Origin of the sequence: Campylobacter sp. MIT 12-8780, from assembly GCF_006864535.1 — a bacterium.
In the GTDB taxonomy this organism is placed as follows: Bacteria; Campylobacterota; Campylobacteria; order Campylobacterales; family Campylobacteraceae; genus Campylobacter_D.
The window spans coordinates 173,015-222,062 of record NZ_QHLL01000003.1 but is presented as its reverse complement, the minus strand read 5'-3'; the positions used below and the strand labels follow the sequence as shown (position 1 = coordinate 222,062).

The window sequence follows — 49,048 nt, the reverse complement described above, 5'->3', positions numbered from 1 at the left end:
GACATTTTTAATCTCTTCACTTTGAGTGATGACATCACTTGTTTTTGTCGAGACATTTTGCATAGAAGAAGTGATTTGTTCTAAAGCTGCTGCTGTTTCCTCTAAAGAATGAGCTTGTGAGTTTGAACTTTGAGTGAGAGCATTGACAGCTTCTTGGAGTTTGCCACTTTCTTCACTTAAAGAATGGGCAAAATCAGATGAGGTTTTAAGCATTTTTACGATTTCATCGCCTAGTGTGTTTGTTACAACCTCAACCCTACCTGAAGCATTAGCTATCTTAGTGCTAAAATCAAGCTTGGTAAATGAGTCAAAAACTCTATTGAGTTCTTGTAAATCATTACCTATAGCTGTAGAGAGTAAATTTAAAAGTTCATTGACTGAGTTTTTCAGTGTGTTAAGTTCAGGATTGCTTCCTTCAAGTGTGATTCTTTTTGTGGCTTGTCCGTCTTTAGCGTGATTGATAACGACTAGGGCTTCTTCAACGAGCTTGGCGTCTTTTTCTATGTTGTTGCCTGTTCGTTTGATGTTTTCGTTGATAGCAGCAACAACTTGTCCTAGCTCATCTTTTGATCTTGGCTGTATCATTTTTGGTGAAGTTTTGCTTTCATGGTTAAGGTAAGCAAAAAAATCAAAAAGCAAATGGGATACATTGTCGAGTCGTTTTGAAATTTGATTTCTAACAAAAAAGAACATGATAAGACATACGACAATTATAACGATGATATTTGCAGCAATCATAACAAAACGTAGTTTAACTACAGATTCATAAACCGAGCTTGTTGGTGCAGAAACGATCAAAGTCCAAGTTGTTAAGCCATGTCCTATATCAATATTTGCCACTGCGGTGCGACTGACTTCGCCTAAGGAATTTGTGTATTCATAAAAGCCTTCGATTTGGTTTTCTATGGCGTGTTTGAGCTCATTCATCGTTGGGCTGGTATTTACTTCTCTTAAGTATTTGCCTAGAAATTCTTTCCTTGCGTGCGCTGCTATAGTAGAATCAGTCGCATAAACACCTTTAAAATCGCCTTTAAAAATTTCTTTATTTGGATCTTGTAACATAGTCGTAATGGTAGCTAAGTCGATAAACATACCCAAAACACCTATAGCTTTACCATGAGTGTCAAATAATGGTTGGTTAATGCCTACACCAAAATACTCTTTGCCATTTATTGTTTGCCAAGAAGGGCTTCCTACGGTTTGTTTGCCACTTTGCAAAGCCTGCTGCACGCTTTTAAAATTAACAATTGATTCTTCAGCTTGCAAGACTTTTACACCACCACTTGCATTGACATCTTCATCATCAACAAACACCATAAATTCGCCATTATTGAGCCTGTGTTTAGCTTTAGTGATATTATCACCAAAATAATAAGGATCTTTAATATATACATACGCAAATTGCGCCCAAATCGTAACATCAAGCATATTGATTAAGTCTCTCTCGATGAGATTTTGAGAATTTTCACTCCTATTTTGAACGAGTGCTTCTATAGCTTCGTGAGAGCTTACAACATCTATATACACTTCATCAAAAATGCCTTTTACTAGATTTGCTTCGCGTGCGGCTGCGTTTTGCAGTAGCTTGTCTGCTTCCTCGCCTTGAACTTTGCTCGTTATATTAACAACCAAAATGGTTACAACGAGCATACATATGATAAGCACCACTGAAAGCGCCACTACTACTTTTGAGCCTAAGCCAAGCCGATCAAATAAATTCATTTTTACACTCCATTTAAAAGTTTAAACGATAGATAATATCAAAACTTAAATAAATAATCAAGTGCTTTGAGCGTTTTTTTTTTTTTTGAATTTTTCGGGCTGGTTTTTTTCAAAAATAAAAGCTTTGAAAGCCTTGTTTTAAGTGTTTTGAAAGCATTGTGTAAAAAAGTGCAAAATTTTAAAAATGAGGTATTTATCAAGAAAGTTGCTTTATAAGCATTTTTTGTTCCAAACTTTTAAAATTTTAACCCTAAATTCAAAAAAATCTGCTAAACTTTTATTTATGAGAATAGATAAATTTTTAAATGTAGTCAATATCACTAAAAGAAGGGCTATCGCTGAGGATATGTGTAAAAGCGGTATAGTCAGTATCAATGGAATTGTCGTAAAGCCTAGTAAAGATGTCAAGGTTGCAGATATAATCAGTTTGAAATTTAACGATAGGATCGATACTTACAAGGTTTTAGCCTTGCCTGTGCTTAAAAATATCCCAAAAACTATGCAAAGTGAGTTTGTGCAAAAACTATGAAAGAACTTGTCCTTGCTGAAGATGAACTTGAAATGATTTGCGCGCTTTTTCCAGCTCAGGGCGTGGTGCTTTTAAGGGGAGATTTAGCAAGCGGAAAAACAACTTTAGTGCAGCATTTTTTAAAATTTAAAGGCTATGAAGAAAGCGTCAATTCGCCAACTTTTTCTTTTATGCAACACTATCAGTTAAAAAATAGAGAAATTTTTCATTATGATCTTTATCAGATAGGCTTTGAGGGCATTTTGCAAAATGGACTTTTTGAGAATTTTTTTGAAGAGGGCTTGCATTTGGTAGAATGGGGCGATGATAGCCTTGAAAAAGCCTTAAAAAAGCAGGGTTTAAAGGTGCTTAATATCAAAATTTCAAGTATAGATGAAAAAAGAAAGTATGTGATTTATGAGTAAGTTAAGCGTTGAAAATTTAGAAAAAATCATCAAAAAAACAAAGATTATCCATGGCATTTCTTTAGAAGTTAATAGTGGCGAAGTTATAGGACTTTTAGGACCAAATGGAGCAGGTAAGACAACGACTTTTTATATGATTTGTGGGCTTATTAAGCCAAGTGCTGGTAAGGTATTGCTTGATGGCAAGGATATCACTCAAGAGCCTTTAAACAAACGCGCAAAAGAAGGCATTGGCTATTTACCCCAAGAAAGTAGTATTTTTAAGGATTTAAGCGTAGAGGATAATTTACTTTTAGCCGCGCAAATCATTTATAAAGATAAACAAATTTTGCAAGAAAAAGTTGAAAAAATGCTTGATTTACTCAGCATTGAGCCTATCCGCTTAAGAAAAGGTTTAAGTTTAAGCGGTGGGGAAAGAAGACGTTGTGAGATCGCAAGATCACTGATGATAGAGCCTAAATTTTTGCTTCTTGATGAGCCTTTTGCTGGGGTTGATCCTATCGCTGTAGCTGAAATTCAAAAGCTCATTAATGAACTTAAAGCTTTAGGAATAGGGGTTTTAATCACAGATCATAATGTGCGTGAAACTTTAGCCATTTGCGATAGAGCTTATGTGATACGTTCAGGCAGTCTTTTAGCAAGTGGAAGTGCAAATGAAATTTCACACAATAAAGATGTAAGAAAATACTACTTAGGAGCGGAGTTTAAACTCCTTGAATAATGCTAAAACAAAAACAAAGCCAAAGTCAAAAAACTAAACTTTCAAATACACTTCGATCGTGGCTTCCTATCTTGCAAGCTAATATCGAGGATTTAAAAGAAAGCTTAGATGAATTTGCAAAAGAAAATCCTTTCATCAGCGTTAAAGAAAATCCTACTTTAAATGATAAAGGTTCTAAAAGAACTTATTATGAAAGCTTGCATAAAAACTCAGTTAGCGATACGCTTGAGGCTTTAAGTATAGCTAAAAAAAGTGTTTATGAGCTTTTAAACGAACAAATTCAGCCCCCACTTTTTCCTACTGCAAAAAGCCAAGAAATCGCCCTAAAAATAGTAGAATGCCTTAACAACGAAGGTTATTTTGAGTATGATACAGAAATTTTAAAAGATTATAGTAAAGATGAGGTTGAGCGAGTAAGGCAGAGGTTTAAGTATCTTGAGCCGACTGGGGTTGGGGCTGTGGATTTTAAAGAGGCTTTGCAATTTGCACTTGATGGTTTACAACTTGATGATGAGTTGTATGAATTTTGCATTTTTTTGATAAAGGATTTTGAAAATATCAAAGATTATGCCAAAGATAAACTTTATAAAGAAGCCTTAAAAGTGCTTAAAAATATCTCTACTCCGCCTTTTTTAGAGTATTTTGAGGACAGCCAGCAAATTGTGCCAGATATCTTTATCTACCGCGAAAATGGCGAGATAAAAGTCAAGATCAATGATGAGTATTATCCTGAAATTTCGCTTGAAACTGATGGAATGACGCATGAGTTTTTAAGCTCATACATCAAAGACGCAAAAAATTTAGTTGATGCTTTGGCTATGAGAAAAGCCACGCTTTATAAGGTGGGCTTGATGATTATCGAGCATCAGTATGATTTTTTTATCGGTAAAGAGATCAAACCGATGAAGTTAAAAGACTTAGCTGATGATTTAGAGCGTAATGCCTCAACCATATCAAGAGCTATAGCTAACAAATACTTAGGCTGCGAGCGAGGACTTGTGCCTTTAAAATACTTCTTCACAACAGCCCTTGATGAAGATGGCGAAACCTCAAATACAACGATAAAAGAGTATATTCAAGAGCTTATTAAAAATGAAAATCAACAAAAACCACTCAGCGATGAAAAGATACTCCAGCTTGCTCAAAATGAGTTTTCAGGCATACAAATAGGACGCAGAGCAATTACTAAATACCGCAAACAGCTTGGCATAGCTAGCTCAAGCGATAGAAAGAAAATTTATGAGTTAAGCTAATGCCTAAAAAACAACTTTCTTTGAAACAACTTTCCGTGCCGATTTTTCTTGAAATGTTCTTGCGTTATTTAACGATCATTATCAATACCTATATGGTAACGCAGTATTCAAACTATCTCATCGGCGCACTTGGAGCTGGCAATCAAATTTTAAGCATTTTTATCACTATCTTTAGCTTTTTAAGCGTAGGTTGTAGCGTCGTTATCGCTCAGGCTTTGGGGGCAAAAGATTATGAATTAGTCAGCAAAAGCATTCATCAAAGTTTGTTTTTAAACTCGCTTTTAGGTGTGGTGTGTGCAAGTTTTATACTCTTGCAGGGTGATTTTTTGCTTGATTTGATGAATGTGCCACAAGAGCTTTTAACGCCAAGTAGGATTTATTTGCATTTGCTTGGAATTTGCTTGTTTTTTGACGCTTTGGCTGCGGTTTTAGCTGCTATTATCCGCGTGTATAATCTAGCGTATTGGGTGATGTATGCAACTTTGATTATGAATGTATGCACTATAGGGATTAATTATTATGTGCTTTATTATACGAGTTTAGAGCTTTTTGGTGTGGGAATTTCAACGATAATTGGGCGTTTGCTCGTCATTATAATCCTTGCTTTTGTGTTTTTTTCTAAGATTAATTTTAAATTTAATATAAAAACGATGATTTTTTTAGATTTTAGTGTTTTGAAAAAGATCTTAAAAATAGGGCTTTTTAGTGCTGGTGAAAATCTTATCTGGATCGTGCAATACACCATTGCTTTTTCTTTTGTGGCAAGTTTAGGCGCATCAAATTTAAGCGTGCAGACGATTTATTTTCAAATTTCTATGTTTGTTATGCTAACAGGACAGGCTATAAGTGTGGCAAATGAGATTATCATCGGCAAGCTTGTGGGTGCAAACTTTTTAAATGTGGCATATAAACACACTTGGAAAGCTTTTTATATCAGCATTATTGCGACTTTAAGTGTGGTGTTAGTTTTTTATTTTTTGCAAGGATTTATCATGCAAAAGCTTGGTTTAAATGATGAGCTTAAAGCTTTAATGCAACCACTTTTCTTGCTTTCGCTTTTTTTAGAGCCTTCAAGAACCTTTAATATCGTTATGGTTAATTCCTTGCGTGCAAGCGGGGACGCTCGTTTTCCTTTTATCATGGCGTGCATTTTTATGCTTGGTGTTTCTTTGCCGGTGGCATACGGGCTTTGTTTTTATGCACAGCTTGGAATTTTAGGTGTTTGGATAGGCTTTTTGTGCGATGAGTTTTTAAGGGGCTTAAGCAATGCTTGGCGTTGGAAAAGCAAAAAATGGCAGGGAAAAGCTGTAGTATGAAATATGGCATAAAAAAGGCTTTTAAAAAAGGCGTGCTTCATTTTGAAAATCTTGAATTGAAATTTGAATACAAAAAGATCAAATACCTCCGCCTTAAAGCAAGTAATGATGGAGAATTTAAGCTTAGTATTCCACTTTCTTGCACTGAAAGTGAAGTCTTTATGTTTTTGCAAAAAAATCAGACTTGGATTGATAAGCATTTAAAGCGATTTTTAAATGCAAAGGCAAGCTTGCAAAAAGATACAATCAGCTTTCTTGGCAGGGTTTATACACTACGTTTTGATGAAAATTTTGCAAAAACAAGACTTTATAAAAACGAACTTTTAGCAAAAAATGAAAAAGATTTAGAGCATTTTTTCACACAGCATGCCTTGCGAATTTTTAACTTTTATATACAAAAATATCAGCCTTATTTTGAAAGAAAAGTAAGTAAAATAAGCATTAAAAAAACTAAGACTTTATGGGGTTCTTGCAATCATCGCTTTGCGCGTATAAATTTAAACTTAAGGCTTATTCATAAGCCTTTAAAGGCTATTGAATATGTGATTTTGCATGAATTAACACACTTAAAATTCCCTCATCATCAAAAAGAATTTTATGATTTTATAGAGCAAATCATGCCAGATTTTAGGAAAAGGCAGAAGCTACTTAAAGGCTTAAATTTCACACAACAAATTTAGAGTATGTTTATTTAAGCGAGCTTTTGTTAAAAAAATGCTATAGTATAGCTTTTTAAAAAGGATAATAAGTGTTTTTAAGATTTGACTTTACTTATATAAGTGATAATGATTTTTTGGAGTTTTTGTTGTGCTATTATGCAAGGGATTTTGCCTTTGCTTTGCGTAAAACTCAAGATCATATCATCTTTGATGTGAAGTCTGATGAGGCTGGACTTACTGACTTTTGCAATCATTTGAATTTTATCGCTAATTCAGTTTTTTTGCGTCATTTTGAGGTTAAAGCCTTAGAAGATGAGTATTTTATACAAGAAGAACCAAAAAATTTGGCTGATTTTACAAAAAGGGATTTTTTAAGTTCAAAAAATTTAAATGCTTATATTGAGAAAAACGAGCTTGAAACAAATGAATGGTCGTGTTTTGTAGATGATATGCTAAGTTTTGATGAAAAAGAATTTGAGCCTATCACTAAAGAAAATTTTAATGTCTTGCTTGATAAAAGCGCAAATGTGCTTAAAAACGCCAAGTATTTAGTGCTTAAAAATGCTTTTGGTGTGTATAAAATTAAGCTTTTTGATGATGATTTTAAGGCAAGTTTTTTAATGCCTACTGATTTAAAGGCTTTAAACTCAGCCTTTGTATGCAGCAATGAAAACTTAAAGCTTCTTGCAAGTCTTGAAAAGCCTATAATGAAGCTTCGTTTTAGCTCGATATTTCGTAAAAACCACTCCACGCCACAACATGAATTTAAGGTAAAAATGGCATATAATTTATTTTTATTTGCACTAGGCTTAAAGCTTTTTGAGGAAGGTTTTAAGTTTTTAAGCTTTTTTAAGCTTGAGCATTTTGAAGATGAACTTGAGCATTTTGAAGATGAACTTGAGCTTTTTGAGTTTGAAAACCAGCTTGTGATCGTGCGTGGGCTTGATTTTATCAACCAAAGAGCAAAAGAACTGATTTTAAGCAAAGAAGATAAAAATTATGCACGTATTTCTTATATACTGAGCGATTTTAAGCAAGAGTCTTTATTGCTTGATTTGAGTAAGACTCAAGATGATATTGTGCTTTTAAATAAGGAACTTAGGCTTTTAGAGCTAACAATGCCAAGTTCAGCAAAACAAATGTATGAAGATATTTGTGCTGATATGATTGGAAAACGTTTGTATGATAATTTCGCCCTTCAATTTGAGCTTTTGCAAGGTGAGTTTGAGCTTGAGAAAAGCTTTTTTTCACTGCTTGGCTTAGTTGGGCTTATTTTAAAGCTTGATGATAGCCCTCAAAAAGCAGCTGTAAAGCTTTTAGAGCTTAGTGATGAGAGTAAAATTCCTCGTGGGGTAAAGATTGATTACCGCTTTAAAGAACACTCAAAAGAATTTGATTACACACGTACTTTGCGTTCAGTGATGAGCTTTTTATTAGCCGGTGTAGAAGCTACTAATATAGCTTATGGAGCAGTAGAAAGCTTGGCATTTTTCTTAAGGGATTTTTATGATGAGCTAAGAGAGAAAAATCAAGCTCAAATTGTTATCCTTTCAGGCTCTTTGTTTGAGCATAAAAGCTTACTTAAAAATGCCTTAAAACACCTTAAAAACTGCAAGATAGCTCATGCACCCCTTTATATATAAGCTTGAAATTTCAGGACTTGTGCAAGGGGTAGGCTTTCGTCCTTTGGTGTTTAATTTAGCTCAAGAATTAAAGCTTAAAGGCGAGGTTTTTAATGATACAAAGGGCGTGGTGATCTTTTTAAGCTGTGATGAGGCTAAGCTTGAGCTTTTTTTGCAGTCTTTAAAAGCAAATTTACCAGCCCTTGCTCGTATAGCTCACATTCATATAAGCATACAAAAAGCAAGGCAAGCTTATATTGATTTTAGTATCACAAAGTCCAAACAAAGCCTTAAAACAAGTGCTATATTAAGTGATTTTGCACTTTGTGAGGCATGTAAAAATGAATTTTATGATCCAAAAAATCCTCGCTATCATTATCCTTTCATCACTTGCACGCATTGTGGGGTGCGTTTTTCTATCATCAAAAAGCTTCCTTATGATAGACAAAATACCAGTATGGCTGAGTTTAAGATGTGTGAGTTTTGTCAAAGCGAATTTAAAGATCCAAAAAATCGACGCTTCCACGCCCAGCCTATAAGCTGCCCTGAGTGTGCTATCAAAGTGCATTTAAAAGATAGTGCGGGCAGGGTTCTTGCAAGTGATGAAAAAGCCTTTAAAGAAAGTGCAAGGCTTTTAAAGCAAGGTAAAGTGCTTGCTATTAAGGGAATGGGTGGTTTTCATTTGGTATGCGATGCCTTAAATGAAAAGGCGGTAAAGCTTTTAAGAGAGCGAAAACACCGCCCTTTTAAGCCTTTAGCCTTAATGTGTAAGGATATGCAAATGGCTTTAAAATTAGCCTTTATCACGCCAAAAGAAGAAGAGCTTTTAAACTCTATCTTAAAGCCTATCGTGCTTTTAAAGGCTAAAAAAATGCCAGCACAAATTGCTTTTGATACTGATAAAATAGGCATTATGCTAGCTTACACGCCCTTTCATCTCTTGCTTTTTGAGTATTTTTCAAACCCAATAGTGGCTACAAGTGCTAATATAAGCTCTGAAAGCATTATTTATAGCGAAAAAGCCTTGCTAGAAAAGCTTAATGGGGTGTTTGATTATTATCTTGATTATGAAAGAGAGATTGTCAATGCAAGTGATGATAGCATAGCTTGTGTAGTAAATGATGAGTGTATGTTTTTACGCACTTCAAGAGGGATAAATCCAACTTATATAGAGCTTGATGAGAATTTTAAAAATGAAACTGCCCTTGCTTTAGGGGCTGAGCTTAAAAATCAATTCGTGATCGCTTTTGATAATAAGCTTTTGATTTCTCCTTATATAGGGGATTTAAAAAGCTTAGATACTAAAGAACGTTTTGAAACACTTTTGGATTTTTTTCGCAAAAGTTATGATTTAAATTTTACGCAAGTTATTAGTGATAAGCACCCGCATTTTAGCCTCAATCAAGACTATAAAAAAGCTTTTAAGCTCCAGCACCATTACGCTCATGCTTGTGCTGTGCTTTTTGAGCATGGTTTTTATACGCAAAAATTACTTGTTTTTGCCTTTGATGGCACTGGGTATGGCGATGATGGTCATATTTGGGGAGGAGAAGTCTTTCAAGCGAGCTTAAAAGAGTATGAAAGAGTGGCTCATTTTGATGAGTTTAAGCTTATCAATGCAGATATTACACAGATTCAAAACTTAGCCTTAGGTTTTATTTTAAAATATGATTTAGAGCAAGAAGCTTGTGATTTTTTAGCTACTATAGACGCTAAAAAATGGGCAAATCTTAAAAAAATTTATACCCAAAGCAAGCTTTATACAAGCTCTTTAGGCAGGATTATTGATGCTTTTGGGAGTGTGATTTTTGATAAAGAAAGACTTGATTATGAAGCACAAATTGGGCTTTTAATGGAAAAATATTATGATTTTAGCTTAAATTATAGCTATAATTTTGAGTTTAAAAATAATCAAATTTGTGTTAAAAATGCCTTTTTACAAGCCCTAAAAGATGATAAAAAACACGCTTGCACAGGCTTTTTAAATGCACTTGCAACTTGCATTATCAAACTTTCAACGCTGTATAAAAAAAAGCTACACTTAGATGAGAAACTGCCAGTTTTACTTTGTGGGGGCGTTTTTCAAAATACAACTTTGTTAACTTTGCTTAAAAATAGGGGTTTAAATTTTAAAACAGGCTTAAAATTTCCAGTAAATGACAGCTCTATAGCACTTGGACAAATGGTGCATTATTTAAAAAAATAATTCCACTTTTAAATGCCTTTAAGCTCTGGAAAATAAAGCTTAAGAGCTTTTTGTATATGATCTTTTGCTTGGAGCAAAATGGCTTTGTTTTTTTCTTTAAATTCTTTACTTGAGTAAAAAAGAGGGTAAGCTATGCTAATAGCAGCAAGAATTTCTTTGATTTTAAGCAGAAGCTTTAAAACTAAAACTTCTGCTTAATTGAGGCTTTGTTTGCACTTGGATACAAAATACATTGCTTTAAAAAACAATGATCAGCTTAGTATTTATATGAAAAACTCATCACATAGGTGCGTCCTCTGGCATAGTTGTTCATGGCTAAAGGATCGGCTGTGCTATTCATGGTTTGGTTATATGAATTTAGGGCGTCTATGTATTTTTCATCGAGCAAATTTTGAATTTCTCCTTTGATGATGAAATTCTTAAAAGGTTCAAAACTTGCATAAAGATCAAGTATGATAGGCTGACTTGGTAAATCTTGAGTACCCATAGCCCACAATTCTTGCCAACCTGTATTTGCTGGCGGTCTTGTGTTATTATCTGGCATAAAAGCACTTGGATCGATTCTTTTCATCTTACCTGTATAAGTTGCTCTTGAACCAAGTATGAACTTTTGATTAAAAAGCCTTGTTCCTAAATCAAGCACAGCATAATCCTCTGGTAGTTCTGAAAATTGTGATTGAGCCAAATTGATATGAGAAGCTTGAGAGCCATTAGCATTTGCTTCACTTTGAGAAACTTGCCTATCAGTGTTTTGGTGCGTGTAAGTAAGCTTTGTGTAAAAAAAGCCCATGTCATATCTTAATTCAGCTTCAATACCGCTAAAAATAGCCTTTGTGTTTAGAGGTAGGAGTAAAAAAAGATTTTGCCCATTTGGGTCTGCATAATTATCACTATTAATCACATTTTGATTATAGATATAATCTTTTATATGGCTGTAATAATAACCGCCTTAAAGCCAAAGCTATCATCTTCATGCAATAAGCCTTGAGTAAAGCTGTTAAAGCCTATCTGGTAAGTATTTGCTAGCTCAGGTCTTAAGCCTGTGTTTAAATCTTGAAAATTGCGATCTGAATAATTAAAAGTACCTGAAAAAAACATTTCTTGGACATTTGGAATTCTATATGTTCTTGAGTAGCTCACAAAAGGTGTAAAAAGAGTATGAATTTTTGCTGCAAGCATACTTGAGATATTAAAATTGTTAAAATTCTTTTTAAAAGCCCCTGCTTCTTTTGGAGAACAATAAGCATTAAAATCCTGACAAACACCTTGTCTTATAGTGCTAAGCTCTGCAAATACATAGTTTAAATTCAAAGAAAAATCCCAAAAATTACTGCTAAAAGCATTATCAAGGTATAAGGTTTTTATGTTTTGCTTGCCATCTGGAGCAAAGCCGTATTGAAAATAACCGGGCATATCAGTTGAGCCATCATTTGAGCTGTAAGATTGATCCCAATCTAAGCTTTTAGAATAAGAATTACTCATAAAATTTACTCCAAAAGTGGTGCTAAGATCAAGATTTTGACTTAAATTTGAAGTAATAGTGTTGCCAAGATTAAACATTGTGGCTGTGTTGTAGGTAATACCTTTCATATTTCCTACCGGAGTACTCATGATTTTTACATTTTCATTGTAATGCTGACTTGCTTCGTTTCGAGCGAGGGCTAAATTTATATCAAGTATATCATTTGGATTATATCGGTAATTGATTTGATAATTATTCCCTATTAATTTTCTACCTGCTAGATTATTATCATATCTTCTATACTGCAAAGTAGAAGAATGCGTTTTATAGGCTAATTCAAGTTTAGCAAGCTGATTTACAGGCTTTTGAGTAAGACTTTGGGGATTAAAAGCATAAATGGAACTATTTGGATCATTTGGATCAGATGGAACTATAGTGGTTTCATCTTCGCCTATCTTATAGCCTTGTGAGAGCTTGCGCCCGCTATAAGCATACATTAAGCCCACATAGCCAAGATCAAAATCATACTTTCCAGCTACAGCTCCCATGTAAGATGGTCCTAGCGAATTTGTGCCGTAGCTATACTTTGCCATTACACCAAAAATATTATTTTTACTCACTATATCTTTTACACCTATAGTGCGTAAATTTGCACTTCCCATTAAGGCATTGCCACCATTTGCCCCAGAAAAAGTGCCCCTTTCAATATCTACGCCAACGAGTAAATTTTGATCCACCATAGCCCCAAAAGCAGAAGTGCCACTTACCCTGCCACCTCCATGATACCTACCTTGTTCCTCACTCGTGCCAAAAAAGGTTTGAGGCACGCCATCGATCATGGTATTTACCCTGCCAAGTCCAGTCATACCTCTTATATTAACCGAAACGCCACCTTGTGAAGGATCAACTTGCGTATAAGCACCCGGAGTCTCTCTTATAATATCATCAAGGCTTTGAGTAGAATTATTAATGCCTTCTCTTGAAGAAACAGCTCCAGCATGAGTAAAAACTTTCTCTTCGTTACTAAGCTGTGATCCACTGATTTCTAGGCTGTCAAATTCAAGTATTTCAGTATTTGTAAGCCCCCCCCCCCTGTGTAGCATTATTCTCAGCTAAAGCTAGCGTTACAGCTAAGCTTAAACCAAGACAAATTCTTTTCATTGTTTTGCTCCCTTTTTGTCTTTAAATTTTCAAAAGTAAAATGATAAATCATAAGAACTTAAAAATATATTAAAAATAATAAATTTTATCAATATGTGTTTTTGTAATAAAATAGATGAAAAATTTAGTTTTTTTTAAATAAGTAGATTAAATCGACTTTTTTTGTTGTAAAAAATAAGCTAAATTTAGCTAAAATTTAGCAAAACTTCGCTATTATCCAAAGTTTATTTTAGTTTAATGAAAGGAATTACAAGTGCCAACCATAAATCAATTGGTTCGTAAAGAACGCAAAAAAGTTTTGGAAAAGTCCAAATCTCCAGCGTTAAAGAATTGTCCGCAAAGAAGAGGAGTTTGCACTAGGGTATATACAACAACGCCTAAAAAACCAAACTCAGCTTTAAGAAAAGTTGCCAAAGTTAGGCTTACAAGTGGTTTTGAGGTTATCTCTTACATCGGTGGTGAAGGACACAATCTCCAAGAACACAGCATTGTGCTAGTGCGTGGAGGTAGGGTTAAGGACTTACCGGGTGTGAAGTATCACATAGTGCGTGGTGCTCTTGATACTGCAGGGGTTGCTAAAAGAACAGTTTCTCGTTCTAAATACGGGGCTAAAAAACCTAAAGCTGGTGCTGCAAAGTCTTAAAAAGACAAAGTAGCTAACACAGACAAAGCCTTGTTTTGCTTTTGTTTGAGTAAAATTTTATATTTGAAGGAAAAATGATGAGAAGAAGAAAAGCTCCGGTAAGGGAAGTCTTACCTGATCCGATTTATGGAAACAAAGTAATTACAAAATTCATTAACTCTTTAATGTATGATGGCAAAAAAAGCACTGCTACAAGTATAATGTATGGTGCTATTGACGCCATTGACAAAAAAAACCAAGAAAAAAAAGGCATTGAAATTTTTAATGAGGCTATTGAAAATATCAAGCCTATCTTAGAAGTCAAATCACGTCGTGTTGGCGGGGCTACTTATCAAGTGCCTGTTGAGGTTCGTCCTGCTAGACAACAAGCCCTAGCTATACGCTGGATCATTTCTTTTGCAAGAAAAAGAAGTGAAAGAACCATGATAGATAAGCTAGCAGGCGAGTTACTTGACGCTGCAAACTCAAAGGGTGCTTCATTTAAGAAAAAAGAAGACACTTATAAAATGGCTGAAGCAAATAAAGCATTTGCTCACTACCGCTGGTAAGAAAGGATAAAAAATGTCGCGATCTACACCACTTAAAAAGGTGCGAAACATAGGAATAGCCGCTCATATAGACGCAGGTAAAACCACTACAAGTGAAAGGATACTTTTCTTTACTGGAATGAGCCATAAAATAGGAGAGGTGCACGATGGTGCTGCAACTATGGACTGGATGGAGCAGGAAAAAGAAAGAGGTATTACCATTACTTCAGCGGCTACGACTTGTTTTTGGGATGGCTATCAAATCAATCTCATAGACACTCCAGGACACGTTGATTTTACCATAGAAGTGGAACGTTCTATGCGTGTTTTAGATGGTGCTGTGGCAGTATTTTGCTCAGTAGGTGGAGTGCAACCTCAAAGTGAAACTGTTTGGAGACAAGCTAATAAATACGGCGTTCCAAGGATAATCTTTGTCAACAAAATGGACAGAATAGGGGCAAATTTTTACAATGTAGAAGATCAAGTAAAAAACCGCTTAAAAGCTAATCCTGTGCCTATTCAAATTCCAATTGGTGCTGAAGATGATTTCAAAGGCGTCATTGACTTAGTTACCATGAAAGCTTTAGTTTGGGAAGATGATACTAAGCCAACTGATTATGTAGAAAAAGAAATTCCAGCCGAGCTTAAAGAAAAGGCTGAAGAATACCGCACTAAAATGATAGAAGCAGTTAGCGAAACAAGCGATGAGCTTATGGAAAAATACTTAGGCGGAGAGGAGCTAAGCGAAGAAGAAATTAAAGCTGGTATAAAAGCAGGTTGTCTAAGCCTTAGCCTTGTGCCTATGCTTTGTGGAACAGCCTTTAAAAATAAAGGCGTGCAACCTTTGCTTGATGCTGTAGTGGCTTACTTACCAGCTCCTGATGAAGTCGCAAATATCAAAGGCGAGTATGAAGATGGCAGTGAAACTTCAGTAAAAAGCACAGATGATGGCGAATTTGCAGGGCTTGCCTTTAAGATCATGACTGATCCTTTTGTGGGACAGCTTACCTTTGTGCGTGTGTATAGAGGAAGCCTAGAAAGTGGCTCTTATGCGTATAATTCCACTAAGGATAAAAAAGAAAGAATAGGGCGTTTGCTTAAAATGCACTCAAACAAAAGAGAAGAAATTAAAGTGCTTTACGCAGGCGAGATCGGTGCTGTAGTAGGACTTAAAGATACCCTAACAGGAGATACTTTAGCTAGTGAAAAAGACAAGGTTATACTAGAGAGAATGGACTTTCCAGATCCGGTTATTTCTGTGGCTGTTGAGCCAAAGACTAAGGCTGATCAAGAAAAAATGTCTATAGCTCTTAGCAAACTTGCCCAAGAAGATCCAAGCTTTAGGGTAAATACTGATGAAGAAAGCGGACAAACCATCATTTCAGGTATGGGCGAACTTCACCTTGAAATCATCGTAGATAGAATGCTACGCGAATTTAAAGTAGAAGCTGAAGTAGGACAACCTCAAGTTGCCTATAGAGAAACCATAAGAAAAAGCGTAGAGCAAGAATACAAATACGCCAAACAATCAGGCGGACGCGGACAATACGGACATGTATTCTTAAGACTTGAACCAATGGAAGCTGGCAGTGGATATGAATTTGTCAATGATATCAAAGGTGGTGTGATACCAAAAGAGTATATCCCAGCTGTTGATAAGGGTATACAAGAAGCCTTGCAAAATGGTGTTTTAGCTGGCTATCCGGTTGAAGATGTTAAAGTTACTGTGTATGATGGAAGCTATCATGAAGTGGATTCTTCAGAAATGGCATTTAAACTCGCAGCTTCTATGGGCTTTAAAGAAGGAGCAAGAAAAGCAGGTGCTGTTATACTTGAACCTATGATGAAGGTTGAAGTGGAAACTCCAGAAGAGTATATGGGCGATGTTATAGGCGATCTTAACAAAAGACGCGGACAGGTAAACTCAATGGACGAAAGAGGTGGCAATAAAATCATCACAGCCTTTTGTCCTTTAGCTGAAATGTTTGGCTACTCAACTGACTTGCGTTCTCAAACCCAAGGACGCGCGACTTATAGCATGGAATTTGATCATTATGATGAAGTGCCAAAAAATGTCTCTGAAGAGATCATCAAAAAAAGAAATGGCTAAATAAGCCTTTAAATCCTAGCTTGTTTTTTCAAGCTAGGATATTCAAAACCCAATTCCAACCCCTTAAAAATAAAAAGTCCCCGTAGCTCAGCAGGATAGAGCGCAAAATTCCTAATTTTGAGGTCGTGAGTTCGAATCTCGCCGAGGACACCAGCTATACAAGTTGTTATCTTAAACTACCTTAAAAGCAATACAAAAGCACTGATACATAAGCAAGTAAGAAATGAAGAAAGCAAAGCTCCAAAAATAAGACTTTTCATTATCCACATTTTTATTTCTGCTTTTTCATGTAAAATCTTTTTGTAGTTTAATCCATATTCAAACGCACTATATCGTATGAGTAAAAAAAGCATATTTAATATCATTAAAATCAAAGAAATAACAAGTATAGCAACAAAAATTGCGCCTTGAAATTCAAAAAAAGTATCATCTATAAACACACAAAGATAAAATCCAGCCACGCCAACTATACAATTTCCAAAAAATTCCCCAACAAGAAAATAAAAATTGATAAATTTGCTTGTGTATTTTATAAAGTTAAGCGCATAAAAGCACAATACATTAACAATAAACATAATGCCGATAAAATTTAAAACAAGGTTAAATACTATCACACTGCTTATATAAACTAATCCGCCATTCATTTTTTTGCTTTAAATTTAAAGATATATATTTTATCATAATTTTATAAAACTATCATTTTAATTTAAAATGCGAATTTATCTCATCGCTTGCTAAGATTGACAAGTTTTATATCTATTTTAACCAAGATATTATTTTTATGAAATTATGCTTATTTTTGATTTACGATTTTGATTTACAATAAAACTATGAAAAAAATATACTGCTTGATTTTTCTATGTTCTCTCATTTGTGCTGATAAGCATAATGATGCTTGGAAAAAATACGAAAGAAATATCACGCAAAAGCCACATCAACTTGAAGAGCAAGCACCGAATTTTCAAGATAGTTTAAATAATTCTTTGGCTCAAGTGCTTGAATTTGGAAATTCTACAGATCAAACTTCCTCAAATTTTGATTTTAACTCTCAAAGTTTTGAGCTTAAAAATATGAATTTATTATATGAAAACCAATACGGCGTTTTACTTTTCCAAAAAGAATTTATGATCAATCAAGAGTATTTAGATTATTCAAACGGCTTGATTAACCGCTACCAGCAAGGCAGTATGCTTTTTGGACTCAATGGCTTTGCTGATAGAGTGCAGGAAAAAAACAGCTATAGCCTTGGCACAGAGTTGGGTTTTGGCTCTTATTTTAGGGCTTATACGAATTATTATATTTTCGATCAAGACGAGCTTAATGACGAGCAAAAGAGAAATTTGCAACTTGGCTTTGCCTTTGTCTTACCCATATACACGCCACTTGGCTTTGATCTTAGCAAAGATGATGAAAAAGTGCGTTACACGCTTAATTATTCGCCATTTTCAATTTTCAATTTCAGCCTTAGTCAGCAAAAGCTAAAAAACCCAGCCCAGATCGATGATACAGATACAAGTTTGCATTTTGGCTTTAAGCTTAACTATAAAGAAAATTTTTTAAAACAGCTTAAAAGAGATCAAAATAAACTTTTTGAACTTGATCAATATGAGTTTTATAAAAGGAAAAATTTATAAATTTTTCATTGCAAAAGATAAGATAAATATTTAAGAAAATAAAAACAAAGATACTAAATACCAAATTAAAAGCAATGATATGGATTTAAGCAGATTGACTTTAAAACACAACGCTAACAAATAAAACAACTCTAAATATTTTATTATTAATTTAAACTTAATTTAATATTTTTATATATAAAAATATTATTTATGTATAAAAATTTGAATTTAGAGTTTATTTTAAAATATTTTTTTAGATAGATTAAAATAAAAATATCTTTCAAGCTGAAATATTAAGCATAAATATCGATAAAATTTAGTAAAAAATTTAATTTATAATTATATTTTTAATTTTATTATAAAAAATATATAAAAAAATTCTTAAATAAAATTTTATTTTAAGGAAACTAAATATATAATTCTTTGATTTTTTACAAAAGGAGTGAAAATGAATGCAGCAAATTCAAGCTTTATTATGTTGTGTGCTTTGTTGGTGCTTTTGATGACGCCGGCTTTGGCTATGTTTTATTCTGGTATGGTGAGGAGTAAAAATACCTTAAATACCATTATGAATTGTTTCATCGTTTTTGGTGTGATTACTTTGCAATGGGTTATCATAGGCTTTAGTCTTGCTTTTAGCGAAGATAGCGGGGCAGGGTTAGTTGGGGGCTTTTTAAATGTAGGACTTGAAAATATCAGCGGATATAACGCTGCTGGAGTGCCAAATATACTTTTTGTCATCTTTCAGCTTATGTTCGCTCTCATCGCTTCAGCTATCATTACTGGTTCTTTGGTAGGTAGGATCAAGCTTGGAGTTTTGGTGGTGTTTTTGATCTTTTGGAGCACTTTGGTATATGATGTTTTAGCACATATGATATGGAGTAGCGAGGGCTTTTTGCTTCAAAGAGGAAGCTTAGACTTTGCTGGTGGAGGCGTGGTGCATATAAGTTCTGGGGTTGCTGGACTTGTGGGAGCTTTGCTCGTAGGAGCAAGAAAAGACAAGCCAAGTAAGGCTTCAAATAACGCTCATTCTATACCTTATGCATTTTTAGGAGCGATTTTGCTTTTTATCGGTTGGCTGGGTTTTAATGCTGGAAGTGCTGGAGCAATCGATGATATAGCGGTAAATGCCTTTGTAGTTACCATACTTTCAGCCTCAACTGGCTTTTTGGTTTGGGTTTTGGCTGAATGGCTCATACACAAACGCCCAAGTTTGCTTGGTGGTTTAAGTGGGCTTGTAGCTGGGCTTGTTGGCATTACACCAGCATGCGGATATGTTGGCGTAACAGCTTCTTTAATCATAGGGGCTTTATCGGCTGTGTTTTGCTATGCTGGTTTAAGTTATATCAAATACAAACTTCATCTTGATGATACCCTAGACGCCTTTTCTTTGCACGGCATAGGCGGTGTTTGGGGTGGCATAGCTACTGGACTTTTTGCAAGCGGGGGTGTTAATCCAGTCGTTGTGGCTGATGGAGCTTTGGGCGAGGGCTTGCTTGTCAGCGGAAGCTGGGATTTGCTTTTAGAACAAATTCTAGCTATAGGCGTTTGTATAGGACTTTCAGCTTTTGTAAGTTTTGTTATCTTTAAGTTTATCTCGCTTTTTACAAGTTTAAGAGTAGAAGAAGAGCTTGAATTTGAAGGGCTTGATCGTAGTATCCATGGAGAAAAAGCATATAGCTTGAGTTGATTTTTGAGCCTTTTGGCTCAAAAATTGTAAAGATTTTAATATCTTGTTTTTAACTTCGCAAATTTTTAAATCTACTTGTTTTGATTTTTAACTTTTATCATCTTTATAATATATTTTTTAAAATTTAAGTTTTTTTAAACAAAGCTTAAGGGGGGGGGGCATTATAATAATAACTTTATTTTATTTTTAAGGAGAAGACATGCAAAAAGGATTTGCAAAGGTATGCGGTGGCATTGCTCTTTTGGCGGCTTTAACAAGTGGTGTTTGGGCTGAGGAAAGCGGAGGATTTTTTGGTGTTGATGTGGCAAGAGGGCTTGCAAATCAGACAATTGAGCTAAAAACTAAAGATGGTGATGTTACAGGAAGCTATAAAAATTTAGGTTTAAAAGGTCCAAGACTTGGTTTTATAAGTGGTTATAAGCACTTCTTTACACCAAAATTTGGTATAAGAGGCTATGGAAGCTTTAATTATGGGGCTTTTATGGGAGGAGATAAAAGAAGTGATGAAGATGTATATATGGGTGCTTTAAGCATAGGCGCTAATGTTGATGTGATGTATAATTTTTGTGATTGTGATGGGAGAATTTTTGGTGCATATGCTGGTGTAAATTTAGGCTATATAGACTACCATGTTCAAGATGTTGGCAGTGTTGAGGGTATAGATATGGGGCTTACTTTTGGTTTTAGAGCTGTGTTTAATGAGCGTCATAGCTTTGAAATTTACAGAAGATTTGCTAGGGGCGTGGAATTTCCGGTTGAGTTTGTTGATAAAGACGGCAAAGCAAGCTATCAACGACAAAAAATCGTCCAACCAGATACAACCGGCATTCGCTATGTTTATAACTTCTAAAAACTAAACTCATAATTGACTTGGAAATTTTTCAAGTCAATTTTTACTTTGGATACAATGTAAAAGTATCTTGAATAAAAATTTCATCATTAACAGCGTTTTGGCTGTTTAAGAGTATGTTGATATGAGCGATGATGAGCTTATCTTTGCTTAAATTTGCGTCTGTATTAAGTTGAGTAAGCTTAAAATTCTCACATTTACCCAATGGGTAAAAATACCTAATAATGATAAAATCATTTGCATTTGGGTAGTTTAAACTCACGCTTTCAAGGCAGTCTTTGCCCTGAAGTTTAGCTTCATACAAAAAAAGCTTTGAAAGCTCTTTAAAATCCTGCAAGAGAATTTGGGCTTGAGTATGTAAAATAGCATCTTTTAGCCTTTTTGGTATGTAGCTTGTTTGCTTGAGATAAAAGATGAATGTAAAGCTAAAAAAGGCGAGTAAAGCAAGACTAGCAAGCAAGATATAAGCTTTTTTCATAGCAAAAGCTCTTTTTCTAGGCAAATGGGCTTTGTTTTATCAAAAAGACAAATTTTCATGGTATAAGTTGAAGCGTTTTGGCTGATGGCAAAGCTTTGCACCCCTTCTAAAAGAATGGCTTTTTGGGATTTTGTGCTTGAATAAGGCGTGTATTCGTAGCTAAGTGAGTTTTGTTGAAAACTTATAAATATATTTGCTTCAACAAGTTTGTAAAAGCCTTTAAATTCAGTATTTTGGCTAAATTTAAGCCTTGTATCATCTAAAACTTCAAGTTCATAAATTTGCTTTGTTTCAAGGCTGTAAAGGTATAAAAAGGGATTTTTTTGGTTCCTAAGGGCGAGTTGTTGGGCTAAAACTCCAGCTTGTATTTTTTTGTTGTTCTTTGTGATTTCATAGATAAAATGACTTTTAGGAGCATAAAAGCTTTTGTTTTGATCTTGAAGCAAAAGCCCTGAACTGCCGATAAAAGTGTGTAAAGAATGTTGTAGCAAGATACTATTTTTATCCTCTAAAAGACAAGATATATTTTGAGAAGAAATTTGAAGTTTGATACAATGTCTTAAGAGTTTTTCTATGAGCGTAAAGCTTGAGTGAAGCTCTAGGGCTTTTTGACTTTGCTGTGATGTATATAAAGAAAAAAGATTTTGTAAAGGTTGAAAGATGATAAGTGCAAATATGCAAGATAAAACAAGCACTAGCAAGCATTCAAAGAGGCTAAAAGCTTTTTTCATCTTTAAATTCCGCCTCATAATGTCTATGCGCTGGCTTTAGGCTTTTAAGTTTAAAGGCTGAGTTTGAGTTTGTTTGCTCCTTGAATTCAAGCTCAAGAAGTTCATTGGGTTTTAAACGCAAGGGCTTTAAAGGCTCGTTTTTAAGCTCTTTTTGGGCTTCATATAAGCTTTGCAAAGAGATGTTTTGATTTTTAAGAATTTGGTTTAAGGCAAAATAAGCAAAAGAAAAAATTAAGGCTAAAGCAAGTAGGGCAAAAACGCTTTCAAGTAAGGAAAATGCCCTAGTCATTAAGGTTGTTTGCGCTTGCGTGAATGGCTTTAAAAAAAGCTGAGCGAAGATTTTTGTCTTCTAAAGCACGCACGCCCTTGATCGTAACGCCACCGGGAGAACAAATTTGTTCTTTAATGAGGGCTGGGTGCGTATCTTGCACAAGAGTGGCAAAACTTTGAAAGCTTGCTTTTGTGAGCTTTGAGCTTAAATCAGCATTTAAGCCCTCATATACACCAGCATTGCTTATGCTTTCAGCCACCATTGCCAAAAAGGCTGGAGCGCAGCCACTTAGTGCCATGGCTGCATTCATTTGGCTTTCTTTTTCAAGCTCAAAAGCTTGTCCGAAGCTTTGCAAAATGGTTATAATTTCATCTTTAAAAAGCTCATTCTTGCAAATAAAAGGCGTAGTTGAAGCCTTAAAAGCTGCTGCGGTGTTTGGCATTATGCGGGCGTAATTTTGAGCTTTTATCGCTTCCAAACTCTTAAGATCGGTATTTGCAAGCACAGATATAAGCAAGCGAGCCTTACCTTTGAGCTTGTTTGCGACTTCATTGAGGGCATAAGGCTTAAAAGCAAGTATAATGTCCTTGCCTTCTAGGTTAAAGTCTTCATACAAAAATGTGCTAAAACCATCATGTTTTAAGGCTTCAAGTTGGGCGATGTTGCGTCCTACAAAGCTGATTTTATACTTGTCTTTTAGCCCTTTTGCAAGAGCTTTAGCCATAGTTCCGCTTGCAAGGATAAAAAGTTCTTTCAAAGCCTTAGTCTTTCTTTACATAGTTTGAAATTTTATCCGCTTGAAAATACTCTGGATAAGTTGCTGAGTCTAAGATCACTTGAACTAAGGAGTTATTATCCCAATTGATCACGATAGGAGCGAGGAAATTTAAACTTGACTCACTTAAATCCTTATGCATAGCCATAATGATATAAGCTTCTCTTTTTGAATCAGCATTTAAACCAAGCAATTCTTGATAATATGTTGGTATTTCAAAGTCATAGCCCGGGCGGATCACTTGAGCATTGACAAGCACGAATTTAAAGTCGCTTCCATCTAGACTTTTAAGCTCGGCAAAAAGCTCATCTACTGGCTTAAATTCCATAGTTTTAGTTTCTTCAAACCCTAATATAGGGCATTTTACAGCAAGATTCATCTTTGCATCCTTTGTTTTTTGATTTAGAATTCATTTAAGAATTCTACCATAAAATAAGCAAAAGGGGTTCCAAAAAACCAAATTATTTATTTTTTTTTACTATAATTTTGAAAAAATCAAATAAAATACAAAATATAGGTAAATTTTTATGAAAACACGACTTCTTTTTTTCTTGAGTGTAAGTTTTTTATTTTTAGCATGTAGCACGAGAAATGACGAGCTTTACAACCTAAGTGCTTTGCAGTGGCACGAACAAATCATCAAAGATATACAGGACAATGATCTTGAAAAAGCTGATGAGCATTATACTTCTATGGCAAGCGAACATAGTGCAGATGCTTTACTTGAACCTATACAGCTTATTTTAGCTCAAATGCATATTGAAGAAGAAGAATACAAGCTTGCTGATTTTTATTTGGAAGAAAATGCAAAAAAGTTTGGAAATTCTCAAAATCTTGATTTTATCCGTTATTTGCAGATTAAGGCTAAATTTGAAGCCTTCGCTCAGCCAAATAGAGAGCAAGCTCTTTTGCTTGAGGGCAGGGATCAAATCGCTACATTTTCAAAGACTTATCCACAAACTGAATACGCTCCTTTGGTGCAAACCATGCTTACGAAATTTAACCTTGCTATTTTTGCCTTAGATGAAAACATAGCCAGCCTTTACAAACGCACAGATAGAGAACAAAGCTATGAAATTTATCAGCAAAGATTGCAAGAGTCTGAATTTAATGATGTGCCTATGATTAAGGCTAAAGTTGCTTGGTATAGACGAATTTTTGAATAAGGAAAAACGATAATGCAAATGGTGCAAAACTACCCAGCCAAACTTCCTGTTTTGGTTGAAGATGAACTTTTTTTATACCCTTTTATGATAACGCCGATTTTTTTAAGCGATATTGACAATATCAAAGCCCTTGAGCTTGCGCTTAAAAATGAAAGTATGATTTTTGTCGCTCCTTCTAAATTTGAAGGTGCAAGAACCTTTAATGAAATTTATGATTGTGGAGTTATAGGCACGATTATGCGTAAAGTGCCTTTGCCCGATGGACGCATAAAAATCCTTTTTCAAGGTTATGCTAAGGGTAAGATCATCAAACAAAGCGGACAAAAGCCTTTGATGGCTGAGGTTGATTTGATCCAGCAAAAAATTCCAGAAGCGAGCAAAAACGAAGCCTTGCTTGCTGTTTTAAAAGAAAAAGTGCGTGCTTTAGCTTCAATGAGTCATTATTTTAGTCCTGATTTGTTAAGAAGCATAGAAGAAGGTGTTGATAGTGCAAGGATTTGCGATCTTATCTTAAATACCATACGCATTAAAAAGCAAACTGCCTATGAGTTTTTTATAGAAGTTGATTTAGAACAAAAAATGCTTAAACTCATAGCCTTAATCGCTGAAGAAATAGAAACAAACAAACTTCAAAAAGAGATCAAAAGTAAGGTGCACTCAAAGATCGATAAGGTTAATAAAGAATATTTTTTAAAAGAGCAATTAAGACAAATTCAAAGTGAACTTGGCTTTGATGCGCAAAAAGAAGATGAGGCTAGGGATTATCATACTAAGCTTGAGGCGAAGAAAAAATTCATGTATGAAGAAGCCTATAAAGAGATTAAAAAGCAGATTGAAAAATTTGAACGCATTCATCAAGATAATTCAGAAGCAAGTATGCTTCAAACCTACATAGAAACAGCCCTTGAAGTGCCTTTTGAAAAGCTAGCGAAAAAAAAGCTTGACATCAAAGAAGTAAGCAAACAGCTCAATAAAGATCATTACGCCCTAAATAAGCCAAAAGAAAGAATAGAAGAGTATTTTGCTGTGCGTGAGCTTTTGGAAAAAAGAGGAGTTGCTGATAAGGACGGCGCTAAGGTGATCTTGTGTTTATATGGACCTCCTGGTGTTGGTAAAACAAGCCTTGCAAACTCAGTAGCTAAGGCTTTAAAAAGAGAACTCATACGCATAGCTTTAGGCGGACTTGAGGATGTGAATGAACTAAGAGGACACCGCCGCACTTATATAGGAGCCATGCCAGGACGCATAGTCCAAGGTCTTATAGAAGCAAAACAGATCAATCCTGTTGTCGTGCTTGATGAGATCGATAAGATCAACAGAAGCTTTAGAGGCGATCCAAGTGCAGCACTTTTAGAGATACTTGATCCAGAGCAAAATGCTAAATTTAGGGATTATTATTTAAATTTTAATATAGATTTAAGTAAGATCATCTTTATCGCCACAGCCAATGATATTAGCCAAATTCCAGCTCCCTTAAGAGATAGAATGGAATTTATTGAGCTTAGCTCTTATACTCCAAGTGAGAAATTTGCTATAGCCAAAAACTATCTTATCCCTGATGAGCTTAAAAAACATGGTTTAAAAAGTACAGAACTAAGTATTAGCAAAGATGCAACTGAGCTGATGATTAGCGAATATACAAGAGAATCAGGAGTAAGAACCTTAAGACGAAAAGTGGCTGAATTATGCCGCAAAGCAGCAAAAAAACTTCTGCTTGAAGAAGGCAAAAAGATCAGCATCACAGCTAAGAATTTAAACGCTTTTTTAGATAAAAAAGTCTATGAGATCGAAAAACAAAGCGGAAAAGATGAGATAGGACAAGTCAATGGGCTTGCTTGGACGGCTGTGGGTGGAGATGTACTTAAAATCGAAGCCATTAAGATCAAAGGTAAAGGCGAGCTTGTGCTTACTGGCTCGCTAGGCGATGTGATGAAAGAAAGCGCGCGTATAGCCTTTAGTGTGGTGAAAGTTTTAATCGATGAAAACAAGCTTAAAGTACCTAAAAAGCTTTTTTATAAGCTAAAAGAAAATGTTTATGATCAATACAATATCCACCTGCATGTTCCAGATGGAGCTACCCCAAAAGATGGACCAAGTGCAGGTATAACCATGTGCGTGGCTTTAGCAAGCGTATTTAGCGGAAGAAAGGTGCGTTCAGATGTAGCTATGACAGGCGAGCTTGATCTTATGGGCAAGGTTTTGCCAATTGGCGGACTTAAAGAAAAGCTCATTGCTGCGTATAAAGCAGACATAAAAACAGCTTTAATTCCACAGAAAAACTATGAAAGGGATTTAAAAGAAATTCCAGATGAGGTAAAGCAAAATCTTGAGATTATCCCAGTTAAGAGCTTTGATGAGGTTTTAAAATATGCCTTGCTTTAAGCTTTGCTCTTTAGTTTTTAAAAATATGAAAGCATAAGCCTTGCAAGAGCTTGTTTTTTCTCAATTCAAACAAGGCTATCGTTATAATAGTGATTCTTTGCTTTTGTTTGACTTTGTGTTAAAACAAAGACTTAAAGGCAGACTTTTAGATATGGGTTGTGGGTGCGGGATCATAGGCTTAATGCTTAAAGCCTTTGTGCCACAAATCAAGCTTGTTTTGCTTGATATTGTAGAGCAAAATTGTGCTTTAGCAAGGAAAAATGCAGAGCAAAATGAGCTTGAAGCTGAGGTGCTTTGTGTGGATTTTAAGGAATTTATCCAAAGGCAAGCATTTGATATCATCGTTTCAAATCCGCCATTTTATAGTCTTAAAGCTATGCGTTCACAAGATGAGCATAAAAATATGGCTAAATTTCAAGATAGTTTAAACTTAAAAGACTTCATTCATCAAGCAAGCCTTGCTTTAAAACCTCAGGGTAAATTGTATTTTTGTTATGAGGCTTTGGCTTTGGCTAAGATCGTGCAGTGTTTGAGTGAGTTTAAGTTAAACTTAAGTCAAATTCAAAGCGTGCATAAGAGCAAAGATGATAAAGCAAGATTGCTTTTGATCGAAGCTAGAAAAGGTTCAAAAGCCCCTTGTGCCTTTTTAGCCCCTTTTTGTATGTATGAAAATGGCATTTTAAGCCCACAAATGAAGGCTTTGCAAGCAAATATAAGGATAAAAAGTAATGATATATAAACAAGGTTTTGATTTTTGTTTTGATGAAAAGGCTTGCGTAGCTTGTGGTGGTAAATGCTGTGTTGGTGAAAGTGGCAATATCTTTGCAAGTTTTGAAGAGCTAGAAGCTATAAGAGCTTTTTTGGGGCTTGAAAAGGCTGAGTTTGTAAAAACTTATCTGCGAAAAGTGGGCTTAAGATATAGTTTTAAAGAATGTGAATTTGAGAATGGTTTTGCGTGTATTTTTTTTGATCAAAAAAAGAAAAATTGCAGTATTTACGAGCTGCGTCCAAAGCAGTGTAGGACTTTTCCCTTTTGGGATTATTTTAAAAAACACAAAGAGGAATTAAAAAACGAATGTATAGGTATATATTTTTAGCGTTATTACTTGTAAATTTCAGTGCTTGTGTTGTAAAGACTTCATCTTTTTCAAGTCCTTATGCTCTTGATACAAAGCAACAAAGCCTTGATTTTAAGCTTTTAGAAGCAATGACTTATAATGAAATGGGCGAAGCTTTAAAGTCTAGAGATATGTTTTTAGAGCTTTTTGCTGAGTATAAAGATGAAAAACTTATCGAAAATGCCTTTATGATTAGCATTTTTAACAATCTTGACAAAAAAGATGAGTTGTATGAGCTTGCAAAGCCTTATTTTAATCAAAGCCCTGATTTAATGCGTTTGGGCGTGCTTTATCATATACAAAAACAAGATACTAAGAGTGCTAAAAATTTGCTTGAGGAGCTTATTTTAAGAGATAAGGACTTTAGAAATTATGAACTTTTGGGCGATATTTACGCTCAAAATAGACAATTTGCTCTTTCTTTGCAAAATTATTATCTCGCAAAAAAATACCTTAAAGAAGAGTTGGATCCAAATGAGAATTTAAGTCTTAAAATTGCTGATAATGAGCTTATTTTAGGGCAAAAACAAAATGCAAAAAAAGAGCTTGAGAGCTTTGTATCAAAAACGGGTTGTTCTTTAAAAATTTGTTCTTTGCTTGCAAATTTATACAGCGAGCTTGGCGAAAAAGAAAAATTACAAAACTTACTTTTCAAACTTTATGAGCTTACGCAAAATAAAGCTTATCTTGATGATAGCGTGCGTTTGCTTTATGAGGATAAAAAATATCAAGAAGCCCTTAATCTAACCCTTGCATATAATCTTGATGAAAACTTTGCTTTTGCACTTTTTTCTGCTTTAAAAAAGGAACAAGAGGCATATCATTTTGCTTTAAAAGCGTATAAAAAAACAAACAATAAAAGATTTTTACTCATTGCTGCAACGACTGAATTTGAGCTTGCTTTAAAAGCAAAAAAAGTTGATGAAAAGGTGCTTGAGTCTGTAATTGCAAAATTTGAAGAAGGGATTGATGAAACAAGCGAGGCTTTATTTTTGAATTATTATGGATATTTGCTTATCGATCATGATAAGGACATTCAAAAAGGTATAGAGCTTGTGCAAAGGGCTTTGAAGCTTGAAAATAATAATTTATTTTTTATAGACTCTTTAGCTTGGGGGTATTATAAGCAAAATCAGTGTCAAAAGGCTTGGGAGCTTATGCTTGAAACTATGCACGATAAAGAATTTATTGATTCAGCAGAGTCAAAAGCACATATTAAAGCCATTCAAAAATGCTTGCAAGAGGAGAAAAAATGATCTTAGAAGATATTTTTAAAAAAACAAAACAGGATTTAGAGCTAAGAAAAAAAAGCGTAAGCTTGGCAGAGCTTGAAAAAAAGGCATTTACTCGTAATGTAAAAGATTTTTTTGCTTTTTTTAGCAAGGATACAAAAAAAATTCAAGTCATTGCTGAGGTAAAAAAAGCAAGTCCAAGTAAAGGCGTGATAAGGGCTGATTTTAAGCCACTTCAGATTGCTTTAAATTATGAAGCAGCAGGAGCGTGTGGGATTTCGGTTTTAACAGAGCCTCATTATTTTCAAGGTTCGCTTGAGTATTTAGAACAAATTGCCCAAAAAGTATCCTTGCCTTTATTGAGAAAAGATTTTATCTTTGATGAGTATCAAATACTTGAAGCTAGAGCTTTTGGAGCAGATTTTATTTTATTGATTGCTAAGATGCTTGATAAAAATGAGCTTAAAAGTTTGTATGAGTTTGCAAAGTCTTTAAATTTAGAAGTTTTATTTGAGGTGCATAATAAAGAAGATTTAGACAAGGCATTGTTCGTAGATGCAAATATCATTGGCATTAATCATAGAAATTTAAATGATTTTACGATGAATATGAGGCTATGTGAAGAGCTTATAGCCTTTATGCCAAGAGATAAATTTATCGTGGCTGAAAGTGGCTTGGATAGCAAAAAAGTGCTTTTAGAGTTACAAGAAATAGGGGTAAATGCCTTTTTGATGGGCGAGTATTTTATGAGGCAGAGCGATGAAAAGCTGGCGTTAAAAAGCTTGATCGAGCAGTAAAGTACTAAAAAAGGAGTGAAAATGCAGCACTTATATGCACCTTGGAGGCAGCAGTATTTTGAGGAAGACAGGAGTATTTGTCCTTTTTGTGCGGCGAGTAAAAAGCTTAGAAGCGATGAGGAATTGGGCGTATTTTTTAGGGCGAAGTATTGTTTTGGTGTGATGAATTTATATCCGTATTCGCCCGGGCATTTTATGATTATCCCTTATACGCACGAAGAAAATATCGAAAATTTAGAGTTTGAAATTTGGCAGGAGATGAGTGAAAAAGTGCGTGAGGGGGTGAAAATTTTAAAAGAGAGTTTTCATGCAAAAGGTGTAAATATAGGTATGAACTTAGGCGAGCAAGCAGGAGCTGGCATAAGCATGCATTGTCATTACCATCTTGTGCCAAGGTGGAATGGTGACACAAATTTCATCACAACCATAGGACAAACAAGGGTTTGCAGTAGGGACTTAAAAGAAGTGTATCTTAAGCTTTGCGAGGCATTTTCAAGCTGATTAGTCTTTTAGTTTTTTTGTAAAATAAAATTTTTGTGTTTTTTAACTAATGTAAAAAAAGCTAGTTTAAAATTTTCTTGAATTTTTTGTATATGCAAGAAAGTAGAACACAGCAAAGCAAGCCTAAAGAGGTTTGCTTTGTTATTTCAATCCATTTGCTTGCGAATCCAAGTTGGCACTTCTAAATGAGTGATGATTTCATCATTATTAAAAGTTCCTGTCATACCAAGCCCAACATAAGGAGCTTTTTTGCTTTCGTTTTCCTTACTTACAGCAGGATCTATTTTCCCATGCTGATCTTGGTATTCAAAGCCAGTAGCGATGATAGTTACTTCAACACTATCTTCTTCCATGCTTTCATCTTCATAGTAGCCATATTTATAGCTTACATCGCTACCTAGTGATTCTGCTAAGCTTTGAGCTGCAGCATCTATTTGTAAGAAAGGAAAACTTGGATGGTGTTTAAAATTCAAGATAAGTCCTTTAGCATTTTTGACATTAAGCCCATCAAGTAAAGGAGATTCAAGAGCGTTTGCAAGAGCTTCCATGGCCGCATTTTCACCTTGTGCAGAGCCCATACCCATTAAGGCTAAGCCTCTATGACTCATTATAGTTTTAATATCAGCAAAATCAACATTCACGCGTCCATTATCAAGCAAGATTGATACCATACCTTTAACTGCACGAGCTAAAACATCATCGATTAATGCATATACTTCCCTTGCTGAGGCTTTTTTATCGATGAGATTTTTGACTTTTTCATTTTGAATGACAAGTATAGAATCACTTTCTTTTTTAAGTTCTGTTAAGCCTGCTTCAGCAAATTTTTTCTTTTTTGCCCCTTCAAAAGCAAAAGGCATAGTGATAACAGAAACGGTTAAAGCACCTACTTCTTTAGCGGCTCTAGCTACGATAGGAGTAGCTCCAGTGCCTGTGCCACCGCCAAAACCAGAAGCTATAAAGACAATATCACTTTGATCAAGAGCGGCTTTAATCTCTTCGAAGTTTTCTTTTGCGCTTTCAGCTCCCACATCTGGATCGCCACCAGCTCCGAGTCCTCTTGTAGTTTTTTCTCCAAGTTGAATTTTGGTTTTGGCTAAAGATTTGGTAAGTGCTTGTCCGTCTGTATTCGCTACGATAAGATCAAGATTATTTAAGCCCATATTCATCATGTGGTTGATCATATTGCCACCGCCACCACCGCAGCCTATAATCTTAATCTTTGCACCCTTTGCGTGCTGCATTTCTTCAACCGTAAATTCACTCATAATCCGCTCCTCAATTAAAATTGGTTTGTTAATTTATCCCACAAACGAGACAATACACCATCAGTTTTTTTGCCTTTTGTTGTTCTTAAATCCAAATGATCTTTAATCGCTATTGTATCATTTTCTTGTAAATTTTCATCTACAAATTCGCTTTTTCTTTCATCATCTTCTTCGACTAAAACAAGTTCTTGTTTGATTGGTGCGTTATAAAGCTCAAGTTCGCCTTTGTAGCGGAGCTTTTGATTTGAATCAAGCTCATAAGGTGTAAAATACCCAGCCCCATATAAACAAAGTCCTATAGCACAAGTATTTTCAGGATCTGAAAAAATTTCAGCAAAACCAGAAATAAGATCTTTTCTTGCGCTTGCTACACGCACGGATTTATTATCAAACATTGCAGAAGTTAGCTCATCAATACTTGCCAGCTTTGTCATACCTCCGGTAAGCACTATGCCAGCACCAGCAGTATTCGCATAAGGGTTCTCGCTTAGTATTTTTGCTAAAATCATCAAAGTTTCATCAGCTCTTGCGTAAATGACATTTGAAATAACCTCAAGCTTGTATTCATTCACTTTTTTTTCATCACCCATAGAAGGCACTTGTATAAGGGTATTTGGCTGATTGGAAAGATTTGCGTAATTAAGTTTGATCTTTTCAGCCTCTTTTAAAGGTGTATGCAAGGCGATGGATAAGTCTTGAGTGATGTTGTTTGATCCTATAGGTAAGCATTCATTTGCCCGCACTGAGTTGCCCATATGAACAACTATATCACAAATTGCCCCGCCCATATCCACAAGCACAGCCCCAAGTTCTTTTTCACTTTCATCAAGACAAGCAATAGCTGAAGCATAGCCTGAAAGCACGAAGTTATCCACTCTTAGATCAGCTAGCTCAACGGCTTTTTTGAGGTTTTTGATATGCGCTTCTTGTGAAATGATGATATGAGTAGCCACTTCTAAGCGATTGCCACTCATTCCTAAGGGATCATCAACATGCTCTAAATCATCAACTTTAAAATTATAAGGCAAAACATGAATGATTTCATAGCCACTTGGGATATTTGCAGTAAGTTTTGCAGTGCTTACGGCTCGGTGAATTTCTTTTATGCTGATCTCATGATCTGGTATATTTGCAACGCCTATGCTATCAACACTTTTAGCATAAGAACCAGATATAGAAACCACAACCTTATCATAATGCACTCCACTCATCATTTGAGCATTCCTAACGGCTTGTTCTATGGACTTTGAAGAAAGCTCTATGTTAGTGATCGCACCTTTTTTTACGCCTTGAGTTTTAGCTTTTCCAAAACCTATTATCTTAAGTCCCTCTTCATCTTTTTGCGCTAGTATCGCACAAGTTTGCGTTGAGCCTAGATCAATTCCTAAAATATTCAATTTATATTCCCTTTATAATAAATTTCTACTGCGTATCTTTTGCGAAGTTCTGTAAGCAACTCTTGTCTTAACTCACTTGCTTTGGCATTTTTAGCTTCTTGTTCTAAGGTTGTTTTGTATTCGTTAAGTTTTGAGTTATTAAGCAAATTTTGTGCTTTAATCTCATATAAAATTGCCTTATCATCAAGTAAGACAAAGGACTTGTTTTGATCTGAATTAAACACATTCATTAAAAAAAGGCTAAATTCAGCATCATTCATCACTTCTTCATCGACACGTTCAGGATTTCTTAAAGAGTCTCTACTTACTGAGCCTATGTTTTTGCCTTTAAAATTATTTAAAGCTTCCTTGGCTTGTTTTTCAAGCTCTGCTTTTCTTTCTTGCTCTTCATAGATCGGCAAAACTTGTTCCCTTGCCTCTTCAAAACTTTTTGTTCGCACGCCCTCGTAAGCGTTTAATCTTACTATCATATAGCCATCTTCAAATTTAAAAGGCTTAAGCACGCCACCAGCATTTGTTTTTTCAAGCAATTCTAAAGGATAGTAAATATCTGTTTGGTTAAGGATAAGTTCTTTTTGAAAGTCAAGTTCTTTTTTATTTAGGGCAAGGTATTTTTGATTAGCTTCATCTTTGAGTTTATCAAGTCCCAAGTCTTTTTTGAGCTCTTCTTTGGCTTCTTGAAAACTTAAAATTTTGCCACTAAAATCAGTATAATTTTGCTTATTTTTGTCATAGTATGTTTGCAACTCAGCCTCGCTAAATTCGTGTTTTTCTAAAGGGATAAAATAGTTTGAGATAAAATACCTTTTTTCAGTTTTAAAGTCCTCTTTTATCCCTTGCCAAAGTGCTTCAAGCTTGGTTTCATTGATATCGATTTTAACATTTTTGGCTTTAAAAGGTTCTATGCTTAAAACATCTTGCATAAAATAATTTGAAGCAAGCATCTTTAGTTCTTCTTCTTTCACGGGCAGATTAAAAAGCACGCTAAGTTTGCGAAGTAAAATATCGCTTGCGAGCATATCTTCGTATTGGCTTGCTTTGATATCATTTTGTGCGAGTATGCTATAATATATATTTTTATCAAAGCCTTTGTTGCTATCCCAAAAGTTTTCATCAGAGATTAAAAGATTTAAAATTTCATCCTCGCTCACACTTAAGCCGAGCGTTTTTGCAAAAGAAACGAGCAGTTTATCCTCAACGAGGCTTTGCAAAGCTAGTGTATCAAGACCTTGTTCTTTTGCTTTAGCTTCTGTGAGTGTGCCATTGCTGATTTGGTTAAAATAAGTAAAAATTCGGTTAAATTTTTGATTAAACTCAACAAAGCTTATTTTTTCATCGCCAACTTTTGCTACAGAAGTATTTCGGTTGAAATTTAAATCCACGCTTCCCCAGCTTACCGCACCTGCTCCAACAAAAGCAATCGCACTTATCCACATCGTAATAACAAGCCATTTTTTATGTCTTTGCATCCAAGTAATCATTTATTATTCCTAAAAAATTTGTGTAAAATAAAGCCTTATTCTACCCTATAAGTGTTTAATTTGAGTTTAAAAATTGTAAATTTTCAAGATATTTATGTGCGTATTTTATCTTTGTTTTGCTATCATTACAAAAAATAAAGATAACAGAGGTTTAAAATTGCAAGCTATCCATACCCCCGTTTTGCAAACTGAAGTTTTAAAGGTGTTTGAAGGGCTTGATGATGGGATATTTTTAGACTGCACTTTGGGGTTTAGCGGACATAGTAAAGCCATTTTAAAAGCCCATAAAAAACTAAGATTAATCGCTTGTGATAAAGATGATGAGGCATTGAGTTTTTCAAGGCAAAATTTACAAGAATTTGGCTCAAGAGTGCGTTTGATTAAAAGTGATTTTAAAGAAATTTTAGGCAAACTTTCTTGTGATGAGCTTATGCAAGTAAGGGGCGTGCTTGCTGATATAGGGGTTTCATCTTTGCATTTAGATAAAGATGAAAGAGGTTTTAGCGTGCATTCAAACTATCTTGATATGCGTATGAATCAAGAGCAAAGCTTGAGTGCATACGAGCTTGTAAATTCCTATACACCAGCTCAATTAGAGCATATTTTTAAAGAATTTGCAGAGCTTAAAGATGCAAGAGTTTTGGCTGAAAAAATTTGCATACAAAGAGCAAAAAAGCCTATAAGCTCAGCTAAAGAACTTGCCCAAATCATTGGCACACAAAGCGTGAATGGCAGAAGAGTATCAAAAGCTGTGCTTGCTTTTCAAGCCATTCGTATTGAGGTTAATGGCGAGTTAGAAGCATTAAAGCAGTTTTTGCATACTTGCAAAGTGCTTAAAAACTGCACGCTGGCTGTTATCAGCTTTCATTCTTTAGAAGATGCTTTGGTGAAAAATGCTTTTAAAGATTTTGCTCGTGCGTGTATTTGCGATGAAAAGGCTTTAAAATGCGAGTGTGGAGCAAATCATAGCTTAGGTAGAGTGCTGAGTAAAAAACCTATTGTGGCAAGCGAGGCTGAAAAAAGAGCAAATTCTCGTTCAAGTTGTGCTAAAATGAGAGCTTTTTATTTTAATTAAGGTGAAAAATGCTAGATGATGATTTTTTAAAAGAACGTCAAAATATACGCGAAAAAATGCTTCGATACTCAAGAGCTGTAAAAGAGGGCAGGGTAAGGGCTGAAGCTGAGCAAATGCCACCAGATGATGATATACTCAAACGCAGATTAAATAAAAACAAAAAACAAAGCTTTGATTTTTTTGATCAGGATTTTTTAGAGCCAAAAACAAAAGGTAATATCTATCTTAAAGAGGATTTAATCAATGTCAAGCTTGAAGAAAAAAAGAAATTTGGCTTTGCATTTTTAGCCAAGCTCAAACAAAAAAAGAGCAAAAATATCAAGCAAACAAGCGAAAATAAAAAAGCAAATTTAGACAAGCAAAGCGCCCAAAAACAGAGCAAAAAAGAAAAAAGTAAGCTTTTGCAAGGTATAAATTTTTTTGGTGATAAAAAAGCAAAAACAAGCATTCAGCAAACCACTACAAAGCAAATTCATACCCAGCACATAAATACCGCACAAACACCAAGCAAAAGAGAAAAACTCACAAATTTAAACTCACAAACACAACATAAAGAAAGCATAAATTTAAACTCACAAACGCAAAAAAACTCGCAAAAAAACTTAAATTTGCAACAAGTAAAACTTCCAAATGATGAAAAAAATCAAACAAATTTACAAGCTCAAGATTCTTTAAAGCAAGCAAAGGCTTCAAATCAAGCACTTAATTTAAAACAAACGCATATGAATGCAAACGATCAGAGTTTAGAACAAGTCAAAAACACACACAACTTTTCACCACTTGAGCAAGAAAACAACTCACATACTAAAAATACGCTTCTTGAGGGCTTTAAAGAGGCTACCCAAGAAGAAAAAAACCTAAATTTCAACCAGCTTTTATTTGCTTTTTTGTTGATCTTTTTTGCTTGTGTGGTGTTTATCCCACAAATTTATATACGAAATAATATTTATTATTTAAGTAGAGAAATAGGCACTTTGCGTAACCAAGAAAGTGTTTTAAATGAGGAAAATAAAGAGCTTAGAAGAGGGCTTGAAAATATGCGTTTTCAAAATCAAATTTTAGATTATTTAGAGTGATTTATTCTTTTTGTTCATTTTGTATGATTTGCTCTAAAATATAGCTTTCTAAATTTGGTTTTGAGATCATATGTTTTGGGAGTTTGTGATAAATTTCCTCAAGAAGTTTTGAATATCTTTCATATTCAAAGCAAGGAAAATGCTCGTCCCAAGCCTTTTTAATGAGTTTTTTTGTCATACTTTTTCGTGTGTAAATTTTAAACATATCAAAAAAGATAAAAATGGCGGCTGTAACACCAATGGCACTGATAATGCTAAAATGAAAATCAACGATTTGAAAACCAGAATGCGTTAAGAGTATGAGTGGCACAAGCACGATTGCACACAGCACAGCAAAGATTAAATAAGCGTTAAATTCTTGAAATTTAAAATGAAGTTTTGCTGGATCAATAGACATTTTTTCATTATACAAAGCATTTGCTTCAAGCAAATCAAGCAAATTTACAGGCTGATTTGACACCTTAAAAAGTTTTTTTAAAATCCATTCTTTGATTTTTTGCATTTTTTTCCTTGAAAAATTTCTAGGCTTATCTTAACATAAATTTGTTTAAGCTCATTTAAATTTTTAACCTTCTTGATATCTAAAAATACTCATAAAAAAAGCTTGATTTTTTGACAAAGGGCTTGATTTTAGCCTTTGGAATTGAAATATTATCTTGACTTCGGATGACATATGGGAATTCAAAATGCACCAATATATCCTCATCGTCCTTATCGCCTACATTAAAAGTCGTGTATTCCATACGATCGCTAATATCTGGTGCTTCATCATCCTCATCCTCGCCTTCCCACGCTTCATTAAGTTCTTTCTGCAAGACATCAATAAATTTTTTATTCACATTCACTAAATCTGAAAGCTTTGTGCTAACAAAGGCTAAGTCTTTAATCGAAAAAACAGCGTGGGAATATATAGTGTTTGGATGCGGCGTGCCTCTGTAAAAATACTCCCCTGAGCTTACAAAACTTATTGCTTTTGTATCAGCACCTGCTCCAGTAAATGCTTCATAACTCCCGCCTGCAAAGTAATCTAAAGTATGTTCTTGCATTTGTTCTCTAGCGGCTTTTTCAAACTCCTCAAAACTCATATTTTTAGCTTCTAATTCAAGAATCCCAATGTTTGCAGGTTTGATAAAAAATACATTATCTTCATAATAATAAGTAGCTAGCTCTCCATCATCATTCAACCACTCTTTGTTTTCCTCAGTTATTAGCTCATAGCTTTTTTGTGCTTTCATTGAGTATGCATCAAGACGAGAAATTTTACCCTCAAGCAAATCAACCTCACTCAAAACCACTCGTAAAGCTTTGCTTTGCTTGCCTTTTGGCGTGCTTTTCCACTCTCCTTTGATATTTAAGGGCTGTTTTTTATCATCTAGGATTTTTTCTAAATCATTTTGCGTGAGCTTAAATACAAAGCTTTCATCTTTAGATTCTGTAAAAAGCTCAAGGCTTTCTTGTTTCAGCTCGCCATATATGGGGATATTTTTTTGAAACTTATCATACAAATACACACCCTTCACATTAACTGCGTGATTTTCATCTTCTACAATACTAGTTACAAGCTTTATCGTGATAGGGTATTTTGAATCAAGCTTTCCTTTGAGCGTGAAAAAATATATGCTAAAAGCAGGCTCAAAACTCTCAAAATCCTTAGTTTCATCCTGTGCAAAAGTAAGATGAAACAACAAAAGTAAAATAATGCTTAGTCTTTTCATTTTTTTCCTTGATTTGTTTTTGGCTCAATTTGATTTAAATACTCCTTGATTTGCTTGCTCTGAGCTTCACTTAAACTTATAAAACTTATCAAATCGATCTTAGAAAGGAGTAAATCCTCAGCCTTTATCCTATCATCATTTTTACCTGTGTCAAGTGAAGTTAAGGCAGTTTGAGCGATTAAAAGCCTGCCATCATCTTGGGTTCTTAGCCCCCAAACAGCGTGAATTGCCGCATTTTGATCTTGCACCTTTCCTACATAAAGCATGATATGCCCTTTCATACCGAGTAAACTTTCATAAGGCTTAGCAAATTTTGTGATAAAGTCTTGTTTTTGTTTATCATTTAAAAAGCTTACATCAAAGTTTTTTAAAGCCTTGCTTTGTGCTCTTGAATTTCGTGGTAAATGCACGCCAAAACTTGTAAAAAAATCTCTTACAAACAAAGAACAATCTCTCTCAAAATCATACCCACCCCAACCATAGGGACGACTTAAAAGCTGAGCTAATAAAGTTTTAACATTTGTATCATTAAAACGCAAAGGAAAAGGGCTAAAATACTTTTTACTAAGTCTTACTTTTTTGTCCCCAATCTTACTTAAAAAATACCCCTTTTCTTCAGCATAATACGGATAAATCGCTCCTATCCTTGCTTCAAAAGCAAATTTACCCTTTTCATCATACACACTTACTCGCTCTTTTATAGGCGTAAGGAAGTTTAAATTTTCATAAGTTCTAGCTCTTTTCTCATCAAAAAGCGTTAAATTCTTAGCCTCAACAAAGCCCCAACCACTTTCTGCTAAAACAAAAGCATAACGTTTATCTTTGCTGTAGTGAGAGATCAGCACAGGTGAGCCCACATTTAAAACGCTATCAAGCGAGTAGTCAAATGGCACACCCTCGCTGTTTTTAAAAGGATTTTGCAAAATAGCTGTTTGAGTGGGGATATTTCTTAAAAAGCTATTTTCTATGACAAGAGCTTTTTTCTTAAGTTTTAAAAAATCTTTTGTGTTGGCATTATCTATCAAAGCCTTAAAATACGCTTTATCTATAGGCTTTTTGTTGAAAAAATAATAATTTTTGTTTGGGTTAAGATAAATTTGAAAAGACCAAAATATATCTTGGGTATTTTTTATCTTAGGTTTTATATGCCAAGCGTAAAAAAACTTGTCTTTATAAGCTTTTGCAGAGTTTTTTTTGCTTTGTTTTAGTTCGCTTAACTCACTTATGTTTTGCTTAAGCTCTAAACTTGCGTAAAATTGTGCTTCAAGGTTTTGGGTATTTTTTATGCTAGGGTTTTGAAAATTTTTGTTTTTGCTGCTACACGCAAGAAAAAAACACAAGAAAAATATAAGAAAAAAACGCATTATTTAACCTTAAATTCATAAAAATAGCTATAATTATAAAATGAAAATGGTAAATTACCTCAAGCAAATTTTACAAAATAACAATGTTTTTTTAAGCGGTGGGGCTGGGGTTGGTAAGTCTCATCTTGTAAACGCTTTAAAAAAGGATTTAAGACTAAGTGGCAAAAATGTCATTGCACTTGGTTCAACAGCTATTTCAGCTTTTAATATCAGCGGTGTTACTCTACACAGCTTCTTTGCTTTAGGAATTTGTAATACCTTAGATGAGCTTTTAAAGCTTGATAAAAAGCAAAAAGAAAAGCTTGTCAAGCTTCAAAAAATCCTTAAAAATCTTGATTTGCTTATCATTGATGAAATTTCTATGGTGAGTGCTGAGTTGTTTGAGCTCTTTGCTTTTCGCTTAAGAACGAGTCAGTTTCAAGGCAAGGTTTTGGTTGTAGGGGACTTTTTACAGCTTCCTCCTGTGCTTAAAAAAGAGCAAATCAGTGAAAAAAGCCTTTTTTCTGGGGCGTATTATGCTTTTTCTTCACTTTCTTGGGCGGATTTTGCTTTTAAAAATGTCTTTTTAAAGAGTGCAAAGCGGACAAATGATTTGCTTTTTTATAATCATCTTTCAAATTTAAGGCAGGGTAGGGTTAATGAGGAGCTTTTGACTTATTTTGAAAATTTACTCATCTCAAAACAAGAGCTTTCTAGGATAGATGATGATTATACTTTGCTTTGCTCCACAAATAAAAAAGCCGAGCTTATCAATAATGAAAAATTAAACAAACTTGAAGGCAAGCTTTTTGAATTTAAGGCTTTGGCTGTGAAAAATGATGCAAATTTAGACGAGCTTAGTTTTGAAAAATGGCGAAAAAGCCTTAATGTGAGCGAGAATTTAAAGCTTAAAGTGGGAGCAAAAATAGTATTTTGCATAAATAATTACGAAGCAGGGTATTTTAACGGCGAGCAGGGCAAGGTCAGTGCTTTTGTAAATGAGCAGGGCAAGGACTTAATCGAGATTGAAAAGGATAATGGCGAATTAATCTATCTTGATCGCTATAGCTTTACTCTTGAGGATTTAAGCGATGATGATAGGGTGCTTGCAAGTGTGAGTCAGTTTCCCATTAAGCTTGCTTATGCTATCACCATTCATAAGGCTCAGGGTATGAGTATAGCGCGTTTAGTGTGTGATATAGGCTGGATTTTTGAAAATGCCCAGCTTTATGTAGCGCTTTCAAGAGCAAGTCAGCCACAAAATTTAAAGCTTGTATATGAGGGTAAGGACTTTAAGGCTCATTTTATCAAGGCTTTAAAGCTTGATGAAAATGCTCTTGATTTTTATAAAAAAGCTGATTTTATCGATCTTGAAAAGGAAGTGGAATGAAAAAGATAGTTTTGTTTTTATTTTTGCCTTTGTTTGTATTCAGTCAAAGTTTAAAAATAGAAAATTTACGCACTGAAATTTATAGCAAGGCAGGCAAAAACACACTTAAAAAGGTGCAAATCAGCCTTGAATTTGAGGGCAAAAATGTGAAGGAAAATGAAAGCAAGATTATCGATGCGAGCAATACTATCATTTCAAGCTTTTTTTATGAAGATCTTTTTACTGAGCTTGGTAAACTAAGATTTAAAGAGACTTTGCAACGTTTTATTAACAAAAAATACAAGCTTGAGATCGATGGAGTGTATATCTTAGCCTTAAAAGGTATAGAAAAATTTGATATAGAAGAGCTTAAAAACTTTTTAAAAGATACTGAAGTAAGCGATGAACAAAAAGAAATCGCCCAAAAAATCATCAAAAAAGATGAAGAAAAAAATACCAGTACCTTTGATCTTAAAGTCCCAGATGATCTTAAAATACCAGAAATTAAAGCTCTAAGCGATCCAAGCTCACTTTTAGTGCCAGATATCGACACGCAAAATTTGAGTGTAGATAGTATCGATCCTAAGGCTTTAGAACTACCAAGTTATGAGGCTTTACCAAAAATGCTTCAGCTTAAAGATAAAAATATCAGCCTTGATTCAAATTTAAGTTTTTAAGTTTAAATTTAAAAGTAAAAAGGCTTTGTAGGGTGAAAATACATGCTTTTTGTTTGATTTTGCAGCTCTAAAATTTAAAAAAGAAACGCAAAACTTAAAAAGCAAGCTTTTAAAGCCAAAAATGAAATAAGTCAGTATCTAGCAATAAAGCTAAATAAAATCAAAGCATAGCGATAAGCCGAGTTCTGTCGTGAATGCTCATTTATCTGGTTTTGTTTTCACAAACAAAATCAAGCGAAGGGTTTTCTCAAAGACTCTAACCATCCCTTCTTGCTGCACATTGGGTTTACAAAGCCGAAAATGTCACCAAATTCGCTGGTGGGCTCTTACCCCACCGTTTCACCTTTACCAAATTCATGGTAGTTTGCTTTCTGTTGCACTTTCCCTAGCATTACTGCTGGTATCTGTTAGATACAATGTTTGTCTTTTGCAGCTCGGACTTTCCTCTTTTTGTAAAAGCGAGCATTTACTATGCTTGAGGGTGTATTTTAGCGAAATTTTGCTGAGTTTAATTTAAAATTTGATAGAATAAGACTTTTAATTTTACCAAAAAGGACAAAAATGGCGACTTATTCTATGGGTGATTTGAAAAAGGGCTTAAAGATAGAAATTGAGGGCATACCTTTTAAAATCGTTGAATACCAACATGTAAAACCGGGCAAAGGACCAGCTTTTGTGCGTATTAAAATCAAGTCTTTTATCGATGGTAAGGTGCTTGAAAAAACCTTTCATGCAGGCGATAAATGTGAAGCTCCAAATTTAGAAGATAAAAAAATGCAGTATTTGTATGATGATGGTGAAAATTGTCAATTTATGGATACTGAAACTTATGAGCAAGTGGGTATTAGTGATGAAGATGTTGCAGATGCTAAAAAATGGCTACTTGATGGTATGATGGTTGATGTACTCTTTCACAATGGCAAAGCTATAGGCGTGGAAGTGCCGCAAGTTGTTGAGCTTAAAATCATAGAAACTGCCCCGAATTTCAAAGGCGATACCCAAGGCTCAAACAAAAAGCCAGCTACACTTGAAACAGGAGCTGTGGTGCAAATTCCTTTTCATGTTTTAGAAGGCGAGGTGGTGCGTGTGGATACTACAAGTGGGGAGTATCTAGGAAAAGCAAGCAAATAAGCTTTCTTTTATCTAGCTTTTTACTTTATTTTATAACCACAAAAACCTTGCAAACAAGATAAATATATAAGCCTACAAAAAACAAAACTGAGTAGGCTTGATTTAGCTTTTTGGAACTTTTTAGAATTTTTTATCGTTTGTTTTATATTTTGATTTTAATTTCTTATCCTCATGTTGCTTTTTTTTAAATATGACTTTAACCTGATAATGATAAAAATGAAGTGTATTTATGTTTTGTTGTTTTCTATGCAATTTGTTTTAAAAGTCAAGTTTTCTTTATGATGATAGGATATGGGGTTTTAGGATTTAAGAAATTCTTTTGCTCTTTGAAATTTTTTCATATTTACTGCAAGGACGGCTTTTTTGTTTTGCATAAGAACAAAGGCTTCTTCGATCAAAGCCTTTGCTTCTATGAGCTCTTGAGTATTCATATTTTGAGGCGCAAAGCTATCAAGCAAATCTTCAAGAGCACTTATATCTTCTTCTATAACAGCAAGTTTTAAATTACTGAGCCACGCTTGCATTTTCATGAACCTCACGCCAAGCTTCAAGTAAGCCTTTGACGACATTAATCACTTCATCAACCTTAGCTTCATCATTTTTAAGATTTGCTAAAGCCAGAAGTTGAATTTCTCTTGTATAAAGCCCACTAAGGTAATATGCCACATCGCCACCTTTTTCATAATCAAGACTATTTAAAAGCTCGATAAAAATCGCAGTAGCGCGTTTAACATAATACACTCTTTGTTCTATATCTTCATTTTTAATACAAACTTTGATACGAGAGCAAAAACGTAAAAGCCCCTCATACAGCATTTCAACCAATTTTTGTGGTGATTCTATACCAACTTGGTTTTGAGAGTAGGCATTATATGCAAGACTATTCATTGTTTGTTCCTCTTAAATTATTGACTGTTGCTGTTTTGAGCGTTTATCATTTGAGTAATATACTGCCCTTGTGTTTGGAGCTTGGAAATGATCCTATCATATTGTATCCATTGCTCTGCCATAGTCTCATAACGCGCGTCTATGCTTGCTTGAGATTTTTCTTTTGACTCTTTCATCGCTTTGTTTTCAGCAGTAAGCTGTTCGCTATAAAGTGTCAAAGAACCTTTGCTTGCACTTTTTGTGCTTGTTACACCCTCAAGCACACTTTTTAGATCAGCAAAAACGCCTGTGCCTTGCTCGATTTGTGGTGTAACTTTAGTTGCTTCTAAGCCCATTTTTTCAAGCACATCTTTATCACCAGTAAGTTCAAAGTCTGAGCCATTATCGCTTTTGAATTTGATTGCATAGCCTTTAACAGGGTCACCTTTAGCATCCACACCAATGGTAAGCTCTTGCATAGATACTTTTAAATCTTCTATACCAAAGCTATTGATATGATCGATGAGCTTTTGAGCTCTTTCTTCTGGTGTGCCTCCTTTGAGTTCAAAGACATTGCCATCTTTATCTTTGGATAAATCATAGGTTTTATCATTGAAAGTGATTTTAAATTCTTTACCTGTAAAGTCTATATCTGCATCAAATTTCGCTTGAGTTGCTGAACCTGTAACTTCGAGTTCTTCAAAGCCACTTGTTCCAGCAAAAAATCTCTCAGCCAAGTCAATATCCTCAGCTATTTTCTCATCAAAAGTGCTTTTATCAAAGCTTAGAGTTCCTGTTTGGCTGAGTGTCAAACCAAAATCCTGCATAGAAAGCATAACAGTTGTAGCTTTTGAATTTCCATTTTCATCAAGCTCTGTTCCTTCTACAGCTTGGCTTTGAAAGAGTGAATTGACGATATTTGATCTTATACTTGTGACTATACTTAAGCCTTGTAATTCACCAGCCACACCTGTTTCAGTGTCGTATTTAGTCGCTGTTTCAAGTTGAGTCATAAGATCGTTGTATTTTTCAACAAGTTCTTCCATAGCTGTGCCTAAAGCTTCAGTATCTTGCTTGATATCAAAGTTAATTTCGCCTGCTTTTTTAAGTGTTAAAGTAAGTCCAGCACCTATATCTTTAACTTCGTTGCTTTGGCGTATCATTTTTACACCATCAAGTGTAAATTCAGCATTTTGAGCTTTTTTGATATGATATTCCCCATTTGGATCTTTTATAGCATAGCCTTCTTTGCCATTAGTTGTTGTTTTATCAAGTTCCCAACCAAGATTAGCAAGCAAATCAGCCGAAGCTTGAGTTGAGTTAAAATTTCCAGCCTTATCAAGTGTGCCATCACCATCAACGAGCTTGATTGCATTGTCTGTGCCTGTTTCTTTGCTTGATAAAGTAAGACGATAAGGTGTATTTGCCTCACCTGTTTTTACAAGTTTAGCTTGGACATTTCCACTTGTTGCTGAGTTGATTTTTTCAGCTAAGTCCGCATAAGTTGTATTTGCATCAACTCTAATGGTGTATTTGCTATTGCCTTGCACGATAGTAAAGCTTGTTGCATTTTGTCCGCTTTGTAAAACTCTATCTGTATCAGCAGTAATGCCTTTGCTTTGAAACACATCTTTTTGAGCGATTTGATCAACTTTTACACTCAAACTTTGTGTGCTTACCCCGCTACTTGCACTTAAGCTCGCTGCAGCACTATCACCTGTTACGCTGGCATTTACCGTTCTTTTGGCAAAAGCTGTTGCATCTCCTAGTGAAGAAACAGCAGTTTGAAAAGATAAAAGTTTGGTGTTAAGCTCAGTAATTGCTGTTTGCTTAGCGGTGTTTTTTTCCATTTTTGTGGTATAAGGCTTGATGATATTTCCCTCTTCAGCCTCTTTGAGTTTATTTAAAGTTTCTGTTGTTAAAACGCTTGAAGCTATACCTATGCTTCCTAAAGAACCTAGTGCCATTGTTTAACCCTCCTTATCAAATATTAAGCCTATGGCGTTTTTAAAGTGTTCAGCCATTTTCATCGCCTCTTCGCTAGGAATTTGGCGGATAACCCTACCTGTGTCCTTTTCAGTGACACTGATATAAAGTCCTTCTATCTTATCGCTATATGCAAAACGAATGTTTGTATCTAAAGACTTCATTTGCTCGTTTAAATTCTGCGCAATTTGGTTTAAATCCTTATCCTTAGCAAGCTGATCGTTTTGCGAATCGCCACTGCTTTGTTGTGTGTTTTGCACAGCATTGTGAATACTTTGCCTTGGCGAAGCATTTTGCGCTTGACTTGTTGTAAGCTTACTCATGGATAAATCCAAGTTTGAGCCATTTATCTTTGCTATTTCCATTTTAAGTCCTTTTAAAAATAGTCTTTCCTTAAAAGACTATATCGGCTACAAAAAATAAATTTGAAGCTTTTTTCATAAATTTTTTGCATTTTTTTAAATTTATAGCAAAGCTCTTTTACATATAATTAAGCAAACTGAGCTGAGAAAGCGTTGTTGAAGCTTTCATCGCTGCTTGATAGGTAAGCTGTGTTTGCATCATCTGTGTAAGCGCTTCAGCAAGATCAGTATCAATGACTTCTGATTTTACGCTTTGGATATTGACTTTTAAAAGTTTTACTCTTGATTCAGTATCCTCGATAGCTTTTGCACTTGCACCGATTTGCGTTCTTTGTTTTCTTAAATGTTCGCCTAAATGATCAAGCCTTTCAAGCGCTCCTTGCATACCTGTATTTCTTGGATCTTTACCTTCAGAATCAGCTCTCATATTGCCTTCTAAAACAGAATCAATCATCAGTTCTAAGTCTTTTATAAGATCAACATGAGGCTCATCAATGATTAAAGCATTATTTGCACTAAAGGATAAAGCCGCACCATCTGTTACTTGAGCTGTGGTGGTAAGCGGTAGAGCTGGAAACTGCGTGCTTTGGCTATCGTGCATAGCTACGCCTATGTTTGTGCCGGTTGAAAGCTTATCAGTAATCGTAATGCGTCCTTTATAATCAAGGCTAACTTCAACGGTTGATTTTGAATTTTGCAAAGCGGTATTGTAGGTTTGAAAATCAGCTGCTGTAACTTGGTTTGCATTTACTGGTATGGTTGCTGTTGGCATTTGATCTGAAGCAAAAAGCCCTATGACATCATTGAGTTGCTTATAAGTAATATCATTGCTTGGAGTTACTACACCATTATTTGAAGTAGCTGGATTAGTATGCATGATAGGAAAAGTGATATTTTGCCCCGGATTTGCTGGATCTTCATAGCTTACGCTTGAATTTCCTAAGTCAATAGTGACATTATAGGTGTTTCCGCCTTTTGAATTGACGACTAAATTTAGCGTAGTATTTGCTAAATCTCCTGTTGCGACTTCGCTAAGTTTGGTTGAAGCTGTAGCATACACTCCATCTGCTTTTGTGATTTGTGAGATATTGCCTATAACCTTGTTGCCACTTGTTTCAAAAAAGACATTATCATAATCTGCCCCATTTGTTGCATTGCCAAGCGTATCAGTCATCTTACTAAAGATAAAATCAGTTTGTTGCAAGCTTATAGAGTAGTTATTTCCGTTTATGCCTATATTTACCGGACTTGTAAGATTAGTAAGATCGCCATTTGCTCCTAAGGCTTGTTGCATAACTATATTTGTCAAGTCTGTTAAGCTGTTTCCTTGAGCTTGCAAATCCTCATTGATACGATCTAATTCAGTAGAGTTTTGAACCTGCGGAGTAAAAGCCACAGCGTGAAAATCAAGAGTGTTATTGCCTTGTTTTAAGTCTGTGATTTGAATTTGCCCGCTATTGTTAATGCTGATATCAACGACTTTATTTGTATCGGTGTTGCCATACAATGCGCCGATTTTATCAAGCATACCTTGTAAAGTATCGCCTGGCTGCATAAGCACAGCACTTTTAAAGCTCGTCCCATCTGGTCTTGTGCCTTGCACATAAAGGGCGGTTGGTGGAAAGTCTTTTGGTGTTGTTTCAAAATCCGTTGTTGGATCAAGAGGAGGATTGTTTTCCCTTACATAGCCAAGTCCTATTAAATTTCTAATCGCAGCATTGCCATCAAGATAGGTTGTTTTATCTGGGTTTTGATTTAAATCATAGCGATTGTCTGTAAAGCTTACATTTGTGGTAATTTGCTTTTTAAAGTCATTGTCTGCTTTGTAAAAAAGATCATAACCTGAGACATTGTAAGCGCTTTGTGTGCTGTCTCCTGTAACGATATTCATTGATTTATTATCGCCATAATAATTTCCTGATTGATCAAAAGGCTTTGTGCCACTAAGCGATCCTGAGAATAAAAACTGCCCATTAACACTTGTATTTGCGATATTTACAATCTCTTCTTTGATGCGGGTGAGTTCTTTTGCTATGGCTTCTCTTGAAGTTTGTGTTTGACTATCGCTTGCTGCTTGAGTTACTTTGACTTTAAATTGCTCGATAAGCGAAACGATATCGCCTAAGGCTTTGTCTGTGTTTTTTGTCATTTCATTGGCAAGCGAGGCAGCCTTTTCGACTTGTTCTAGGGTTTTAAGTTCGTATTCAAGACGAGTGTTGTCTATATAGGTGTTTGCTGATTCAAAGGAGTTTTGAATTTGCAAGCCTGTGCTGACTTGGTTGCTAACTTTGTAAAAATTTGACATAGCTTGCTGGACGGAGCTGATCGAATGGTAATTTGTGAGCTGATTAGTGATTCGCATTGTTTGTCCTTGATCATGGTTTCTTTTGCTTAATACAAGCAAAAAGAGTTCCATTTTTTAAATTTAAGGCTAAATCGGCTAAAAATATTTTTTTTGAAGCTTTAAAGTCTTTTTTAAATTTAAATAGTGTATAATCTCACTTTTTAATAAGCCCAAGTGGTGAAACTGGTAGACGCGCTAGACTCAAAATCTAGTAAGGGCAACCTTGTGTCGGTTCGAGTCCGACCTTGGGCACCATGAACTGACATTTTGCAAATTTGCAATACACTTTTAAGAAAATTTATGCTTTTAACTACACTTTATATCATTGGAATTTCTGCTGAAGCGATGACAGGAGCGATTGCTGCTGGGCGGCATAAGATGGATTTGTTTGGTGTGATCTTTATCGCTTTGGTTACAGCTATTGGTGGAGGAAGCATTAGAGATATACTTTTAGGACACTATCCTTTAACTTGGGTAGCTCATCCTGAATATGTGATCTTAATCTGTATTTGTGCGCTCATCACAACTCAAATTCCGCGTCTCATCACTCGCCTTGAGGGGCTTTTTTTGGCTCTTGATGCGGTTGGGCTTGTGGTGTTTAGTATCTTAGGAGCAAGTATAGCTATAGCAGAGGGTTATGGCTTTATCATCGCTGTGAGTGCAGCTGTGATTACTGGTGTATTTGGTGGAATTTTAAGAGATACATTGTGTGCGAGAATCCCTCTTGTCTTTCAAAAAGAGCTTTATGCTGCTGTTTCGATGAGTGCTGGGGCTTTGTATTATATTTTGATAGAATTTGTCAAATTTAACAGCTTAGGCACTACTTTAATCACTCTTTTTTTTGGCGTTGCTTTTAGACTTTTAGCGATTTGTTATGGTTGGGCTTTGCCCGTGTTTTCGTATGAGTATAAAAATAAAGAGTAAAAAACTTGCTTATTTTTGTGCTTTTAAACATATAAATCTTAAATTTACACCTCACACAAAGCAAAAGTATAAACTTAAGATCGATTTTGTT

The 49,048-nt window shown here is 34.9% G+C and carries 46 protein-coding genes, 2 tRNA genes, 1 other RNA gene and 1 pseudogene; 29 read left to right on the top strand and 21 right to left on the bottom strand.

The features are described from left to right. Positions 1-1,722: PDC sensor domain-containing protein (locus DMB95_RS03705; RefSeq protein WP_142930975.1), on the bottom strand; the 1,722-nt coding region annotated here is incomplete at its 3' end. Positions 1,723-2,005: 283 nt separating this feature from the next. Here DMB95_RS03705 and DMB95_RS03700 point away from each other — a divergent pair. From DMB95_RS03700 to hypF, 8 genes are all read left to right on the top strand, one after another. Then, entirely contained in the window at positions 2,006-2,251 is a 246-nt protein-coding gene (locus tag DMB95_RS03700) for an RNA-binding S4 domain-containing protein (RefSeq protein WP_137632863.1), read from the top strand. Further along, positions 2,248-2,655 carry a tRNA (adenosine(37)-N6)-threonylcarbamoyltransferase complex ATPase subunit type 1 TsaE gene (gene tsaE, locus DMB95_RS03695; protein WP_142930974.1) on the top strand — a complete coding sequence of 136 codons (408 nt, stop codon included), beginning with the start codon at positions 2,248-2,250 and terminating at the stop codon, positions 2,653-2,655. Before DMB95_RS03700 ends, tsaE begins: the two co-directional genes overlap by 4 nt. After that, a complete protein-coding gene (gene lptB / locus DMB95_RS03690) occupies positions 2,648-3,376 on the top strand; it encodes an LPS export ABC transporter ATP-binding protein (RefSeq protein ID WP_137632865.1) in 729 nt (242 codons plus the stop codon). Before tsaE ends, lptB begins: the two co-directional genes overlap by 8 nt. Continuing rightward, complete coding sequence (locus DMB95_RS03685) at positions 3,376-4,629, top strand: RNA polymerase factor sigma-54 (RefSeq protein ID WP_142930973.1); 1,254 nt, start codon at positions 3,376-3,378, stop codon at positions 4,627-4,629. Before lptB ends, DMB95_RS03685 begins: the two co-directional genes overlap by 1 nt. Continuing rightward, a complete protein-coding gene (locus DMB95_RS03680; protein WP_142930972.1) occupies positions 4,629-5,945 on the top strand; it encodes an MATE family efflux transporter in 1,317 nt (438 codons plus the stop codon). The genes DMB95_RS03685 and DMB95_RS03680 overlap by 1 nt, the downstream gene beginning before the upstream one ends. Further along, positions 5,942-6,625 carry a M48 family metallopeptidase gene (locus DMB95_RS03675; protein WP_162056986.1) on the top strand — a complete coding sequence of 228 codons (684 nt, stop codon included), beginning with the start codon at positions 5,942-5,944 and terminating at the stop codon, positions 6,623-6,625. Before DMB95_RS03680 ends, DMB95_RS03675 begins: the two co-directional genes overlap by 4 nt. A 68-nt stretch (positions 6,626-6,693) precedes the next feature. Further along, positions 6,694-8,247, top strand: a complete 1,554-nt coding sequence (locus tag DMB95_RS03670) for a Kae1-like domain-containing protein (RefSeq protein WP_142930970.1) — start codon at positions 6,694-6,696, stop codon at positions 8,245-8,247. Further along, a complete protein-coding gene (gene hypF / locus DMB95_RS03665; RefSeq protein WP_142930969.1) occupies positions 8,228-10,432 on the top strand; it encodes a carbamoyltransferase HypF in 2,205 nt (734 codons plus the stop codon). Before DMB95_RS03670 ends, hypF begins: the two co-directional genes overlap by 20 nt. Before the next feature lie 256 nt (positions 10,433-10,688). Here hypF and DMB95_RS03660 read toward each other — a convergent pair whose 3' ends face one another. Further along, complete coding sequence (locus DMB95_RS03660; protein WP_260604817.1) at positions 10,689-11,333, bottom strand: TonB-dependent receptor; 645 nt, start codon at positions 11,331-11,333, stop codon at positions 10,689-10,691. A 23-nt stretch (positions 11,334-11,356) separates the two neighbouring features. Then, entirely contained in the window at positions 11,357-12,997 is a 1,641-nt protein-coding gene (locus DMB95_RS03655; protein WP_142930967.1) for a TonB-dependent receptor plug domain-containing protein, read from the bottom strand. 311 nt (positions 12,998-13,308) lie between these two features. On the opposite strand from DMB95_RS03655, the gene rpsL reads away from it, so the two are divergent. The 4 genes from rpsL to DMB95_RS03635 all read left to right on the top strand — a co-directional run bounded on the left by rpsL (position 13,309) and on the right by DMB95_RS03635 (position 16,488). Continuing rightward, positions 13,309-13,698, top strand: coding sequence for a 30S ribosomal protein S12 (gene rpsL, locus DMB95_RS03650; protein ID WP_137632879.1), 390 nt, complete (start codon positions 13,309-13,311; stop codon positions 13,696-13,698). A gap of 77 nt (positions 13,699-13,775) precedes the next feature. Next, a complete protein-coding gene (gene rpsG / locus DMB95_RS03645; RefSeq protein ID WP_137632880.1) occupies positions 13,776-14,246 on the top strand; it encodes a 30S ribosomal protein S7 in 471 nt (156 codons plus the stop codon). A gap of 13 nt (positions 14,247-14,259) precedes the next feature. Further along, the gene (fusA, locus tag DMB95_RS03640; RefSeq protein WP_142930966.1) at positions 14,260-16,335 is read left to right on the top strand and encodes an elongation factor G; all 2,076 of its coding nucleotides are present in this window, start codon (positions 14,260-14,262) and stop codon (positions 16,333-16,335) included. A 76-nt stretch (positions 16,336-16,411) separates the two neighbouring features. Further along, positions 16,412-16,488 (top strand) — tRNA-Arg (locus DMB95_RS03635). 23 nt (positions 16,489-16,511) lie between these two features. Here the strand turns inward: DMB95_RS03635 and DMB95_RS03630 are convergent. Next, complete coding sequence (locus DMB95_RS03630; protein ID WP_142930965.1) at positions 16,512-16,979, bottom strand: hypothetical protein; 468 nt, start codon at positions 16,977-16,979, stop codon at positions 16,512-16,514. A 186-nt stretch (positions 16,980-17,165) separates the two neighbouring features. Between DMB95_RS03630 and DMB95_RS03625 the strand changes: the two genes are divergently transcribed. From DMB95_RS03625 to DMB95_RS03615, 3 genes are all read left to right on the top strand, one after another. Next, entirely contained in the window at positions 17,166-17,969 is an 804-nt protein-coding gene (locus DMB95_RS03625) for an inverse autotransporter beta domain-containing protein (protein WP_142930964.1), read from the top strand. A gap of 430 nt (positions 17,970-18,399) precedes the next feature. Further along, the gene (locus DMB95_RS03620) at positions 18,400-19,641 is read left to right on the top strand and encodes an ammonium transporter (RefSeq protein ID WP_142930963.1); all 1,242 of its coding nucleotides are present in this window, start codon (positions 18,400-18,402) and stop codon (positions 19,639-19,641) included. Between the two features lie 199 nt (positions 19,642-19,840). After that, complete coding sequence (locus tag DMB95_RS03615) at positions 19,841-20,491, top strand: outer membrane beta-barrel protein (protein WP_142930962.1); 651 nt, start codon at positions 19,841-19,843, stop codon at positions 20,489-20,491. A gap of 43 nt (positions 20,492-20,534) precedes the next feature. Here DMB95_RS03615 and DMB95_RS03610 read toward each other — a convergent pair whose 3' ends face one another. The 5 genes from DMB95_RS03610 to fliW are packed head-to-tail and all read right to left on the bottom strand — an operon-like array spanning position 20,535 to position 23,125. Then, a complete protein-coding gene (locus DMB95_RS03610) occupies positions 20,535-20,969 on the bottom strand; it encodes a hypothetical protein (RefSeq protein WP_142930961.1) in 435 nt (144 codons plus the stop codon). Continuing rightward, positions 20,966-21,700, bottom strand: coding sequence for a hypothetical protein (locus DMB95_RS03605; protein ID WP_142930960.1), 735 nt, complete (start codon positions 21,698-21,700; stop codon positions 20,966-20,968). The genes DMB95_RS03610 and DMB95_RS03605 overlap by 4 nt, the downstream gene beginning before the upstream one ends. Then, complete coding sequence (locus tag DMB95_RS03600; RefSeq protein ID WP_142930959.1) at positions 21,684-21,989, bottom strand: hypothetical protein; 306 nt, start codon at positions 21,987-21,989, stop codon at positions 21,684-21,686. Before DMB95_RS03600 ends, DMB95_RS03605 begins: the two co-directional genes overlap by 17 nt. Then, complete coding sequence (locus tag DMB95_RS03595; protein ID WP_142930958.1) at positions 21,982-22,728, bottom strand: pyrroline-5-carboxylate reductase; 747 nt, start codon at positions 22,726-22,728, stop codon at positions 21,982-21,984. The genes DMB95_RS03600 and DMB95_RS03595 overlap by 8 nt, the downstream gene beginning before the upstream one ends. Before the next feature lie 4 nt (positions 22,729-22,732). Then, positions 22,733-23,125: a flagellar assembly protein FliW gene (gene fliW / locus DMB95_RS03590; RefSeq protein ID WP_137633255.1), complete on the bottom strand. Its 393-nt coding sequence runs from the start codon at positions 23,123-23,125 to the stop codon at positions 22,733-22,735. A gap of 148 nt (positions 23,126-23,273) precedes the next feature. Here fliW and bamD point away from each other — a divergent pair, with 148 nt between their 5' ends. Genes bamD through DMB95_RS03555 form a run of 7 tightly spaced genes read left to right on the top strand, consistent with a single transcriptional unit; the run spans position 23,274 to position 29,942 of the window. Continuing rightward, entirely contained in the window at positions 23,274-23,912 is a 639-nt protein-coding gene (gene bamD, locus DMB95_RS03585) for an outer membrane protein assembly factor BamD (protein WP_142930957.1), read from the top strand. Between the two features lie 12 nt (positions 23,913-23,924). Then, on the top strand, positions 23,925-26,294 hold the full coding sequence (gene lon, locus DMB95_RS03580; RefSeq protein ID WP_142930956.1) for an endopeptidase La: 2,370 nt from the start codon (positions 23,925-23,927) through the stop codon (positions 26,292-26,294). Positions 26,295-26,334: 40 nt separating this feature from the next. Beyond that, positions 26,335-27,033 (top strand): tRNA1(Val) (adenine(37)-N6)-methyltransferase, encoded by a 699-nt coding sequence (locus DMB95_RS03575; protein ID WP_142930955.1) that lies wholly within the window; start codon positions 26,335-26,337, stop codon positions 27,031-27,033. After that, a complete protein-coding gene (locus tag DMB95_RS03570) occupies positions 27,023-27,391 on the top strand; it encodes a YkgJ family cysteine cluster protein (protein ID WP_142930954.1) in 369 nt (122 codons plus the stop codon). Before DMB95_RS03575 ends, DMB95_RS03570 begins: the two co-directional genes overlap by 11 nt. Next, positions 27,370-28,668: a tetratricopeptide repeat protein gene (locus DMB95_RS03565; protein WP_142930953.1), complete on the top strand. Its 1,299-nt coding sequence runs from the start codon at positions 27,370-27,372 to the stop codon at positions 28,666-28,668. Before DMB95_RS03570 ends, DMB95_RS03565 begins: the two co-directional genes overlap by 22 nt. Continuing rightward, complete coding sequence (gene trpC, locus DMB95_RS03560; RefSeq protein ID WP_142930952.1) at positions 28,665-29,441, top strand: indole-3-glycerol phosphate synthase TrpC; 777 nt, start codon at positions 28,665-28,667, stop codon at positions 29,439-29,441. The genes DMB95_RS03565 and trpC overlap by 4 nt, the downstream gene beginning before the upstream one ends. Before the next feature lie 21 nt (positions 29,442-29,462). After that, positions 29,463-29,942, top strand: a complete 480-nt coding sequence (locus tag DMB95_RS03555) for an HIT family protein (RefSeq protein ID WP_142930951.1) — start codon at positions 29,463-29,465, stop codon at positions 29,940-29,942. A gap of 146 nt (positions 29,943-30,088) precedes the next feature. On the opposite strand, the gene ftsZ is transcribed toward DMB95_RS03555, so the two are convergent. From ftsZ to DMB95_RS03540, 3 genes are read right to left on the bottom strand one after another with little or no spacing between them, the layout of a single operon-like run. Further along, a complete protein-coding gene (gene ftsZ, locus DMB95_RS03550) occupies positions 30,089-31,210 on the bottom strand; it encodes a cell division protein FtsZ (RefSeq protein ID WP_142930950.1) in 1,122 nt (373 codons plus the stop codon). A gap of 14 nt (positions 31,211-31,224) precedes the next feature. After that, a complete protein-coding gene (gene ftsA, locus DMB95_RS03545) occupies positions 31,225-32,607 on the bottom strand; it encodes a cell division protein FtsA (protein ID WP_142930949.1) in 1,383 nt (460 codons plus the stop codon). Further along, entirely contained in the window at positions 32,604-34,088 is a 1,485-nt protein-coding gene (locus DMB95_RS03540; RefSeq protein ID WP_142930948.1) for a peptidylprolyl isomerase, read from the bottom strand. The genes ftsA and DMB95_RS03540 overlap by 4 nt, the downstream gene beginning before the upstream one ends. A gap of 157 nt (positions 34,089-34,245) precedes the next feature. Here DMB95_RS03540 and rsmH point away from each other — a divergent pair, with 157 nt between their 5' ends. Together rsmH and DMB95_RS09850 are read left to right on the top strand one after the other, a co-directional pair. Next, positions 34,246-35,163 (top strand): 16S rRNA (cytosine(1402)-N(4))-methyltransferase RsmH, encoded by a 918-nt coding sequence (gene rsmH, locus DMB95_RS03535; RefSeq protein ID WP_142930947.1) that lies wholly within the window; start codon positions 34,246-34,248, stop codon positions 35,161-35,163. An 806-nt stretch (positions 35,164-35,969) separates the two neighbouring features. After that, positions 35,970-36,239 (top strand): annotated as a pseudogene (locus DMB95_RS09850) (hypothetical protein); the annotation flags it as partial. 1 nt (position 36,240) lies between these two features. Here DMB95_RS09850 and DMB95_RS03525 read toward each other — a convergent pair. From DMB95_RS03525 to DMB95_RS03515, 3 genes are all read right to left on the bottom strand, one after another. Further along, positions 36,241-36,741: a hypothetical protein gene (locus tag DMB95_RS03525; RefSeq protein WP_142930945.1), complete on the bottom strand. Its 501-nt coding sequence runs from the start codon at positions 36,739-36,741 to the stop codon at positions 36,241-36,243. 79 nt (positions 36,742-36,820) lie between these two features. Continuing rightward, entirely contained in the window at positions 36,821-37,954 is a 1,134-nt protein-coding gene (locus DMB95_RS03520; protein ID WP_142930944.1) for a hypothetical protein, read from the bottom strand. Further along, positions 37,951-39,318: an SH3 domain-containing C40 family peptidase gene (locus tag DMB95_RS03515; RefSeq protein WP_142930943.1), complete on the bottom strand. Its 1,368-nt coding sequence runs from the start codon at positions 39,316-39,318 to the stop codon at positions 37,951-37,953. Before DMB95_RS03515 ends, DMB95_RS03520 begins: the two co-directional genes overlap by 4 nt. A 46-nt stretch (positions 39,319-39,364) precedes the next feature. Here DMB95_RS03515 and DMB95_RS03510 point away from each other — a divergent pair, with 46 nt between their 5' ends. Together DMB95_RS03510 and DMB95_RS03505 are read left to right on the top strand one after the other, a co-directional pair. Further along, on the top strand, positions 39,365-40,687 hold the full coding sequence (locus tag DMB95_RS03510) for an ATP-dependent DNA helicase (protein ID WP_142930942.1): 1,323 nt from the start codon (positions 39,365-39,367) through the stop codon (positions 40,685-40,687). Beyond that, positions 40,684-41,343: a flagellar basal body-associated FliL family protein gene (locus DMB95_RS03505; protein WP_142930941.1), complete on the top strand. Its 660-nt coding sequence runs from the start codon at positions 40,684-40,686 to the stop codon at positions 41,341-41,343. The genes DMB95_RS03510 and DMB95_RS03505 overlap by 4 nt, the downstream gene beginning before the upstream one ends. Positions 41,344-41,501: 158 nt before the next feature. Here the strand turns inward: DMB95_RS03505 and rnpB are convergent. After that, an RNA gene (gene rnpB / locus DMB95_RS03500) (RNase P RNA component class A) lies at positions 41,502-41,821 on the bottom strand. Positions 41,822-41,904: 83 nt separating this feature from the next. Here rnpB and efp point away from each other — a divergent pair. Beyond that, positions 41,905-42,474, top strand: a complete 570-nt coding sequence (efp, locus tag DMB95_RS03495) for an elongation factor P (RefSeq protein ID WP_142930940.1) — start codon at positions 41,905-41,907, stop codon at positions 42,472-42,474. Between the two features lie 299 nt (positions 42,475-42,773). Here efp and DMB95_RS03490 read toward each other — a convergent pair whose 3' ends face one another. From DMB95_RS03490 to flgL, 5 genes are all read right to left on the bottom strand, one after another. Next, positions 42,774-42,998: a hypothetical protein gene (locus DMB95_RS03490; RefSeq protein ID WP_137633275.1), complete on the bottom strand. Its 225-nt coding sequence runs from the start codon at positions 42,996-42,998 to the stop codon at positions 42,774-42,776. Further along, entirely contained in the window at positions 42,979-43,362 is a 384-nt protein-coding gene (gene fliS / locus DMB95_RS03485) for a flagellar export chaperone FliS (protein WP_137633276.1), read from the bottom strand. The genes DMB95_RS03490 and fliS overlap by 20 nt, the downstream gene beginning before the upstream one ends. 17 nt (positions 43,363-43,379) lie before the next feature. Then, positions 43,380-45,308, bottom strand: coding sequence for a flagellar filament capping protein FliD (fliD, locus tag DMB95_RS03480; protein WP_142930939.1), 1,929 nt, complete (start codon positions 45,306-45,308; stop codon positions 43,380-43,382). 3 nt (positions 45,309-45,311) lie between these two features. Next, entirely contained in the window at positions 45,312-45,692 is a 381-nt protein-coding gene (locus tag DMB95_RS03475) for a FlaG family protein (RefSeq protein WP_137633278.1), read from the bottom strand. Between the two features lie 115 nt (positions 45,693-45,807). Next, positions 45,808-48,051, bottom strand: coding sequence for a flagellar hook-associated protein FlgL (flgL, locus tag DMB95_RS03470; RefSeq protein WP_142930938.1), 2,244 nt, complete (start codon positions 48,049-48,051; stop codon positions 45,808-45,810). A 150-nt stretch (positions 48,052-48,201) separates the two neighbouring features. On the opposite strand from flgL, the gene DMB95_RS03465 reads away from it, so the two are divergent. Together DMB95_RS03465 and DMB95_RS03460 are read left to right on the top strand one after the other, a co-directional pair. Further along, positions 48,202-48,288, top strand: a tRNA-Leu gene (locus DMB95_RS03465). A gap of 45 nt (positions 48,289-48,333) precedes the next feature. Further along, positions 48,334-48,957 (top strand): trimeric intracellular cation channel family protein, encoded by a 624-nt coding sequence (locus DMB95_RS03460; RefSeq protein ID WP_137633280.1) that lies wholly within the window; start codon positions 48,334-48,336, stop codon positions 48,955-48,957. Positions 48,958-49,048 lie beyond the last annotated feature (91 nt).

Bases quoted from the DNA above. Each gene is read 5' to 3' on its own strand.
- DMB95_RS03700 (WP_137632863.1), top strand. From the start codon at position 2,006: ATGAGAATAGATAAATTTTTAAATGTAGTCAATATCACTAAAAGAAGG.
- tsaE (WP_142930974.1), top strand. From the start codon at position 2,248: ATGAAAGAACTTGTCCTTGCTGAAGATGAACTTGAAATGATTTGCGCG.
- lptB (WP_137632865.1), top strand. From the start codon at position 2,648: ATGAGTAAGTTAAGCGTTGAAAATTTAGAAAAAATCATCAAAAAAACA.
- DMB95_RS03685 (WP_142930973.1), top strand. From the start codon at position 3,376: ATGCTAAAACAAAAACAAAGCCAAAGTCAAAAAACTAAACTTTCAAAT.
- DMB95_RS03680 (WP_142930972.1), top strand. From the start codon at position 4,629: ATGCCTAAAAAACAACTTTCTTTGAAACAACTTTCCGTGCCGATTTTT.
- DMB95_RS03675 (WP_162056986.1), top strand. From the start codon at position 5,942: ATGAAATATGGCATAAAAAAGGCTTTTAAAAAAGGCGTGCTTCATTTT.
- hypF (WP_142930969.1), top strand. From the start codon at position 8,228: ATGCACCCCTTTATATATAAGCTTGAAATTTCAGGACTTGTGCAAGGG.
- DMB95_RS03655 (WP_142930967.1), bottom strand. From the start codon at position 12,997: ATGCTACACAGGGGGGGGGGGCTTACAAATACTGAAATACTTGAATTT.
- rpsG (WP_137632880.1), top strand. From the start codon at position 13,776: ATGAGAAGAAGAAAAGCTCCGGTAAGGGAAGTCTTACCTGATCCGATT.
- fusA (WP_142930966.1), top strand. From the start codon at position 14,260: ATGTCGCGATCTACACCACTTAAAAAGGTGCGAAACATAGGAATAGCC.
- DMB95_RS03630 (WP_142930965.1), bottom strand. From the start codon at position 16,979: ATGAATGGCGGATTAGTTTATATAAGCAGTGTGATAGTATTTAACCTT.
- DMB95_RS03625 (WP_142930964.1), top strand. From the start codon at position 17,166: ATGAAAAAAATATACTGCTTGATTTTTCTATGTTCTCTCATTTGTGCT.
- DMB95_RS03620 (WP_142930963.1), top strand. From the start codon at position 18,400: ATGAATGCAGCAAATTCAAGCTTTATTATGTTGTGTGCTTTGTTGGTG.
- DMB95_RS03615 (WP_142930962.1), top strand. From the start codon at position 19,841: ATGCAAAAAGGATTTGCAAAGGTATGCGGTGGCATTGCTCTTTTGGCG.
- DMB95_RS03610 (WP_142930961.1), bottom strand. From the start codon at position 20,969: ATGAAAAAAGCTTATATCTTGCTTGCTAGTCTTGCTTTACTCGCCTTT.
- DMB95_RS03605 (WP_142930960.1), bottom strand. From the start codon at position 21,700: ATGAAAAAAGCTTTTAGCCTCTTTGAATGCTTGCTAGTGCTTGTTTTA.
- DMB95_RS03600 (WP_142930959.1), bottom strand. From the start codon at position 21,989: ATGACTAGGGCATTTTCCTTACTTGAAAGCGTTTTTGCCCTACTTGCT.
- fliW (WP_137633255.1), bottom strand. From the start codon at position 23,125: ATGAATCTTGCTGTAAAATGCCCTATATTAGGGTTTGAAGAAACTAAA.
- bamD (WP_142930957.1), top strand. From the start codon at position 23,274: ATGAAAACACGACTTCTTTTTTTCTTGAGTGTAAGTTTTTTATTTTTA.
- lon (WP_142930956.1), top strand. From the start codon at position 23,925: ATGCAAATGGTGCAAAACTACCCAGCCAAACTTCCTGTTTTGGTTGAA.
- DMB95_RS03570 (WP_142930954.1), top strand. From the start codon at position 27,023: ATGATATATAAACAAGGTTTTGATTTTTGTTTTGATGAAAAGGCTTGC.
- DMB95_RS03565 (WP_142930953.1), top strand. From the start codon at position 27,370: ATGTATAGGTATATATTTTTAGCGTTATTACTTGTAAATTTCAGTGCT.
- trpC (WP_142930952.1), top strand. From the start codon at position 28,665: ATGATCTTAGAAGATATTTTTAAAAAAACAAAACAGGATTTAGAGCTA.
- DMB95_RS03555 (WP_142930951.1), top strand. From the start codon at position 29,463: ATGCAGCACTTATATGCACCTTGGAGGCAGCAGTATTTTGAGGAAGAC.
- ftsZ (WP_142930950.1), bottom strand. From the start codon at position 31,210: ATGAGTGAATTTACGGTTGAAGAAATGCAGCACGCAAAGGGTGCAAAG.
- DMB95_RS03540 (WP_142930948.1), bottom strand. From the start codon at position 34,088: ATGATTACTTGGATGCAAAGACATAAAAAATGGCTTGTTATTACGATG.
- DMB95_RS03525 (WP_142930945.1), bottom strand. From the start codon at position 36,741: ATGCAAAAAATCAAAGAATGGATTTTAAAAAAACTTTTTAAGGTGTCA.
- DMB95_RS03520 (WP_142930944.1), bottom strand. From the start codon at position 37,954: ATGAAAAGACTAAGCATTATTTTACTTTTGTTGTTTCATCTTACTTTT.
- DMB95_RS03515 (WP_142930943.1), bottom strand. From the start codon at position 39,318: ATGCGTTTTTTTCTTATATTTTTCTTGTGTTTTTTTCTTGCGTGTAGC.
- DMB95_RS03510 (WP_142930942.1), top strand. From the start codon at position 39,365: ATGGTAAATTACCTCAAGCAAATTTTACAAAATAACAATGTTTTTTTA.
- DMB95_RS03505 (WP_142930941.1), top strand. From the start codon at position 40,684: ATGAAAAAGATAGTTTTGTTTTTATTTTTGCCTTTGTTTGTATTCAGT.
- efp (WP_142930940.1), top strand. From the start codon at position 41,905: ATGGCGACTTATTCTATGGGTGATTTGAAAAAGGGCTTAAAGATAGAA.
- DMB95_RS03490 (WP_137633275.1), bottom strand. From the start codon at position 42,998: ATGCAAGCGTGGCTCAGTAATTTAAAACTTGCTGTTATAGAAGAAGAT.
- fliS (WP_137633276.1), bottom strand. From the start codon at position 43,362: ATGAATAGTCTTGCATATAATGCCTACTCTCAAAACCAAGTTGGTATA.
- fliD (WP_142930939.1), bottom strand. From the start codon at position 45,308: ATGGCACTAGGTTCTTTAGGAAGCATAGGTATAGCTTCAAGCGTTTTA.
- DMB95_RS03475 (WP_137633278.1), bottom strand. From the start codon at position 45,692: ATGGAAATAGCAAAGATAAATGGCTCAAACTTGGATTTATCCATGAGT.
- flgL (WP_142930938.1), bottom strand. From the start codon at position 48,051: ATGCGAATCACTAATCAGCTCACAAATTACCATTCGATCAGCTCCGTC.
- DMB95_RS03460 (WP_137633280.1), top strand. From the start codon at position 48,334: ATGCTTTTAACTACACTTTATATCATTGGAATTTCTGCTGAAGCGATG.